Genomic DNA, 57,671 nt, shown 5'->3' with positions numbered 1-57,671 from the left:
GCTTGTCCGGGCCGCGTCCGGGCACGCAGAGCAAGCCCGAAGGTTTGTTGAGCACCAGCAGGTGCTCGTCTTCATAGACACAGTTCAACTCACTCATCAAGGTCATCAAAAAACTCAAGGGTTCAGCAGCTCATGCACCGTCACGCAAAAATCTTGCACATCATTGGGTTTGTGGATCAGAGCTTTGGCGCCAGCCGCAATCGCAGCTTGCTCAATTTCTGCCGTGACATAGCCCGATGCCAGTGCAATCGGCAGGTTCGGGTTGATTTGCAATGCTTGCTTAAGTAAGTCCACCCCGCTGAAGCCGGGCATGTTGTAGTCGGTGACGATCAAATCGTACTCATAAGGCGCGGCCTGCAAGGCTTGTATGGCCTCGTGCGGATCGATAAAGCCCGAGACTTGGTAGCCCCGGCGACGCAGCAGGCGTTTAAAGAGAAAGACCAGCGCCTGATCGTCATCCACATACATCACATGGCGCGAGGTATGTGGCTCGGGGGAGTCGACTTGTAGTGTCACGGCTTTTGAAGCGCTGGACGCAAGGGGCTCGACATAGTCAGCAGGCGTATCGCTCAAAGGGAAATACAGCGTAAAGCAGCTGCCTTTGCCCAGTTCACTTTGCACATCAACAGCGCCGCCATGCGTGCGCATCACGCCGTGTACCACGGCCAAACCCAGGCCTGTACCTTGGCCCACGGGCTTGGTGGTGAAAAACGGCTCGAAGATGCGCCGCTGGGTCACAGCATCCATGCCGGGGCCAGAGTCTTGCACGATGAAGGCTAGGTATTGGGCCACTGGCAGGCCCAAGCGCTCACATTGGTAGCTGTCTGGAGTAATGCGCATGGCCTGCATCTGGATGAGACCGCGTTGGCTACCAATAGCCTGCATGGCGTTGTTGCAGAGATTGAACAAGGCCTGCTCCACTTGGGTGGGGTCGGCCATCAAAGGGGGCAGATTGTCGACCTCAAGCAGCTGCAATCCGATGAAGGGCGGCAAGCTAACGCGCAGCAGGCGGGCCGTGTCGGACATAATTTCTTGCACCTGCACGGGACGGCGTTCGGGCAGGTCGTTTCGGCTAAAGGTCAGAATCTGGCGCACCAGATCACGGGCGCGGCGCCCGGCTTTTTCAATCTCGCGCAGGCTTTCCATGGCTGCGGGGTTGCCCGCGTTATCAGCCTTAGCTAGCTCTACATTGCCCAAAATGGCGCCCACGATGTTATTGAAGTCGTGGGCAATGCCGCCAGCCATAGTACCTACGGCCTGCATCTTGTGCGATTCGCGCAATTGCGTCTCTAGTGCGCTGCGCTGGGCTTCAGAGCGTTTGCGGCTTGTCAGGTCGCGGGCGAAAATGGTGGTGGTGGTGTCGCCGCTGCTGTGGTGCTCAAAGGAGACGCTGATCTCAACTGGAATCTCTCGCCCGCTCATGGTCATGCCTGTCATTTCGCCCAGCACGGCCTGCGTAGTCAGCGAGGCAAAGGCGAGGGCGCGAGAGGAGTCAGGAAGAAATCGCTCTAGCGGGCTGCCCAGCGCATCTTGCGGAGAGCACAAGAAAAGGGCGGCCGCCGTGGGATTGAAAACGGTGATGCGCTGGCGCTGATCGACACAGATGATCGCGTCCAGCGAGGAGTTGATGACTGACTCCAGCCGCCGCTCGCTAGTGTGTAGTTGCTGGTTGCGCTCTTGCAGGGTTTTGCGTTCGGCCAGCAGTGGGCCTTGGTTCACTACAGCGCACAGATACTGCCAAGTGGGCGGGCCGCTTTGCTGGGGCACGACAACGCCAGCCACATGCAAGTCACCGCAGAGGGCATAGCTTTCGGTGATCTGGAAAACAACTTCATGCACATCCGCGCGACCTGCGGTTTTCGCCTGCGCGAAGGCCTGCTGCACGCGTTGAGCATCTTTGGCGTGCACAAAAGGCTTGAAATTCACCAGCAGCCGGTCTTTTTCTGTGGGCTGAAACGCCCGGTGTGCCATTGCATTGGCTTGGACGACCAAGTCGTATTCATCCACCACCAAGAGAGGCAGGGGAATGCTGGCAAACAGCGTTTCAAAGCGTTCCGAGGCACTTTCCGCAACCGCCTGGCTGTAGTTGAGCACCTCGTTTTGCAACTCCAACTCGTGTTGGTAGTTGCGCAGTTCTGCCACCAGTGCATGCAAAGGATCATCGTCATCGGGGACGATGGGTCGTATCTCGGTGACCATGACGGGTGCAGCTGCTGTAGGTGCCAGCAAGGCGTGCAGGGGCAGATCGCTTGATGCGTCGGTGGAGTTTGGGGGCGCTTGACTGGGGCTGCTCATAGGACTCAATGGGGCTGCAGACCCGCAGGGGTCATAAAACACCGGCAGTGTAAGCGCTTGATGCAATCTGCAACATACCTAGAGGCCGGATTGCGCATGTCCTGTATGAAGTGGCAGTCAGTTGCCGCAGGCTTCATCCTTGACTTGTTGAAGCGTGGCTCGCTGACCAGATATGAGGAAAAGCTGCCTTTATCCCTTGGGTATGCAATGGGTGGCAGGTCGTCCAGCGCCAGCATCTCCAGGCGGAAACTGTCCACGTCTGCCTCGGCCCAGCGCTTTTCCAGACGAAAGATGGATCGCTCATCGCGCGAGAAGCCGTTGTCCAGATCTATAAACCGCCAACTTTTGGGATCTGCACCTTTGATTGTTTTTTGCAAATGGAAAACATGGCTTCCGCCCACGGTCCAAACAGATTGTTTGTCTTTGGCGTAGCAGTCGTTGAGCGCGGTAAATGTTGCTACGTCGGTTTTTTGGAGTTTGCGGTGATGCAAGAAGCAATGCCGGCTGTCTTTGGCAAAAATCTTGCTCAGGCACACAAAACTGGCCAGATCTGCGGCAACCTCATTGGCGCGCCAATAGACTTTGTTTGCGTCCGTCCAATACGTCAGCAAGGTCTGGCTGGCGGGCTCAAAAAAAGCAGACTCCTTGTCAAATTGACCGATGGATTGAAAGTCGATGGAGATCAAGGGTGGCTTATTCATGTGTTTCCTGGGGGGCGGGACTCAACAATGCGGCATATTTTTCTTCAAGCCGTCCTTGTGTCAGTGCCTGTATCCACTGGGGAAAACTGTTCGCAATGCACACAGTTTCTTCATATTCCGGCTCTTCCCCATAGAAAACTTGCCCTCAGTTGTGATCTGCTACGCCAATCGCAAAGTAGGCATAGCTATGCCTGACGGACAGAACGATGGGGAGGTGTGCATTCCAGAAGTCTCGAATCATTGACTGGCTTGGTGTATCACCGGCTAGGGCCTCCAGTGACAGAAGCTCAAATTCATTCCACGCAAATTCGGATGTGAGAGTGTCTCCATTGAAGTCCTGCGTGCTGTTGAACCATGTGGTTTCGTCGGGTGTCTTTAGCTTCACAAAGCGCTGCAGAAAGTCCAGATATTCAGGCGGAATTTGGGGGTAACGCAACTCAAGGCCGGGTTCAACGTCTGCATATGCGCTGCAGGTTCCAGCTTCAGATACTTTGCGAGAGCTAGTAGGTCAGTCATATCCATGATGTTTGAATGAAAAATGGCCCATCAGCCGTATCGCGATGGGCTGAGGGCCATTCATGGCAGCGACCAATTCAACGCACCTGCGTCATCAGTTCTCGAATTCGCCCATCGGCACGCAGCTGCAGAACAGGTTGCGGTCGCCGTAGACGTTGTCCACGCGGCCCACGGGGCTCCAGTACTTGGCGCGGCGCAGGGCGGGCATGGGATAGGCGGCAGTCTCGCGGCTGTAGCTATGGTTCCACTCGGTGGTCAGCAGCACTTCGGCGGTGTGCGGTGCGTTTTTGAGCGGGTTGTCGTCCTGCGGCAGCTTGCCTGCTTCGATCTCGGAAATTTCGGCGCGGATGGCGATCATGGCGTCGATAAAGCGGTCCAGCTCGTACAGGTTTTCGCTCTCAGTCGGTTCCACCATCAGCGTGTTGGGCACGGGGAAGGACAGCGTTGGCGCGTGAAAGCCATAGTCAATCAAACGCTTGGCGACGTCCTCGGCCATCACGCCGCAGCTCTCCTTGAAGTGACGAAGATCCAGAATGCACTCGTGGGCCACATGGCCGTGTTCGCCTGCATACAGCGTGGGGAAGTGCGCTTGCAGGCGCGCGCTGATGTAGTTGGCGTTCAAGATGGCGGTTTCGGTCGCGAGTTTGAGGCCCGGCTCGCCCATCATGCGGATATACATCCAGCTGATGGGTAGAACGGCTGCATTGCCCAAGGGGGCTGCGCTGACTGCTCCTACTTTGCGAGTATCTCCACCCGTGGCATGGCCGGGCAGGAAGGGAGCTAGGTCTTGCACCACGCAAACAGGGCCCACGCCGGGGCCGCCACCGCCGTGGGGAATGCAGAAGGTTTTGTGCAGGTTCAGGTGGCTCACGTCGCCGCCAAACTCGCCGGGCGCGGCAAGGCCGACCAGTGCATTCATATTGGCGCCGTCCACATACACGCGGCCGCCATGGCTGTGTACCAGCTGGCACAGCTCTTTTACCTGAGTTTCGAACACGCCATGCGTGCTGGGGTAGGTGATCATGATGCAGGCCAAATTGGCGCTGTGCTGTTCGCACTTGGCCTTCAGGTCGTCCATGTCCACGTTGCCGTTGTCGTCACACTTGGTGACCACGACTTGCAGGCCCACCATTTGCGCGCTGGCAGGGTTGGTCCCGTGGGCGCTGCTGGGGATCAGGCAGATATTGCGATGCGCTTCACCTTTGGATTCGTGGAAGGCCTTGATGGCCAAAAGCCCTGCGTATTCACCTTGCGAGCCTGCATTGGGCTGCAGGCTGATGCCGGCGTAGCCGGTGGCCTGGCATAGCCAGCCGCGCAGCAGCTCATCCAGTTCAGCATAGCCTTGCAACTGGCTGGCCGGGGCGAACGGGTGGATGTTGGCAAACTCTGGCCAGGTGATGGGGATCATCTCGCTGGTGGCGTTCAGCTTCATGGTGCAGCTGCCCAGCGGGATCATGCTGCGGTCCAGTGCCAAATCTTTATCGCTCAGGCTGCGGATGTAGCGCAGCATGGCAGTTTCGGAATGGTGAGTGTTAAAGACCGGGTGGGTCAGATAGGCAGACTGGCGTTGCAGTGCCTCGGGAATCAGCGAAGGCGCGCCTTCGTCCATCGCTTCAATAGTCGGCAGGGCTTGTCCGTCTTTGGCGAAGATGCTCCAGATCAGCTCCACATCGGCGCGGGTCGTGGTTTCGTCCAGACTGATGCACAGATATTCATCAAAGGCTTTTCGCAGGTTAACGCCCTTGGATACAGCGTGAGCAGCTATGGAATTCGTAGCGCCCTTGGTGTGCAGGCTCAGCATATCGAATGCCGTGTCATGGTGGTGAGCGCTGAATCCCAGTTGCGCCAGACCACGGCTCAGAATGGCGGTGAAACGTGCCACGCGCTGGGCGATGCGCTTGAGGCCTTGAGGGCCGTGGTAGACGGCGTACATGCTGGCAATCACTGCGGGCAGCACCTGCGCCGTACAGATATTCGATGTGGCCTTTTCGCGGCGAATATGCTGCTCGCGGGTTTGCAGCGCCAGGCGGTAGGCAGGCTTGCCATGCACATCGACGCTGACTCCCACCAGACGCCCGGGCAGTGAGCGCTTGTACTCGTCACGGCAGGCCATGAAGGCGGCGTGCGGGCCACCTGCGCCCATGGGCATGCCAAAGCGCTGGCTGTTGCCCACCACAATGTCGGCACCCCATTCGCCGGGCGGCGTCAGCAGGGTTAGGGCCAGCAGATCGGTGGCCACAATCGCAGCGGCTTGCTTGGCGTGGATGGCATCCACATCGGCCTTCCAGTCCACAATCCAGCCACTGGATGCGGGGTACTGGATGACTGCTGCGAACAGGTCGCCCGCCAGCGCGGCTTCCCACTCTTCTTTGCTATTAGCCACGACCACTTCAATGCCAATGGGCGTTGCGCGGGTCTGGATGACTTCAATGGTTTGCGGGTGCAGATCGCCCGCCAGCACGATGCGGTTGCTTTTGGACTTGACCGAGCGTTTGGCCAGTGTCATGGCCTCGGCAGCGGCCGTTGCTTCGTCCAGCATCGAGGCATTGGCAATCGGCATGCCGGTGAGGTCGGTCACCATGGTCTGGAAGTTGACCAGTGCCTCCATACGGCCTTGCGAGATTTCGGCCTGATACGGCGTGTAGGCCGTGTACCAGGCGGGATTTTCCAAGATGTTGCGCAGGATGACTCCCGGCGTATGCGTGCCGTAGTAGCCCTGACCAATAAAGCTTTTGAGTACTTGGTTCTTGCTAGCAATGGCTTTTAGCTCAGCCAGCGCAGCCGCTTCTGTCACTGGCGCGGGCAAGTCCATCGGCTTGGGCCGGGCGATGGAGGCGGGCACCACGTCGCGAATCAGAGCGTCTAGCGTGGGCTTGCCGATGACGGCCAGCATTTTTTGCTGCTCGTCTGTATCAGGGCCGATATGGCGGGGGATGAACTCGCTGGCATTTTCCAGAGATTCGAGCGAAGCGACGGGGGGCGACATCAGCATGGGAGGGACCTATTCTCTAAAGCTGTGACTGGCAGGCGCCGGCTTGCACGGGTAAGAGGCTGCGGGCGTTTGCCATAAAAAAACGGCCTTCGCTGATGCAAAGGCCGTGTGCCAATTAATTGTCTTTGGCGAAGTCGTTGTAAGCGGTCTCTTCCATCAGACCATCTAACTCGCTCACGTTGCTGAGCTTGACCTTGAAGAACCAGCCAGTGTTCAGCGGGTCGCTGTTAGCCAGCGATGGGTCGTTGCGCAGTTCTTCGTTGACTTCAACGATTTCGCCGGTCACGGGCATGTAGACGTCAGCGGCGGCCTTGACGGACTCGACCACGCCAGCAACATCGCCTGCGTTGAAGGTTGCGCCAACTTCGGGCAGGTCCACAAACACCACATCGCCCAGCGCGTCTTGTGCGTGGACGGTGATGCCGACGATGGCGGCATTGGTGTCAGCGATGTTGATCCATTCGTGTTCTTTGGAAAATTTGATGCTCATGGAAGGGCTCCAGATGGTGGATTCAGTTGAATCGAATTTTTTGAGAAAGGTCCAGCGCGCACTTTAGCGGCGTTTGGTGGCGCTCTGAGCCTTAGCGGGTTGTTCTGCGTAGATTGCTTAGCCGCGGTAGTAATTCGTTGGCACAAAGGGGGTGGCCGCGACCTTCATAGGAACTTGCTTGCCGCGCACGATGGCGAAAACTTCGGTGTCTACCGCTGCATAGTCGGGCTGCACATAGGCCAGCGCTACAGGCTGATTTAAGGTGGGGCTAAGCAGGCCGCTGGTGATGTGGCCAATTTTTTGGCCGGTCGCGTTTTGCAATTCGGCTGGCTCACGCACGGGGATGCGCTCTAAGGCCACCAGTCCCACACGCTTGCGGTTGAGCTGCTGCGGATTTTGTAGCTGCGCAAGCACCGTGCTTGAACCGATGAAGCCGCCTTCGCGCTCGCCACCGGGGCGGCGCACCTTTTGCATGGCCCAGTTCAAAGTGGCTTCTACCGGCGTAGTGGTGGTGTCGATATCGTTGCCATACAAGCACAGGCCTGCTTCAAGGCGCAGCGAGTTACGTGCGCCTAGCCCGATAGCGGCGACTTCGGGCTGGGCCAGCAGAGCTTGGGCCAGCGCTTCGGCGGCTTTGCCGGGCACGGAAATTTCAAAACCGTCTTCACCCGTATAGCCACTGCGCGTGATGTAGAGCACGTGGCCTTGCCAGTCGAAGTGGTTGCCAGTCATAAAGACTAGCGACGTCACACTGGGAATCAGACGCGCCAAAGCGGTGACGGCTTGCGGGCCTTGCAGTGCCAGCAAGCCGTGCTCGGGCAGGGGCACGACTTCACAGCGGCTGCCAATATGCTTTTGAATATGCGCAATGTCTTCGGCCTTGCAGGCGCCGTTGACGATGAGGAACAAGTCATCGCCACGGTTGACGAACATCAGATCGTCCAGAATGCCGCCTTGCTCGTTGAGCAGCAGGCCGTAGCGCTGCTTGTGCAGACCAAGGCCCATGACGTCAACAGGCATTAGCGATTCAAGCGCTGCCGCACCATCGGGACCGCGCAGCAGCAACTGGCCCATGTGCGAGACATCGAACAGGCCTGCGGCCTTGCGGGTGTGAAGATGCTCGGCCATCAAGCCCTGTGGGTACTGCACGGGCATGAAGTAGCCGGCAAAGGGCACCATGCGGGCGCCCAGTTTCTGGTGCAGGGCGAACAGTGACGTGGTGCGCAGGCCCGAAGAAATATCGGAAGCGGTATCGGAAGCGGTGTTCGAAGTAGTAGCGGCAATAGTCACAGGCAAGCGCTCCGGTCATAAAACCAAAATGAGTGGCCATGCATGGCGATGCCATGCCTAGCGAGCTTGCCCTGCTGTCCGCTTTACCTGAGAGATTCACCGCCGCAGTGAAGTTGGGCGGTTTGCTCCTTCGGTGGATGCCATCGCCTAGCGTAATGACGTAGTGCGGCATCTCTCTCCAGCAAGGAACGCTGCCGGCATTGAGCGCAGCAGCGGTCGTCAGTCCTTTTGCCTGAGCGTTTGGGCACCGGGTGGGGTGCCTGCGCCTTCGGCGGTGCGTTGCAGCGTGAAGCTGTAGGCACTCTCTCCTGACGGTGGCGATTCTAGTGGAAGTCCCTGTATCGCCTTGAAGAATTTTTCGGGGTCTAGGGTTTACGTTAGCTCGGGGTGTGGTGCGCCAATCGCGGCAATGCTCATGCCTTGAGGCAAGCTTGCAAGCAGCTAAGGCATCACTGCCTGCGGCGTATTGATGGGCGGAAAGATCAACTCATAAGGCTGCTCGAAGCAGGAGGTGACGGGCTGACCATCGCGCATACCGGGCTTGAACTTCCAGCGCGCCAGCGATTTCTGGATGGCGTTCACGATTCGCGGGTCGGTATCGGCTGGTTGCCAGGTAACGCGGCCCAGCTTGCCCTCATGGGTGACTTCAAGCAAGAAGGTAACCTTGGTTGTGAGCCCATCAGGGAACCATTTGGATTGGATGGCCGGTCTTGTGTGGCGGCGCAGCTGGGGCTGTTGATCCAGTTGGCTCAGAGGAGCGCATTCTGTGCCTGTCCATTGCGGCCATGAGGGCTGGCTCACAGTGGTCTCCACGCTCTGCGTATGGCTGGGCTTGCCTGGTGCTGTAGTGGTGCAGGCACCCAGCATCAAGGCTGCGAGAGCGCTGGTGATGGTGAGGGCGCGCAGGGCCGCAGGGCGGGAGAACGTTGCAATAGTCATGAGCGTATTTTTGCCCAAGTTCCAAAAAGAACTTGTTTACTCTCAAAAAAAGAGCTGCCAGTGCTTATCAATAAAGCACTGGCAGCTCTTTTTGCTTGAAGTTCTGACTGCGTTGATTAGGGTCTGTTGAGAATTGATCGAAGATCGCGTTGCGGTGGCAAGGGGTTGGATGCAAGGCGCACGCCTGCAGCAAGGCTCATGCCTTGCAAAGGTGGGCAACGCCGCAGGCAGCCCCTTACCGCGGCAACCCGAAGGGAAGGAGGCAGGCCGGCCGCCACTCGTCGTTGCGCGCCTTGTGCGGGATAGCACCCGCACTGCGTCGCACGCCTAGATTGGCAACCGGCCTGCATCCTTCGCGACTCCGAGCAAATCTCAACAGACCCTAGTGCGCGCCAGCGGCGGCATCTGCTGCGCCGCCGGCCTGTGCAGCAGGGCGCTTGGTGAACCAGATCAGGGCGATCAAGCTCAGGAACAAAAAGGACGATGCCAGAAAGATATCGTCCGCCGCGCGGGTGAAGGCTTGCTGGTCAATCAGCCGGTTGATCTGCGCATAAGCTTGCTCGGTGCTCATGCCCGCTGCCTGCAGATTTTTGACGGTGACGGCAAACGTGCCCTGACCTTGAACCAATAGCTCAGTCAGGTGAGCGTGGTGCATGGCGGCCCGGTTTTCCCAAAGCGTGGTGGCAATGGAGGTGCCCATAGCACCCGCCGTAATGCGCACAAAGTTGGATAGGCCAGCAGCTGCCGGAATGCGGTCCGGCGTCAGCCCGCTGAGGGTGATGGTGGTTAGCGGAATAAAGAAGAAGGCCATGGCCCCGCCCTGAATCAGCGTGGGAATGAGGATGTGGGCAAAGTCCGTCTCAACGGTGAATTGCGAGCGCATCCACAGCACCAGCGCAAAAACCATAAAGGCAATGGTGGCCATCTTGCGCGGGTCCCAGACGGAGACTTTTCGGCCCACGATGGGCGTCAACAAAATCGCCAGTATCCCCACGGGAGCCAGTGCCAGGCCGGCTGCGGTGGAGGTGTAACCCATCCATTGCTGTAGCCACAGCGGCAGCAGCACCACGTTGCCAAAGAACAGGCCATAGGCAATCGACAGCGAAATCGACCCCGCCGCAAAGTTACGCAGCTTGAACAGGCGCAGGTCCACCACCGGGTGGGCGTCGGTCAGCTCCCAAACCACAAACACGGCAAAGGCGACGACGGCAATGACGGCAAAGACAATGATTTCTGTGGAGGCAAACCAGTCCAGCTCCTTGCCCTTGTCCAGCATCATCTGCAGCGCCGCGACCCAGAGCACCAGCAGGCTCAGGCCTACGGTGTCGATGGGAAGCTTGCGTGTAGGCGTCTCGCGGCTGCGGTACAAGCTCCAAGTCATGACGGCTGAGAGCAGGCCCACGGGCACGTTGATGTAGAAGATCCACGGCCAAGAGATATTGTCCGTAATCCAGCCGCCCAAAAGTGGGCCCACCACAGGGGCCACCAGCGTGGTGACCCCCCAAAGTGATAGCGCCACCCCCGCCATGGCCGGTGGGTAGCTGGCTAAAAGCAGGGTTTGCGAAAGAGGAATCATCGGCCCCGCTACCAAGCCTTGCAGCACGCGAAAGAACACCAGCATCTCTAGCGAGTGTGCAAAGCCACACAGCCAAGAGGTGAGCACGAACAGCAGCACGCTCATGGTGAACAGGCGCACGGCGCCAAAGCGCTGGGTGAGCCAGCCCGTTAGCGGCACGGAGATGGCGTTGGCCACGCCAAAGCTGGTGATGACCCAAGTGCCTTGGCTGGGACTCACGCCCACATCGCCTGCAATGGCCGGAATGGCCACGTTGGCGATGGAGGAGTCCAGCACATTCATAAAGGTAGCCAACGACAGGGCCAGCGTACCCAAAACCAGCGGAGCGCCTTTGAGTGGCGGAATGGCGGGCATGGCCATGGGAGGCAGCGGCGGCGCTTTGCTGCTGCCTTCGGCTGAAGCGGAAGAGGCTGTAGATGGGGAAGACGGGGAAGTCATGGCTGATTTCCGCGTCTTATTGGGCTGCTGGCTGCTTTGTTTGTGCGACGGCCGCGCTGCTGAGCGATGTCAGCGCTGGCAGCTTGTCGCCCGCAATAATGTGCTGAATGCGGTCTTCGGCCTGCGCCAGCGTGCCGTCATACACAGTGGTCTGTGCCACAGGCGTTGTGCGGGGAGCATTGGCCAAAGTGAGACCGTCTTTGTTGCTGATGTGGACCTTGGCCTCCATAGACAAACCTACGCGCAGCGGGTGTTGTTGAAGGGCTGCGGGCTCTAAGCTGATGCGCACAGGCACGCGCTGAACCACCTTGATCCAGTTGCCGGTAGCGTTTTGTGCGGGCAGTAAAGAAAAAGCGGCGCCAGTGCCAGCGCCCAAGCCTACGACAGAGCCTTCATAGGTGGTTTTGTCGCCATAGACGTCGGCGGTTAACTCCACCTTTTGGCCTATGCGCAGGTCGGCCAACTGGCTTTCCTTGAAATTGGCGTCTACCCAGAGCTTGTGTAAATCAACCACCGTCATCATGGGCGAGCCCGCAGCCACGCGCTGGCCCAGTTGTACGCCGCGTTTGGCAACATAGCCATCTACCGGGGAGATCAGGCGTGTGCGCTGCAGCGACAAATAAGCCTCGCGTACCTTGGCGGCTGCGGCCATCACGGCGGGGGAATCTTCGGCTGTCGTGCCCTTGGTTTGGGCTTCTGCGGCGGTTAGCTGGGCCTTGGCGGCGCGCACGGCTGCATCGGCAGCGGCTACGGCGTTGCTGGCGCCTGTGGCGATAGCTTTGGCGTGATCAAACTCTTCCTTGCCGACAGCGCCTGTGGCGGTTAGGGGGCGGCGGCGCTCTACATCGTCGCTGGCCTTGGCTGCATCGGTTTTTAGGCGCAGCAAGTCAGCTTCGCGCTGGGCGACTTGTGCGGCCAGCGGGGCGTTGTTGGCGTAGAGGGTGCGGGTTTGGCGCGCAGTCTGGGCCAGTTGAGATTCAGCCTGCGCCAGCTGCACCAAATAGTCGGCAGGATCGAGCTGTACCAGTAGCTGACCGGCTTTGACATAGTCGGTATCGTCGGCATCAATGCTGATGACAGTGCCGCCCACTTGGGGCGTGATTTGCACCACATTGCCCGCGACATAGGCGTTGTCTGTGGTTTGGTAGTTGCGGGCCACCATCCAGTGCCAGCCGCCCCAGGCGATGGCACCGACGGCCACGGCGGCGGCGACGATGGTCAGGCCTTTGCGGCGAGCAGTGGGGTTGGCGGTAGGTGATGCGGAGGCGGGAGTGGAAGCCGGAGTGGGAGCTAGTGCAGCCTTGGGTGCTTGGTTGTCAGTCATGATGATGGGCGCTTTGTTATCTGTATGAGTGGTTTTGCGGCCAGGGCGCAGTTTTTTGCTGCTGTGCCCAGAAATGAAGAGGGTGCTTAGTGGTTCTGAATAGCTAGGTTTGAGGTCTCGTCGATCCAGCCGCCGCCCAGTGCTGCGGCTAGCGCCACGCGGGTGTCTAGCTCGCGGGCGCGCAGGTCCACGGTGAGGCGGCGCTGGGTGATAAGTTGGGTTTCGGTGTTCAGCACCGTGATTTGGTTGCCCAGACCTGCGCGGTAACGCTGCACGGCAAAGTCATAGGCGCGTTCGGCTTTAGAAAGCGATTCGGTTTGCAGCGATTGCTGGCGCTGCAGTGACTGCACAGAGGCAATCGAGTCCCCGGCCTGCTTGACCGCATCCAGCACCGCACCGTTGTACTGAGCAATGGCGGTGTCCAAATCAGCTTGCTTGCCGCGCAACTGCGCGCGCAGGCGTTTGCCATCAAAAATGGGCAGGCGCAGCGCCGGTGTGATGCCCATCTGGCGTGAGCTAGCTTGAAACAGGCGATCAAACCCCAGCGCGTTCAGGCCCACAAAAGCGCTCAAATTCACATCGGGGTAGAAGTCGGCCTTGGCTGCATTAATGCCTTGTGTGGCAGCCTCCACACGCCAGCGCGCGGCCACCACATCGGGGCGGCGGCCCAGCAGGTCAGCGCCCAGCACTTGGGGCACGGCTTGAAGGCGCAGGCCAGCCAGTTGGGGCGAGAGCGCATTTTGCGCATCAGGGGCTTGCGCGCACAGCACGGCAAGGGTGCGGCGCGTTAGCGTGATTTGCTCGTTGAGCATTTCAATTTGTGTGCTGGCATCGGGCATGCCAGCTTGGGCCTGTGTCAGCTCAACTTGGCTGTCTAACCCCGCTTGGGTGCGCTGCACGCTCAAATTTAAAAGTGACTGGCGCTGGCCCAGCGTGCGCTCAGCCACTTCTTTTTGGGCAATGAGTCGTGCCAGTGCGATGTAACTGCGCGCCACTTGCGCAGCCAGTTGGTTGGCGGCAGCGGCGGAGTCTGCTTTGGCCGCGCGGGCCTGCCCCAGTGCCAATTGCAGCTCAGCGGAGTGCTTGCCAAAAAAATCAGGTGTCCAGGACAGGCCAGCCTGCACGTTGCCGCTGTTGTAGATATTGCCAGCAATGGGCGCGGGGATCATTCCGTTGGCGGTGTAGCGCTGGCGGGTGGCGTCTACACCCAAGGTGCCGCGAATGTCACTGACGGTGCTGCTAGCGGTGGCCAGCGCTGCAGCCTTGTCAAAGCGGGCGTTGCTGGCGGCAAGGCTGGGGCTGCCGGTGAGCGCTTGGTCGATGAGTTGGTTTAACTGCGCGTCGCCCAGCCCAGACCACCATTGGACGGAGCTGAGCGCACTAGCGTCTGCTGCAGTAACTGGGTTGTTGTCCGCAAGGCCAATATCTGCCGCAGCCAACTTGGCGAGCGGTGTGTGGGCCGGGCCTTGAGAGGCGCAGCCTGCCAAAGCCATTGCGGTGACCAATACAGCGAGGGCATAGGTCTTGCGTTGAGTAAGTAAGGTCATGGGAAAGTGCCAGTGGTTTTTATTGAAATAGGGCGGGGAGGGGGAATCATCGAATCAGGCTGCCCTGATTTTCGAGCTGGGTGTGGGCTTTATTCGTGAATGTTTATTGGGGCTTGGGTCATGGCCTCGCGCAATGCATCGCCATTGCTCAGCATGCGCTGGAGCATGGACAGCATCAGCGTGCATTCGCTGTGGCTAAAACCGCTCAGATGCCCGTTGAGCACCTGAGTGAGTACTTTGGGTACGTGCGTGGCGACGCGTTTGCCTTCTTGAGTCAACGCCAGGTGCACGACACGCCGGTCGCTGCTGGAGCGTTCGCGGCGCAGCAGGCCTTTGGCTTCAATGCGGTCAAGTGCGCGGGTGACCGATGCGGGGTCCATACCTAGCGCCTTGGCTAAGTCGCTGCTGTTGGTATTCGCGTCCATTAGCAGCTTGTACAGGGGCAGCCATTGCACATAGGTCAGGCCATGCTCGGCCAGCTGTGCATCGGCTTGCTGCAGGATGGATCCGAGTACCCGACGCATTAAAAAACCAATGCTTTGGTCAGGTGTGTAAGCCCCTGATTGGTAGAAGGCACTTGACTCGTCTAGTGGGTCGATGATGCGTTCGGGTGTGTTTGGCAGTTGGGGCACTATTAATTGTCTAATCAATGATTGATTTGGCAATTATTGATCAAACATTTAAAAATGTCAGCAATGCTTTAACTTGCGATGTTGTCCTTGCTACTCAAATAAGAGCGGTATGTGCTTGATGCATATACGGTGGTACGGAAAAACTGCTTGAAATGCGCTGCACAGGCAAAAAAAAGCCCAGCCATACAGGGCTGGGCGCTAGAGTGCGTTGAGGGTTACAGCGGCACGCGCAGCACCACCACAATCACGAGGCCAATAGCGAGGTTCAGGGACACCCACTTGCGAATGCTGTCGAGTGCCTTGCCGCCTGCGGGCCAGTCTTTGGCTTGAACGGCAGCATCAAGGCGCTTGAACAGGGCAAAGCGGATATGGCCAAACACGGCCATCATCACCACGCCCAAGATGCTCATCACGACCCAAGAGGCCGGCATATTGAACTGCGCACCGGCCTTGGCGGCCATGGCGTGAACGCTGCCAATCATGCCTATGCCCGATGCGAGTACGACCACGATGAGTGCCAGTACCCAAGTGAAAAAACGCTGGAGTACGCCATGCATTAGCACTACGCGCTCAGGTGGCTGCAGAGTTTGAAGTGAGGGGCGTAAAAAGAAATGCGCAAAAAACATACCGCCCACCCAGATGATGACGGCCAAAAGGTGAACAAGTTTGAGCAGAATAAAAAGCATGGGGTGTTGGTTTGGGTGTGAGTGCGTTTTTGAAGGTGAGTACGGTGGCGCCAGAAGCGGTAAACCTAGTGAAGGCTCATTGAACTCAATGACGAGTGAAATGAGCCTTCATGACAGAGCAAGCCACGGTTGTCGCTCTTTCAATAGTGGCTTGTCATGACGAAGTAAACACGCCTTAGGCGACGAAGACCTTGGCTTCTCCAGCCTCCATGCGGCCGATCACTGCCGCATCGGCAAAGCCGCCGTCGGCAAAAACTTTCAATACTTGTTCAACGGATTCAGGTGAGCATGAAACCAGCAGGCCACCCGACGTTTGAGGGTCGGTCAGCAGAGCTTGCTGGGCACTATTGACGGCTGATGACAGATGAATATGTTCACCATACGAGGCCCAGTTGCGGCCCGATGCGCCGGTGATCACGCCTTGCTCAGCTAAAGCCTGAACGCCGGGCAAGACAGGCAGCTTGCTGCTGTCAATGTGCGCGCTGAGCTGGGCGCCGCGCGCAAGCTCCAGGCCATGACCGAGCAGACCAAAACCGGTCACATCGGTGAGCGCGTGCACGCCGTCCAGCTTGGAGAGTTCAGCGCCGGGGCGGTTGAGCTGTGTGGTCGCGCCCACCATAGCGCGGTAGCCATCTTCGCCCAGTAGATTCTTTTTGAGCGCGGCAGACAGAATGCCAACACCCAAGGGCTTGCCCAAAATCAGTACATCGCCGGCTTTGGCATCGGCGTTGCGCTTCATTTGCTTGGGGTTGACGATGCCGATACCTACCAAGCCGTAGATAGGCTCGACCGAGTCGATCGAGTGACCGCCGGCCAAAGGAATGCCTGCATCGCGACACACCGATTCGCCGCCTTCCAAAATCTTGGCAATCACATCGTGGGGCAGCACATTAATTGGCATGCCCACAATCGCCAGCGCCATCAACGGCGTGCCGCCCATGGCATAAATGTCCGACAGCGCATTTGTCGCAGCAATGCGGCCAAAGTCATAGGGGTCATCAACGATGGGCATGAAAAAATCCGTCGTTGCCACAATGGCTTGCTCGTCATTGATCTTGTAGACGGCAGCGTCATCAGCGGTTTCTGTGCCGACCAATAGATCCGGGAAGAACTGCTTGGGCACATTGCTTTTGGCCAGCAACTCTGCCAGAACACCGGGCGCAATCTTGCAGCCACAGCCACCGCCGTGGGAGAGCGAAGTCAGGCGCGGAGATGCGGGTGGGGTAGTGTTTTGAGAGGTGGTGGCGTTCATGGTAGTAAAAATTCGACTTGCAGCAGCAATAGTGCTGGGTTGGATGGAGGTGGCAGCGCGATGGGGTGGCGCTAGGGTCGCGCTAGTGCTAGTGCAGGCCCTGACACGACTTTGATAATCGCACGGCAGAGCTCTATTATCGGCCGCGAAAAAACGAGTGGGGTGAGAGGTTTTTTTTGATCGCGAGATGGATGCACTCTCATTGCAAATTCATTGCCAATGCGATTTGCTTTGCGCCAAAAATGGCCCATTGACTGACTGATTACGTCAAAGGGTCGTGATCGGTCAGCCAAACCAAGGTCTCGTGCGTTGATGTTAGAAGCGTTTTTGAATCTAGGCGCGATTTTGCTTGCCCACGGCAATTTGTATTTATTGGGGAGACATATGTTTAAGCGCCTTTCTTTGACTCGCGGCGTGGCGGCCTTTTTGCTGGTTTGCGCAGCCGGTGCTGCTCAGGCTCAGGCCTATATCAGCAGCACCATCTCTGGGCAGTTGGCTCCGGGCGTGTATGGCCAAATCAATATTGGCAATGCCGCGCCGCCGCCGCTGGTGTATGCCCAGCCGATGTGGGGTGCTCAAGGCTCAAGAGGGCCGCAGGTAGAGCCTATGTATATGTGGGTGCCGCCGGGCCACGCGCGTGACTGGCGTCGGCATTGCAGCCGGTATCAGGCCTGCGGTCGCCCTGTGTATTTCTTGCGAGACGCTCCATCGCGCTGGCGTGACAAGGGGCCTAAGCATCATCACGGGCGAGACTGGAAGCATGAGCGCCGCGATGATCGCCATTGGCAGCGTGAGGAGCGTCGCCATGATCGCCACGAGCGTCGTGATTGGGACCGCCGCGATGATGATGATCGAGGACGCGGTCATGGTCGAGGCCACGGACGCCATGATGACTAAGACGCTTGCACAGGCTTACGGCTGAGTTAGGGGTTAACCACTAATTTTTCTGTTGCTTATGCGCATCTGAAAAGGCTTATTGCTATTTAATTAATAGCAATAAGCCTTTTGCCTTTAATGGTTTTTCGCGTTTTTTATAGTTATCTATTCATGGAATAAGCAAGCACTTTGCTATATGAAAATAGCATAGCTGCTAGCGGGGTGTCACTCTGGTGGGTGTAGGCAAGCGTGCCGACAATAGACAGATTGATTTTGATGGCATGTTGGCTGCCTTGGCTTGACTGATAGGCAGGGCATGCACGACCCCTTAGGAGACATCAGCATGAGCGCACCTCTCAACGGCATTTCGTCCATGGCCACACGCCAAGTGCTGGCAGATCTGTGTGCCGCTTGGGCAGCGCAAGGCGGCGAGCAGGTAGAGATCGAATCTGTGGGCGGTGTGGATGCGGCACAGCGCGTGCAAAGCGGCGATGAAGCTTTTGACGTGGTGTTTCTGGCATCAGGTGCCATCGATAAGTTGCAGGCCGCTGGCCGAGTGATTTCAGGCAGCAAGGTGGATCTGGTTCTTTCAAGCACCGCCGTGGCAGTACACGCTGGCGCGCAACTGCCCGATATCAGCACAGAAGAGGGCGTGCGCGCCGCTGTGCTGACAGCCCCCACCATTGGTTATTCAACCGGCCCTAGCGGCGTTGCGCTGCAAAAGCTGTTTGAGCGCTGGGGCATTGCCGATGAAATCAAGCCGCGCATTGTTCAGGCTCGCCCAGGCGTGCCGGTGGGCTCGCTGGTTGCCTCCGGTGAGGTGGCGCTGGGCTTTCAGCAGCTTAGCGAGTTGATTCATGTGGCGGGCATTCAGATCGTGGGCTCACTGCCAGAGGCGATTGCGATTGATACCGTTTTTTCTGCAGCAGTGGTGACTGGCTCTGCCAACGCCGATGCTGTGCAGCGACTGCTGGCCTTTATGGCTTCGCCTGAAGCGGCCGAGGCCAAGCGCCGCCAAGGCATGGACCCTGTGAACTAAAGAATTGAAGAAATTGATGAGGGCAGCAGCCTGGCTTAGACCTTGGCGCTGCCTGATCTAGCAAAAGGGCAGTCAAAGCCCTTCGTGACGACGTACAGGAGCCTTTAAGGCTTTGGCGCCAGCCGCGGACAGGAGATAGAGGCGACAAAGAGAGGCAACTGAGATAACTGATATGACTTCGCAATCAACTACACAGAATACTGACCAGAGCACTGAATCTGGTGTCGTGAACGTACAAACCGTGCTCAACGAGAGCCCTTTTTCGGGCTTTCAATGGGTGATTTTCGCCCTGTGCTTTTTGATCGTTTTACTCGATGGCTTTGATACCGCAGCCATCGGCTTTATTGCGCCATCGCTGTTAAGCGAATGGGGTATTGATAAATCCCACCTCGGGCCTGTGCTCAGCGCGGCCTTGTTTGGCTTAGCGTTTGGTGCCTTGTCCGCCGGCCCACTGGCTGATCGGATTGGCCGCAAAACCGTGCTCATCATTGCTGCCGTGGTGATGGGCGGTGCGTCCATTGTTTCCGGTCTGGTGCATAGTCTTGAGGGCTTGACCATCTGGCGCTTTATCACCGGTTTGGGTTTGGGCGCTGCAATGCCCAACGCCATCACGCTGATGAACGAGTACTGCCCAGACAAAAAGCGCTCTTTCATCACCAACTGCATGTTCTGCGGCTTTCCCATTGGCTCGGCCATGGGCGGCTTTATTGCTGCGTGGATGATTCCGCATTTCGGCTGGCGCAGCCTGCTGATTGTGGGCGGCGTGATTCCCTTGATCTTGGCCGTCATCATGATCGTGATGCTGCCCGAATCGGTGCGCTTCATGGTGCTCAAAGGCTACTCGGCAGACCGCGTGCGCAAGGTGATGGCCCGTATTTCTGCCAGCACCCGCAACGCCACGCGTTTTGTGCTGGACGATAACGCCCAGCGCGCGGCTGAAGCAAAGCAAGGCCCTCAGGGTCTGCGCCTAGTGTTCTCGCAAAAGTATCTGGTGGGCACGCTGTCGCTGTGGGTGACGTACTTCATGGGCTTGGTCATTGTGTATGGCCTCGTCAACTGGATGCCTGTGCTGTTCAAAGAAGCGGGCGTGCCTGCGGGCCAAGCGGCGGTGATTGCAGCGCTGTTCCAGCTCGGTGGTGTGGGCGCGATTTTTGTGGGACTGCTGATGGATCGCTGGAATGCCAATCTGATCATTGCGGTAGGCTACTTTTTGACCAGCTTGGGCGTGGCCTTTATCGGTCAGGTGCTGGGCGGCAGCGTGGGTTCGCTGGTGGCGGCAGTGTTCGTGGCTGGTTTGCTGATGAATGCCGCGCAGTCGTCCATGCAAGCCTTGGCGGCTGAGTACTACCCCACAGAATGCCGCGCCAGCGGTGTGTCTTGGATGCTGGGCATTGGCCGCTTTGGCGGTATCGCAGGTTCTTTCTTGGTGGCAGAGCTGGCACGTCGCCATGTAGAGCTGCCTATGGTTTTCATCGTGGTCGCTATCCCCGGCGTGATTGCTGCTTTGGCTTTGCTGGTGAAGAACCGCTATGCCGGTGGCGCACCAAAGTCGCTCGCCGGCTTGGGTGGCGGGCACTAAATTTTGATCAACAAATATTACTTTTGACGGAGCTTCAAGATGATTATTGACGTACACGGTCACTACACCACAGCCCCCGCCGCGTTAGGCGCTTGGCGTGATCTGCAGATTGCGGGCCTCAAGGACCCGAGCCAGGCTCCGTCGGCTTCTTCGCTGAAGATCAGCGATGACGAAATTCGCGAAACGATTGAGACCAATCAGCTCAAGCTGATGAAAGAACGCGGCTCGGACCTGACTATCTTCAGCCCCCGCGCTTCGTTCATGGCTCACCACATTGGTGACTTTCAGACGTCCAGCACTTGGGCCGCTATCTGCAACGAGCTGTGCTTTCGCGTCAGCGAGCTGTTCCCCGACTACTTCATTCCTGCAGCCATGCTGCCTCAGTCGCCCGGCGTAGACCCAGCGACTTGCATCCCCGAGCTGGTCAAGTGCGTTGAGCAGTACGGCAACGTTGGTATCAACCTCAACCCCGATCCATCGGGCGGCCACTGGACTTCGCCTCCGCTGTCCGACAAGAGCTGGTACCCCATCTACGAAAAGATGGTGGAGTACGACATCCCCGCGATGATTCACGTGTCCACCAGCTGCAACAGCTGCTTTCACACCACCGGCTCGCACTACCTGAATGCGGACACCACCGCCTTCATGCAATGCCTGACGAGCGATATCTTCAAGGACTTCCCCACACTGAAGTTCCTGATCCCCCATGGCGGCGGTGCAGTGCCTTACCACTGGGGCCGTTTCCGTGGTCTGGCGCAAGAGATGAAAAAGCCGCTGCTTGAAGAGCATCTGCTCAACAACATCTTCTTTGACACCTGCGTCTATCACCAGCCCGGCATCAACTTGCTGACCGAAGTGATTCCGACCAAGAACATTCTGTTCGCCAGCGAAATGATTGGCGCCGTGCGTGGTATCGACCCGCAAACCGGCTTCTACTACGACGACACCAAGCGTTACATCGAAGCGACGCAGAACCTCACGGCTGAAGAAAAGCACGCCGTGTACGAAGGCAATGCCCGCCGCGTGTTCTCGCGTCTGGATTCGGCACTCAAGGCCAAGGGCCTGTAATTTATAAAAAGAGGAGCAGCTAGTCTTAGTAGTTCATTGCTTTAAGCCTTCAATCATTTCGAAATTGATGCAAAGCAAGGACTAGTAGCTCTCTTTTTTGATTCAATCACGTCTAAGCAAAGAGGTATCTCATGTACGAACTCGGCGTCGTTTACCGCAATATCCAGCGCGCAGATCGCGCTGCTGCCGATGGCCTGGCCGCTCTGGGCTCCGCCACCGTGCACGAAGCCATGGGCCGCGTCGGCTTGCTCAAGCCCTATATGCGCCCCATCTTCGCGGGCAAGCAAGTCTCTGGCACGGCCATCACCGTGCTGCTGCAGCCCGGCGACAACTGGATGATGCACGTGGCGGCTGAGCAAATTCAGCCCGGCGACATCGTCGTCGCTGCAGTGACTGCTGAATGCACCGATGGTTATTTTGGTGACCTGCTGGCCACCAGCTTCCAAGCCCGCGGTGCGCGCGCTTTGATCATTGATGCCGGTGTGCGTGATGTGAAGACCCTGCAAGAGATGGACTTCCCCGTGTGGAGCAAAGCCATCTCTTCCAAGGGCACCATCAAGGCGACGCTGGGCTCGGTCAACATTCCTATCGTCTGCGCCGGCATGCTCGTCACCCCCGGTGATGTGATCGTGGCTGACGACGACGGCGTGGTCTGCGTGCCTGCCGCTCGCGCTGCCGAGGTGCTGGTCGCGGCTCAAAAGCGTGAAAGCTTTGAAGGCGAGAAGCGTGACAAACTGGCCTCGGGCATTTTGGGTCTGGATATGTACAAGATGCGCGAGCCCTTGGCGGCCGCTGGATTGCGCTACATCGATTAAATCAACGCTTCGTTTATTGAACGCTTCATTCATTCAACGGTTTTTTTGGCAGGAGGAGACAACTATGAAATTTACAATGCGTCGTGCCGTTTTGACCTTGGCTTATGCAGCTGCGGCTGGCAGTTTTTCTGCGCAGGCGCAGGCACAAAGCTTTCCCACCAAGCCGGTGCGCATCATTACCCCCTTCCCGGTCGGTGGTGGCCCTGACGGTGTGGCCCGCGTAACGGCTGAAAAGCTGTCGCGCCTGTGGGGGCAGCCTGTGACGGTGGAAAACCGCCCCGGTGGTAATGGCTTCATCGCCATTGAAGCTTGGAAGCGCGGCGCCAAAGACGGCACGGACTTGCTGGTGCTCGATAACGTCCACTTGGCCGCTTACCCGACCTTGTTCAAGAAGCTGCCTTACGACGCGCAAAAGGATTTCAAGATCGCTTTGCCGCTGTTTAAAACGCACTTCTTCTTCACGGTTGCCACCAACAGCAAGTACAAAACCGTGGGCCAAATCATTGCAGATGCCAAGGCCAGCCCCGGTAAGCTGAACTACGGCTCTTGGTCCGTGGGCAACCCTGTGCATTTGGGCTCTGAGCTGCTCGAAGGCGTGACCGGCACGCAGATGGAGCATGTGATTTTCAAGGAAACCACGCAGCTCTACACCTCGGTGTCTACCGGTGATATTGACTTTGCCTTGGGCAGCGCTGGTACAGCGGGTCCGTTGTACCGCGCGGGTAAGCTGCGCTTGCTGGCGTTTACCGCTCCCAAGCGCTCGGCTGATTTTCCGGACATTCCCACGGTTGCTGAATCCGGTGGCCCTAGCGACTTTGAAGTCACAGGCTGGAATGTGATCGCTGTCCCGCCTAACCTGTCGGATGCCACCACGGACAAAATCCGTAAAGACTTGGCAGAAGTGCTCAAGGACAAGGACTTTGCTGAAAAGTTCAAGACCTTTGGCTATGAGCCTTTCCCCACTACGCCTGAACAATTCAAGGCGACCGTAAAGGCTGAAACCCAGCGCTTTGCCGAAGTCATTCGCAAGGCCAATATCTCACTGGATTAAGCCGTTTTGACGTATTGCGGTGCCTTGTGCACCGCTGCACTTTCGCAATCGCATTCCGCACTTTGCATTTCGCATTCGCTATGAGCACTTTCACAAAGACCCCCGGCTGGATGGACTGGTACGCCAACCCCACCAAGCCCCAATTCAAGCTGCCTGCAGGTGCTGTTGATGCGCACTGCCACGTGTTCGGCCCCGGTGAAGAATTTCCCTTCGCTCCCGAGCGCAAGTACACCCCTTGCGACGCCAGCAAGGCGCAGCTGTTTGCATTGCGTGACCATCTGGGTTTTGCCCGCAACGTGGTGGTGCAAGCCACATGCCACGGTGCAGACAACCGAGCCATGGTCGATGCCTGCAAGGCCTCGGGCGGCATGGCCCGTGGTGTGGCCACGGTCAAGCGCTCGATTAGCGATGCGGAACTGCAAGAGCTGCACGACGCCGGCGTGCGCGGCGTGCGTTTTAACTTCGTCAAGCGTCTGGTGGACTTCACGCCCAAGGACGAGCTGATGGAAATCGCCGCCCGCATCAACAAGCTGGGCTGGCATGTGGTGATTTACTTTGAAGCGGTGGACTTGCCTGAGCTGTGGGACTTCTTCACTGCACTGCCCACCACCGTGGTGGTGGACCATATGGGTCGCCCCAACGTGGAAAAGGGTGTGGATAGCGAAGAGTTCGCTCTATTCCTGAAATTCATGCGCGAGCACCAAAATGTGTGGAGCAAGGTGTCTTGCCCTGAGCGCTTGTCAGTGACCGGCCCCAAGGCGCTGGATGGCGAGCAAAACGCCTATCAAGACGTTGTGCCATTTGCGCGCCGCGTGGTGGAAGAATTCCCTGACCGTGTGCTGTGGGGAACCGATTGGCCGCATCCGAATCTCAAGGATCACATGCCTGACGACGGCCTGCTGGTGGACTTTATCCCCCACATTGCGCCTACGGCTGAGCTGCAGCAAAAGCTGCTGGTGGACAACCCTATGCGCCTGTACTGGCCAGAAGAAGTCTGAAGCACCTCCTGAGGCGTTTTGCGCCTTCCCCCTCTCTCGATGCGTTGCATCGGGATGGGGACGACACCCTCGGTGCGCGGCGGCGCTTCCTCGGTGTCTTTGGTTTGGATTGCGCCAGTTTTAAGGGCAGGGCGACCTGCTTGTGACAAGGTTTGAGAGGAAAGTTTTATGGCATTAGAAAAACCTTATCTTGATGTGCCCGGCACCATCATTTTTGATGCCGAGCAATCGCGCCGTGGTTACTGGCTCAACCAGTTTTGCATGTCGCTGATGAAGGCCGACAACCGTGACCGTTTTCGCGCCAATGAGCGCGCCTACTTGGATGAGTGGGCGATGACGGAAGAGCAAAAGCAAGCCGTGCTGGCGCGCGATCTGAACTGGTGCATGCGCACGGGCGGCAATATTTATTTTCTGGCCAAGATCGGCTCGACCGACGGCAAGAGCTTCCAGCAAATGGCGGGCTCTATGACCGGCATGACCGAAGACGAGTACCGCGCCATGATGGTCGGTGGTGGTCGTTCGGCTGAAGGCAATCGGTATGTGGGCGAAGACGGCGATGCACAAGCGCATCGTCAGCCGCAAGGTGCAGCGGGCGCTGCTGGCAACACGAATAAGGAAGGTAACTAAGTCATGGCCCGTATTACCGCATCGGTCTTTACCTCGCACGTTCCCGCCATTGGCGCGGCGATGGACATGGGTAAGACCCAAGAAGCCTACTGGCAGCCCCTGTTCAAGGGTTATGACTTCTCCCGTCAGTGGATGAAGGACAACAAGCCCGACGTGATTTTCTTGGTCTACAACGACCACGCTACGGCGTTCAGCTTGGACATGATTCCCACCTTCGCGATTGGCACGGCCGCTGAATACGAGCCCGCTGATGAAGGCTGGGGCCCACGCCCTGTGCCCAAGGTGCAAGGTCACCCTGATCTGGCTTCGCACATTGCGCAGTCTGTTATTCAGCAAGACTTTGACCTGACCATCGTCAACAAGATGGACGTGGATCACGGCCTGACGGTGCCTTTGTCGCTGATGTGCGGCGAGCAAGACCCCAAGACCGGTTCATGGCCTTGCCCGGTGATCCCGTTTGCGGTGAACGTGGTGCAGTACCCCGTGCCGTCGGGTCAGCGCTGCTTTAACATCGGCCGCGCCATTCGCAAAGCCATTGAGAGCTACGACGAGGACATCAACGTCCATATCTGGGGCACAGGCGGCATGAGCCACCAGTTGCAAGGCGCGCGCGCCGGTCTGATCAACAAGGAATGGGACAACAAGTTTCTGGACCTGCTGATCGAGAACCCGCACGGCTTGGCCAAAATGCCTCATATCGACTACGTGCGTGAAGCCGGCTCTGAAGGCATTGAGCTGGTGATGTGGCTGATCGCACGCGGCGCAATGTCTGATATTGATGGCCCAGCACCTGTGCCTAAGGTGGCGCATCGCTTCTACCATGTGCCCGCATCGAATACGGCCGTTGGCCACGTAATCTTGGAGAACCAATAATGAGCAAGACCATTAAAGTCGCCTTGGCTGGCGCTGGCGCCTTTGGCATCAAGCACCTGGATGGCATCAAGAATATCGACGGCGTTGAAGTCGTCTCCCTGATCGGTCGCCGCCTGGAGCAAACCCAGGAAGTGGCTGATAAGTACGGCATCAAGCATGTCTGCACCGATTTGGCTGATGCGCTGGCGCTGCCTGAAGTCGATGCCGTCATTTTGTGCACCCCCACGCAAATGCACGCAGCCCAAAGCATTCAGTGCTTAAAGGCCGGCAAGCATGTGCAAGTTGAAATCCCTCTGGCCGATGCCTTAAAGGATGCGCAGGAAGTGGCCGAGCTGCAAAAGCAAACCGGTCTGGTTGCTATGGTGGGCCACACCCGCCGCTTCAACCCCAGCCACCAGTACGTGCACCAAAAGATTGAAGCGGGCGAGTTCAACATTCAGCAAATGGATGTGCAAACCTACTTCTTCCGCCGCACCAACATGAATGCGCTGGGCCAGGCCCGTAGCTGGACCGATCACCTGCTGTGGCACCACGCTGCCCACACCGTGGATCTGTTCGCCTATCAAGCTGGCAGCCCCATCGTCAAGGCCAACGCCGTGCAAGGCCCGATCCACAAGGATCTGGGTATTGCCATGGACATGAGCATTCAGCTCAAGGCCGCCAACGGTGCTATCTGTACTTTGAGCCTGTCGTTCAACAACGATGGCCCTCTGGGTACTTTCTTCCGCTACATCGGCGATACCGGCACTTATCTGGCCCGTTACGACGATCTTTACACCGGCAAGGAAGAACAAATTGACGTGTCCAAGGTGGATGTGTCCATGAACGGCATTGAGCTGCAAGACCGCGAATTCTTCGCCGCCATCCGCGAAGGCCGCGAGCCTAACTCCAGCGTTCAGCAAGTCTATAACTGCTACAAGGTTCTGCATGATCTGGAGCAGCAACTGAACGCAGAATAAGTTCTGGTGATTGATGCAGACAAAGGCCGGCGCTTGCTCCGGCCTTTGTTGTTTTTATTTTGAAATTGATAGCTGCTAGTCCATGATTTGTATGGACTACCGGCTATAAATGCTTAGATTTTTTGATTTTGAGGAGCCCTCGTGCAAAACCGTCCTTTAGGCCCTTTTAGCGTCGCCAACGTTGCGCTGGGCTGCATGAACTTCTGCCACGCCTACGGAAGCCCCGTGTCCACCGAACAATCTCACGCGGTGCTGCACGCTGCGATTGATGCGGGCGTGACGATGTTCGACACCGCAGCACTGTATGGCTTTGGCGCTAGCGAATCACTGGTCGGCCCCGTGCTCAAGCCCCACCGCAACCACATCACCTTGGCCAGCAAAGGCGGCATGGCCGGTGTGCGTGGTGAAGATGGTGTGGTGCGCCGCGTGATCGACGGTCGCCCCAAAACCCTGCGCCAAAATTGTGAAGACAGCTTGCAGCGTTTGGGCACGGACGTGATGGACCTGTACTACTTGCACCGCTGGGACAAAAACGTACCCATCGAAGAGTCAGTCGGCGAGATGGCACGGCTAAAAGAAGAAGGCAAGATTCGCGAGTTGTGCCTGTCGGAAGTGGGCGTTGATGCCCTGCGCCGCGCGCACAAAGAGCACCCCATTGCCGCCCTGCAAAGCGAATATTCACTGTGGTCGCGCAATGCCGAGCTGGGCACGCTGGCCGCTTGTAAGGAACTGGGTATTGCCTACGTGGCCTTCAGCCCCATGGGCCGCGCATTTTTGAGCGGCAAGCTCCAGCAGGTGGATAACTTGGTGAAGGGCGACATCCGCGCCACCATGCCGCGCTTTGCGGGCGAAGCCTATGCGCAAAACCTGCGCTTGCTCAGTCCCATGCAGGCCGTGGCTGAAAAAGCGGGTTGCACCTTGGCTGAGCTGGCCATTGCTTGGGTGCTGGCGCAAGGCGATCACATCATTGCGCTGCCCGGCACTACCAGCGTGGACCACCTACGTGAAGACGTGCGCGGCGGCAGCGTCAAGCTCAGCGCTGAAATCTTGGCCGAGCTCAGCGACATCTTCAAACCTGAAGCTGTGGTGGGTGACCGTTATGCGGTGCAAGGCCAGGGTGAGGTGGATACTGAAAAATACGCGTTTGAAAAGCGCCCGAACTAATCAATTTAGTATGCTTTTTATCACTGCGAACACTTAGCTCACTGAGTGATTTGCAGCAGCCGCCTTTGCCACGGTTGGGCCAGTAGGTCAAAAAGTGGCGACGGCTCACGCTGCAACTGTGCGGTGGTGCTGCCCGTTGTAATTACGGGTGTCGTCTGGCTCAGGTCGGCTCTGGCAAGTTGCTGCATCCAGGCGGGGTCAAGACCGCCGCCCAGCCCGGCGCCTTGCAAGGGCCTTGAAAAAATCAGCTCAATCATTTTGTGCGCCTCCTTGCTGCCGCGTTGCTCGGCCAAGCGGTAAAAGCGCAGCGCTTCGGCGTAATTGGCTGGCACGCCTTGCCCTAGGTGGTACATGCGGGCCATGTTGAGCGCAGCTTGGGCTGAACCTTCTGGGGCCGCAGAGGAGGGGGCAGCAAAGGAGTTGGCCGCATTTAGGCCATTTTTTTCGAGCCGACGAACCGCGGTCAGGTTGTTTGCAGCGACTACGGAGCGCGAGGCGGCGCGGCGCAAGTAATTTTCAGCCAGCGGCATTTGCCTGCTGGCAAAGGCCTGAATGCCTAGCTCGATATTGGCTTGCGTGTCGCCAGCGGCCGCGGCACGTTCCAGCAATTGCCGCTCAGACCCCGTCAGTCTGTGAACCGATATGGGGTTTGCGGTGTTGGCCGGTGTGCTGACTTGAATGGGCTTGAGGCGACTGGCCTGCAGCCATGCCAGAAAATCGGCGCGAGCGGGGTATGTGGCGCGCAGCCGAGAAATCGCTTTGGCTGCCTCGCCTGGGTTGGCTGGCGCGCCGCAACCATCAATGGCGCACCAAGCCAGACCGGCATAGGCCCAAGGCTCGCGCCCTTGCTTGGCAGCGCGCTCAAACCACAGTTGAGCCTGAGGCAGATCGATGCGCACACCCGCGCCATGCAAATAAATCAGCCCCAGTTGCCATGCGGCCTGCGCCGCTGCTGTGGTGCTGCCATAGCCGCTGCGGGGGCTAGCGGCTTTTTGTAGTTGCTCCAACTCACGCTGCAATGCCTTGCTGCCACTGTCACGCACGATGAGTGGCGTTGAAGATGCCACGGGTGCAGCAGTGATGTCAGGGGCTGCAGAGGGTGGGGGCGGCTCCTCAATGCGTTGCGTATCCGGCGCAAGAGGTGTGATGGCGGGCGTGTTTAATGGCCTACTCTCAAGAGGTGCTGGCTGGGGGGTGGAGATGCCCCACTGGGCTGCTTGCGCAGACCGAGTGCGGGCATGGGGAACCCCGCCTGCAAATGCGCAACAAAGCAGTAGAAAGCCTAGGCTCTGGACAAGGGCGAGTCGCCTTATGTGCAGAACTTTGCGATGCGGTGCGCTTTGCTGCTGCGTTGGGCGGGCCATCTTATTTGCCACCTTGCTCGGTGGCCGGAGTGGCTGCTGCTGATGCGGCGGGTGCATTGCGTGCCGTCACGCTCCATTGGATGGTCTGCGTGGTGAGTCTGCCAGCGTCCAGCACCTGGCGGAATTGATCCAGCACGCCTTGTGTACCGCGCACATCTTTCATCACCGTCAGCGCAGGCCCTTGCATCTGGGTTGGCAGGCTCGGCATGACATCGGTATCTGTGGCGATGCAGATCACCCCTTCGTTACCGGGCTTGCCAGCGTCCAGAATAAAGCCGGGGTTGGCACTCATCCAGTCTGGAATGCGCACGGCTTGCTCAGCGGACACCAAGGTGCTCGATTGCAGCGCATTGGGCAGCAGTCTCGTCACAGCGCCTGCGGTATCGACGTAGTAGCAATAAAGGTGCGACGCTTTGGTGACGGTTGCCGACAGGAAGATTTGCTCGCCCTCGCTAAACGCGGGGCGTAAACCTGCGGGCTGTGGGTTTTCAACTTGCAAATTGATAGCCCAGCTTGGGGTCTGCGCGACAGTGGCAGGCCCCACTGCATCATTACTCCAGCCAATACGGGTGAGTGAGCCATCCGGATTGAGACCGACAAAGTTACGCAGTGCCGCCTCATAGGTCGGGAAGTTGATAACGCCACTGACGGTGACTCCGCGATCGGCTTGGAAGCGGGCAAGGGCTTCACGTAGCACTGGGGCGTTGGCGCTAAGACTGGCTTGGTCTGCGCCCAGATAGCCTCGGCTGATAAGCGATGAACGCACCAGCTTTAACTGCCCGTCTGATCCACTGGCGTCAAACCAATCACGCATTTGGCGCTGAAAGTGTGGGTTGGTTTGATCCAGCATCAGGCATTGCCAGTAGGGCACGCGGGCCCATTTGCCGACCAATTCGATCATGGCCAAATCTACCAAAGTGCGTAAAGCGCCGCCCGTGCCCATGGCATAGTCGCGGCCCACGTTAAAACGTACGCCATAGGTGCCAATACGCCCCGCGAGATCGACACCATCACCGGCACCACCGATGACGACTTCATTGGCCGAATCAAGCCCTGGAATGATGGTGCGGGTGCGAAAGTCGCCCAAGTGCGCCTCGAGTGCAACCACCGTGGCTGTATTGCTTTTGCTGTAGCCCAAATCAACGCGCTCGCCAGATATGCCTGCTGTATTGCGCAAGCTAGCCACGTTTTGGTCCACAAACGCAATGGCTCCAGATACATAAAGCGCGGGGCGCTGCAGCTGCATCTGGTTGTTGTTGAGCAAAATGGTGGTGAGGTTTTGCACCGTGTCTTGGCGCGCAATATCCACCTCGTAGTCCACGTATCGAAAGGCATTGCTGAGGTGGGACATCTGAGAGAGCGATGTCACCACCATGTCTTTGACGGCCACGGGTACCTTGCCCGAGAAGTCGGGGAACTGCTTGCTGCTGATCAGTGTGGTGGGTAGCTCAGCCGCACGCAGCATGTGATCCATGCAGCTAAGAGACTCAGAAAAGCTTGAAATAGAGCGCACGGGCCGCGCCACGGGCCGGTTCATGATGGTGGCCATTTCATGGGCATCGGTATGGCGGCGTGCATCTAACTGGCCGCAGCCAGTGCTCAGTAGCACAGCGCTCAGGCAGAGCCAATGCCCGGCCTTTGCCAAACCGCCCATGTGTCTGGACGCTGCCTTTTTTGACGCCACCGTTTCCACTATCGTGAGTTTCATGATGACCCCTTGAATGATTGATGCATGGCATGGCGCAACTTCAGGCTGCATCAATCGGTGCAGTGGCTGGCGCCTTTTTTGATCCGTTATTTCAATTGCAGATGTTGATCACGTCCCCGCGCAAAACAACGACCTGTTCGTTGTTCCCGACACCGCGGGGCGCTGAGACACTACCTATCGATTGATAGCAGTTAGTTCGAGTGCCATTGGTCTGCACAGACTGAACAACATCTTTTTCTGTTTTGATATTGCCCAAGTTGCTGCTGTAAGCCTTGGCGGTATATCGACTGACTTTTGCGGCTGCATCGTCTGGCATGATTTGCATGTATTGCACGCTGGTTGAGCGTGAGGCCGGCGCTGTGGGTAGCTGGAGATAAGTCACGCGCCCGGTAATCGCGACAGGGTCTTCACCAGGAGCTGCCCATACGCTATGGCTGACGACGAACAAGGCCAGCATGGTGCAAGTGCTGCAAATGAAATAAGTCATGACAAGCCTCCAGTCTCTAGCGGGTGGGCTCGCGGTACGTCTGAAAGCGCATCAATAGGCTTTAGATGCGTTTCAGGCGTCCGGATGCATCTCAGCCAACCCCTTGCGGGTTGAACCTCAAGGGCTGGCTGAGTAGTGGGCTCAGCGAGAAGCGTGTGAAGAGTATGGGCCGCAAGCTGGACCTACGCAGGCCACGGGTGGTGGCTCGCAGGAGTCGTTGGACGCAATGTTCTGAATTGCATGTGCCAGCGTACCGTTGGCCAAATTCGCTACATATGCACCATTGGCGATATAGGTGTTCTGTGTCGAATTGCCGGTGATGTCGACCTTGCCGTAGTTGGAGGACATGTTTTGAATAGCAACCGTATTCGCACCCTTGGCAAGGTTGGATACCGTGGTGTTTGCACCGGTAATGCCAACATACTGGCTACTAGTGCCACTGATGCTGATGTCACCCATATTGCTGGCCGCATTCTGGTAGGCCAATGCAGCATCCTTGCAATCTGGGCCTGAGCAGCCCGCGCCCGTGCTATTTGCCTCGTTTTTGAGGGTGGAACCTACAACGTTAGCTGTTTGTGTGGAGTTGCCCTTGACATGAAAGCTCCGATCAATGCTCACGTCGCCAACGTTGGAGGCCAAGTTTTGCACGGCGACATCACCAGCAGACTTTGCATCATTGAAAACTTTGGCGTTTTCGAGGTTTGAGGTTTGTGTCGACGTGCCTGAGATATCAATATTGCCTTTATTGGAGGCAATGTTCTGATTGGCATAGGCCTTAGACTGCGCGGCGTTGTTGACCATGCCGCCGTTGATGCTGGCGGTTTGGCTCGAGGTGCCGCTGATGGTGATTGACGAAACATTCGAAGAATGACCGCCCGCCATTGCGGCTGTAGCTACAAGACTCAGAGCAAAGATTGCAATCGATTTCATGATGAAGCTCCCCAGGAAGTTAGAAATCACCTTTGGCCCCCATGGCCAGAGACAAAGCGGGACACCTGTCGCAAGTGCTGTTGATGCAGCTTGTGGGTGATCGCTCAATTCCAGTTTCCGGCTGAAGTTCCATCTTCGATATCACTTGCAAGCACTACCCTTTCGGCAGCAATCGAGAACCCTTGAAATGCGCTAGCAATGCCTTTGATGGGGCGTTAAAAAATGCAACATTGCAATCTTTTTCCGGAGGTAGTTGCTAGTTGTAAATTCTGCAAGAGTTGTAATTTGTTATTTATTTTCCCTATCCATCTAATAATGTTCATTAGCACGTGACTATTGTTTGCAGTTGTTCTCCCTTGTGTTGAGGAGTAGTGGCTTATGAACTTATTAAAATCAGGAGCAAGCTTTGTTGCAGATGCAAGTAATCGTGATACTTCTGCTGTAACAAAAGATGCGGTATTTGATGTCTTCCAGAATCCTCCGACGATCTGGCCAGCATTTTTGGTGGGGCAACGTACCAGCCCTGTTCGTGTGGCGATCATTGATGCCGACATGCATTTTTTGAATGTGCTTCAACACGAGTTGTCGCAAGATGAGCGCATTCAAATCGTCGGCAAAGCGCAGGGCGTCAAAGACGGCAAGCGCTTGTGTCGCTGCCTTGATTTTGATGTGCTGCTGCTGGACATTCATCTGGCCGATGGTTCTGGAATTCAACTGCTGAGCTACCTTCAACAGCACAGACCAATGAGCCAAAGCATTGTGATTACCTCTATGGATGAGGATGAAAATGTCATTAAAGCGCTGGAGTTTGGTGCCTCAGGCTACTTGGTAAAGCATTCATGGTTCGGCAACTCCGCGCAGGCGGTCTTGCAAGTTGCCAATGGGGGGGCGGCTATTGCACCCCATGTCACCAAACGACTGATCAAAAGCTTTGACAATAAAATTTCTGAATTGCGCGGCCACTTGGGTGAGAAACCCAAAATTGCCGAGCGATTGTCGGATCGTGAAAAAGATGTTTTACGTATGGTCGCCTCTGGCTTCACCAGCGCCCAAATTGGCAAAAGGTTAGACATCAGCGCCTTGACCGTGAATACGCATGTGAAAAACATTTACCGAAAACTTCAGGTGAGATCGCGAGCGCAGGCGGTCAATCACGCTTCGATGTTTGGGATGCTTTGACCGCTGGCATTGAACGGCGCTTCATGCAGGCTGCTTGGAAGTTATGGCCGCAATCTTGGCTGCACCTATTGCCTTTTCAAATAGCTCCTGCCGTTGGCGTCTTCGAGCAACGCTAGTACGAGGCGCAGCGACAAAAGGCCATTTGATGTAGGAGCGAAGCACTACAAAACAGGGTCAGTTTCAGTGCGGGCCTCGTGCCATTTTTTAGAAACGCAGACCTGCAGGGTTGTTTTGTGTGGGCGCTCCAGGAGCAGGGGTGATAGGTTCACGCTGGGCCTGAGCTTCTGCGGCTTTTTGCGCAGGTGAAGCAGTGGGCGCAGGAGCCGTCAACGGCTTGGCCGCTGCCGCTTTATAGGTCTTAGGCAGTAGGGACTGCGTGGGGTAGCCTGCGGCATTCAAGTACTGGCTCCAGTTCTCCGGGCCAAAGCCTTTGAGATGCTGGTTGCCAATGGTGGCAAAAGGCAGGTTTTCTTGAGCGCTGAGCTTTTTGAGCGCGGCCACATCGCTGCTGCTTTCAATCGTGCGTTCGCTGTAAGGAATGCCGCGGTTTTGCAAAAAGCTGCGTGCTTCGTCGCAAGGCATACAGTCCTTGCCGGTGTAGATCGTGACAGGGTAGCGGTTGGCAGTCTGGCGCAGCTCAAAGGGCAGTTGTGCGTTAGCCGCGGAACTGCTTTCTGCATTGCCTGCTGTTTCTGCACTGGCCTTGGCGTTAGTGCTTGGGTTTGCATTTGCGCTGGTGTTCACCCGGTCGGAGTAGGTGACGCGGCCATCAGGGCCTACGGAGCGATACAAGTTTTGAGCATGGCTGGCGCCACTGACCATGGCAGCGCAGGACGCAAGAAAGAGGGCGGGCAGCAGGGCTGTGTTTTTAATAAAGGGACGCGTCATCTAAGTCCTGAAAAATGACTAAAAAATGATTGTCTTAAACCGATTGTCGTCAAAAGGTGTAAGCGCAGTTAACAGAGCATAGCCTGCACAGGCGCTAAACGCATTGCAAGAGCGCACGGTCTGAAGGACAGACGTGAGGTTTAAGTCAGCTTATGTCAGCGTCGAGCGTAAAAAAGCGTCTCAATGAGACGCTTTTTTGTAGGTGCCAATAATTAAGCGGCTTGGCTCATGCCTTGATGACGCAGTAGCGCATCAATTTGAGGCTCGCGGCCGCGGAAGGCTTTGAACGACTCCATAGCGGGGCGGCTGCCACCGGCTTCCAGAATCGACTCGCGGTATTTGCGGCCGGTTTCTGGGTTGGGCGAGCCATCGGCCAGTGCAGTTTCTTCAAATGCGGCGTAAGCATCAGCGCTAAGCACTTCAGCCCACTTGTAGCTGTAATAGCCTGCCGCATAGCCACCAGCAAAGATATGGCTGAAGGTGTGAGGCGTGCGGCTGTAGGTGGGTGATGGCAGCACGGCCACCTCTGCTCGGACTTTAGCCAGTAGCGGCATAAGGTCGTCTGCAGGGTTGTGATCCGTGTGCAGCAGCATGTCGAACAGCGAGAACTCGATCTGACGCAGGGTTTGCATGCCGGACTGGAAGTTCTTGGCCGCAATCATCTTGTCGTACAGCGCGCGGGGCAGGGCCTCGCCAGTATCTACGTGGGCCGTCATGTGCTTGAGCACATCCCATTCCCAGCAGAAGTTTTCCATGAACTGGCTGGGTAACTCCACCGCATCCCACTCCACACCGCTGATGCCGGAGACATCGCGCTCGTTCACTTGCGTGAGCATGTGATGCAGGCCGTGGCCTGTTTCGTGGAACAGGGTAATGACGTCGTCATGCGTGAGAAGGGCCGGTTTGCCGTCGACACCGCTGGCAAAGTTGCACACCAGATGGGCGACCGGGGTTTGCAGCTGGTGGGTGTCGGGGCGCAACCAGCGGGTGCGCACATCGTCCATCCACGCCCCGCCGCGCTTGCCTTTGCGCGCTTGTGGGTCTAGGTAGAACTGGCCCACCAGCTCTGGGCCTTGGGGCGTGCTGCGCTCGATGCGGTAGAACTCTACCGAGGGGTTCCACACAGCGGCTTCATCGCGGCGAATCGAGACTTCAAACAGTGTCTCGACAATCTTGAACAGACCCGCCAGCACTTTGGGCGCCGGGAAGTATTGCTTGAGCTCTTGCTCGCTAAACGAGTAGCGCGCTTCTTTGAGCTTTTCGCCGATAAAGGCCCAGTCCCAAGGCTGGGGCTGGTCAAGGTTCAACTCTGCTTTGGCAAAAGCGCGCAGGTCGGCCACGTCTTTTTCGGCGTAGGGGCGGGCGCGTTGGCCTAGGTCACGCAGAAAATCGATTACTTGCTTGGGGGAGTCAGCCATTTTGGTGACGACGGAAACTTCACCGAAGTTTTGGTAGCCCAGCAGCTGAGATTCTTCCAGGCGCAGGGCCAGAATCTCTTGCATGACAGCGGTATTGTCAAAGCGTTTGCCATCGCCTTCGGCTTGATCGGAAGCGCGGGTCACATAGGCACGGTAAAGCTTCTCGCGCAGGGCGCTGCTCTTGGCAAACTGCATCACGGGCAGGTAGCTGGGCATCTTCAGCGTGAGCTTGTAGCCTTCTTTGCCATCGGCCTCAGCCGCTGCTTTAGCGGCTGAGATGACGTCTGCAGGCACGCCATCGAGCTCATCGGCCGTGGCGTAATAGGAAAAAGCGTCAGTGGCATCCAGCGCGTTTTCGCTGAATTTTTGCGTCAGTTCGGCAGAGCGGGCTTGAATGGCGGCAAAGCGCTCTTTAGCTGCGCCTTGCAGCTCAGCCCCCGACAGCACAAAGCCGCGAATGGAATGATCCCAAGCCGCGCGCTGCTCTTTGTTCAAGCTTGCAGGGTCAATGGCTTTGTACTTGGCGTACAGGCGTTCATCGGCACCCAGATCAGTCCAGAACTCGGTGACCTTGGGCAGGGCTTCGTTATAGGCGGCGCGCAACTCAGGGGTGTCGGCCACGCTGTTGAGGTGGTTGACGGCTGACCATGCCGTGCCAAACTTTTCGCTAGCCACATCCAGCACGGCAGAGATAGCTTCCCACTTAGCAGGAAAGTCTGGCGCAACAACAGTCTCCAGTGCCTCGCTGGCGCGAGCTAGCAAGATGTCGATGGCGGGTGCCACATCCGCAGGTTGAATGCGGTCAAACAGGGGCAGGGAGGAGGATTCGAGGAGTGGATTGCTCATGCTGTATTAGGTGCCGGCAAGGTCGTGAAAATCAAGTGCTGCAACGGCAATATTTGCTATGGCAGTCATAGCGTCAGGCTGTGGTCAGTAGCGCGCTAACGGCATTTAGGCCAGAGACAACGAGGAAGGGCCGCCCCGCACCGAGTTGTCGTCCCCCTCCCGCGAAGCGAGAGAGGGGGAAGCGGCAAAGCCGCTCAGGGGGAGTCAGAGCGCCACGCGCTCAGCCGATTCCATAGTGTTGACCAGCAGCATAGTAATCGTCATGGGGCCCACACCACCGGGCACAGGCGTAATGAAACCAGCAACTTCCTTGACGCCGTTGAAATCCACGTCGCCGCACAGCTTGCCTTCGGCATTGCGGTTCATGCCCACGTCAATCACCACAGCGCCGGGCTTGACCATATCGGCAGTCAATACGTCCACCTTGCCCACGGCGGCGACGATCACATCGGCTTGGCGGGTCATGGCGGCCAGATCGGCGGTGCCGCTGTGCGTGACAGTGACGGTGGCGTTGGCGGCCAGCAGCATCATGGCCATAGGTTTGCCCACGATGTTGGAGCGGCCGATGACCACGGCGTGCTTACCACGCAGGTCCTTCATGCCAATCGATTCCAGCATCTTCATGCAGCCGTAGGGTGTGCAGGCCTTGAAGCCGACTTCGCCCACCATCAGCGCGCCGGCACTGGCAACGTGAAAGCCGTCCACATCCTTGGCAGGCGAGATGGTTTCAATGACCTTGTGGTCGTCAATGTGCTTGGGCAGGGGCAACTGGACCAGAATGCCGTGAATGCTGGGGTCGTTGTTGAGCGCTTCCACGCGGGCCAACAACTCGGCTTCGGTCATGGATGCGTCGTACTTTTCCAGCACCGAGTGAAAGCCCACGTCTTCGCAGGCCTTGACCTTGTTGCGCACATAGACCTGAGAGGCTTGGTTATCTCCCACCAAAACGACTGCCAGACCGGGCGTCACACCCTTGGTTTTGAGCGCGGCGGCGCGGGTGGCGACTTCCTTGCGCAGTTGTTCGGAGAGAAGCTTGCCGTCGATGATTTGGGCTGTCATTGCTGGATTACCAATAAAAAATGCTGCTAGCCCTTGATTTACAAGCACTAGCAGCTATCAGAATAGGAGTTGGCTAAAGCGGAGGTGCCCGGCCAGTGCTCCTAGGATTATCTCGCGATTGAAGTAGCCTGCAGTTTCGCAGGCGGCACTTGGCGCACTTAATTGATGGCAGCCGCTGCTGCAGCAGCTGCAGCCTTAGCCGCCGCGCTGGTTTGGCCTTGGCCCAGAGCGATTTTGAGCAGATCGGCCACGGTGTTGGCGTTGAGCTTTTCCATGATGTTGGCGCGGTGCGCTTCCACAGTCTTGATGGAAATGCCCAAGTCGTCCGCAATTTGCTTGTTCAAGCGGCCGGCGACGATACGCTCCAGCACCTGTGCTTCACGGCCAGTCAGCTTGGCCAGCAGCGCATCGCGGCTAGCGGCTTGCTGGTGGCCGGTAAAGGCTTCGCGAGCGCGATCGAGCATGCGTTCGACCAAGCCAAGCAGCTCGGGCTCATTGAACGGCTTTTGGATAAAGTCCAGTGCGCCCTTTTTCATGGTGTCCACTGCCATAGGAACATCGCCGTGGCCGGTGATGAAGACGATGGGCAGGGGAGACTTGCGCTCGATCAGTCGGTCTTGCAGCTCCAGGCCGCTCATGCCGCCCATGCGAATGTCTACGATTAAACAGGCCACTTCGCGCGGGTCATAGCGCGACAAAAAGGTCTCGGCGGAGTCAAAGCAGCGCACTCGGTAATCCTTGCCTTCCAGCAGCCACTGCAGGGAATCACGGACCGCTTCGTCGTCATCAACTACGTAAACAGTGCCTTTTTTGGGTATCAAACTCATGCAATCGTCCTCTTTATGGGTTCGCTTGTCGTGGTGAGTGTTGTCGTCTCCACCCCCGGTGCCAATGGTAGCCAGAATGTGAATCGGCAGCCAATGACCTCAGAACCATTGTAGAGGTTCTCAGCGTGCATGCGCCCATGGTGCGATTCGACAATCGAGCGGCATAAATTCAGGCCAATGCCCATGCCTTCGCTCTTGGTGGAGAAGAAGGCTTCGAACAAGCGTTCAAGCACTTCGGGCGGCAGGCCCTTGCCAGTGTCTTCGACGATGAATTCGATGCCTTGCTGGGTCTCAAACAACTGAGGGCGAACACGTAGCTCCACATTGCGCTGGCCCAGTGGGCGGCCGGACATATCAATCGACTCCGCACTGTTTTTCATCAAATTGATGAGCACTTGCTCGATCAAAATCGCATCGACCAGCAGCGGCGGCATGCGCTCTGCGATATGCGAGGTGAGCTGCACATTGCGCCGGCGCAGCTCAATACCCACCAATTCCAGCGCTTCGCTGACCATTTCGGAGACCTGAGCCAGCATACGGTTGGGCTCGCTTTTTTTCACAAAAGAGCGAATACGCTGAATGATTTGCCCTGCGCGCTGGGCCTGATGGGCGGTTTTTTCCAGCGCAAACTTCATCTGCTCAGGCGTGAGCGTGCCGCTTTCAAGGCGCGTCAGCATGCCTGAGCTGTAGTTGCTAATGGCAGTGAGCGGCTGGTTCAACTCGTGGGCTACGCTCGAAGCCATCTCGCCCATGGTGATGAGGCGGCTGGCGCTCTGGGCTTTTTCGGCTTGCTGGGCCGCTTGGTCTTCAGCATTACGCCGCTGGGTGATGTCTGTGGCAATGACCATCTGGGCCAAGCGGCCGTCTACCCAACTCAGGTAGCGCGAGCGCACTTCCAGCCATTTGCCAAGGCTGGGCACAAAAATCTCCGCATTCTCACTGCGGGCGCTGGTGATGGTGCCGGTGGGCAGTCCCATCAGGCCATCTTCGCCCTCGGCGGGCTGGTTGCGTACGGGCAGCTTGCCCGCTTGAGCAACCAGTTGCAGGTGGCCTTCTGTGTGCGAGCCAAACCACTGGCGGTAAAGCTTGTTGGCAAACAGTAGCTCGGCACTGCCCAAGGGTGCTACAGAAACAGAAGCATCAAGTGCTTCCAGCACAATGGTAAAGCGCTCATACGATGCAGATAGCTGCTCGCGGATGCGATTGGGCTCGGTAATGTCTGTCATCGAAGACATCCAGCCCTTGTGCTGGCCATGCGCATCAATCAGTGGAGAGACATACAGGCGGGCATCAAACAAACTGCCGCTCTTGCGCTTAACCCTGACTTGAAAGCCTCCGACGATGGTTTTTCCCGACAGCTCTTCGCGCAACTTCGAGTGAAGGTTGTCGTAATCGTTGTCTGGCCAGTAAGGGTAGGGGGGCAGTTGGCCGACCAGCTCTTGCTCGCTCCAGCCTGTCATTTGGCAAAAAGCGGCGTTCACGTAGGTGATGCGGCCTTGCAAATCCAGCGCGCGCATACCGGTGAGCACTGAATTCTCCATCGCGCGGCGGAAGTTGGTCTCTGCCACCAGAGCTTCCTGCGCACGCTGGCGGCGGCGCGTGTGGCGCCATGTGGCCAGCAGCAACCAAGACGTCATGGCGCTTAAGGTGCCCACCAGCCAGAACAAGCCATTGCCCACCATGCCTGAAGAGGTGTGATAGGCCTGCGCGCGCAGCATCAAGCTGGGGCCCACAGGTGCGACAGGAACCGCATATTCATTGGCAAGCGCACGCCAGTGCAGCAGCTCTGTGGGTGTTTTACGTGGCGATAGCGGCGTGCCCGCCAGTACATGCTTTCGCTCGTCCAGCATGGTGATGGCGTAGCGCGCCAAGACTTCTGTGGGCGTGCCGTAGCGCAGCAAGCTGTCTAGCGAAAATTCGGCCAGCAGCTCACCTTGATAACGGCTGTTATGGCTGATAGGGACATGCAGTTGCAGCAAGGGCGGAAGCTCCCCTTGCGCGGCGCTTTCCTGCATATAAATGGGCTGCAAAATTTCACGGGCATGGCCGTAGGCCTGCAGTGTTTCACGCTGGTGCAGCGTCTCACCCACGACGCGTAACTGGTCCGTGCTCACCGTGGGCGCAGATTCGCTGTGCAAAATCTGGCGCTTATCGTTGACCCAGGTGATGGATTGCAACTCCGGGAATTGGTTGATCAGCGCTTCGCTGCGGGCATCAAAGTCGGCCTTGCGCATATCGCGAGCGCCAATGTCCCGGGCCATGCGCATGAGTTGTTCTTGGCGCTCTAAAAGGCGCAGGCGCACGCGCTGCTGGGCATATTCCACGTCGCGGCGCAGCACTTCATGCTCGCGGTCTACTTCTTCCGTGCGCAAATACCAGAATGAGGCAATGATGGCTGCCATGAACATCAGCACCGATGCCAAAGGCGCTAAAGCCGCATAACGGTCTTGCCGGGTAGGCGACAGGCTGCGCCACCAACTGCGCCACCAACGCACAGGGGCTGCAATGACAATGGATGGGACGCTGTCCTCTTCTTTTTTTTCTAGCTCTTGATTGCTTGTTTGCATGTGATGAGTGTAGGGGAGAGACCCAGCGAAACTTGCGAGTATTTTTGTCGCGTAAAAAACAGGTTCTAGAGACGTCGATCTGTGTGCATACGCAGCATTTTTTCATATTATGAAATCAAAAAGCATAATTTGAAATTCAAAAAAAATGTGCGAAACTCTGCGTCGATCGACACAGTGAATCGGTTTAATTCGTGGTGCGCCCAATGGTGCAGTGCTCTTAAGTCAGCGAGCGAGGTTTGACCCTTGCAGGCTTGATAGAAGACTCACTGATTGGGCGTAAAGCTACCCCTTGTCCAAGGAGACACTCACAATGACAGCTCAGACTGATCCCAAAGGCGCTGGCTTGCCCGCTGGCCTGGACCAACAAGAATCCCGCGAGTGGATGGATGCCCTCTCGGCCGTGATCGACCGTGAAGGCGCAGACTACGCCCACAAGCTGATTGAAGACTTGCTCGAGCACGCTCGTCAAAGCAGCGTGGACATGCCTTTTTCGGCAACCACGGGCTACGTCAACACCATTGAATCCAGCCAAGAAGAGAAGTGCCCCGGCAACCTCGAAATTGAAGGCCGCCTACGTGCCTACATGCGCTGGAACGCCATGGCCATGGTCGTTAAGGCCAACCGTATTCACCCGCCTGAAGGCGGTGACTTGGGTGGCCACATTGGCTCCTTCGCCTCGCTGGCCAATATGTTTGCTGCCGGCTTCAACCATTTCTGGCACGCAGAAAACGAAAACCACGGTGGTGACTGCCTGTACATCCAAGGTCACGTCTCGCCCGGCATCTATGCCCGCGCATACCTTGAAGGCCGTATTACTGAAGACCAACTGCTGAACTTCCGTCAAGAAGTGGACGGCAAGGGTCTGTCCAGCTATCCGCATCCCAAGCTGATGCCCGATTTTTGGCAGTTCCCAACCGTGTCCATGGGCCTTGGCCCATTGATGGCCATCTACCAGGCACGTTTCCTGAAGTACCTGCACGCCCGTGGCATTGCCAACACTGAAAACCGCAAGGTCTGGGTGTTTTGCGGTGACGGTGAAATGGACGAAGTGGAATCGCTGGGCGCGATCGGTCTGGCCGCACGCGAAAACCTCGATAACCTAGTCTTCGTCATCAACTGCAACTTGCAGCGTCTGGATGGCCCGGTGCGTGGCAACGGCAAGATCATTCAAGAGCTGGAAGGTGAATTCCGCGGCTCCGGCTGGAACGTCATCAAGCTGATCTGGGGCAAGGGCTGGGACGAGCTGCTGTCCAAGGACAAGGACGGCGTTCTCAAGAAAATCATGATGGAGTGCAACGACGGTGACTATCAGGCCATGAAGGCCAACGATGGTGCCTTTGTGCGCAAGAACTTCTTCGGCCGCGATCCTCGCGCGTTGAAGATGGTCGAGCACATGTCCGACGACGAAATCTGGAACCTGCGCCGCGGCGGCCATGACTCGCAAAAGGTCTACGCTGCGTTTGCCGCAGCTAACAGCACCAAGGGTCAGCCTACCGTGCTGCTGGTCAAGACCGTCAAGGGCTTTGGCATGGGCAAGATCGGTGAAGGCAAGAACAACGTTCACCAGACCAAGAAGCTGAGCGACGAGGACATCAAGGCCTTCCGCGACCGTTTCAACATCCCAATTCCAGACAGCCAGATCGCGGACATCCCCTTCTACAAGCCGGCCGACGACACGCCGGAGATGAAGTACCTGCACGAGCGCCGCAAGGCTCTGGGTGGCTACCTGCCGCACCGTCGCCAGCAAGCTGACGAGCAGTTCACTGCGCCTGCGCTGGACACGTTCAAGGCGATTTTGGAGCCCACCCCTGAAGGCCGTGAAATCTCCACGACTCAGGCCTATGTGCGTTTCTTGACGCAGCTGCTGCGTGACAAGAACATCGGCCCCCGCGTCGTGCCTATTTTGGTGGACGAAGCCCGTACCTTTGGTATGGAAGGCCTGTTCCGCCAAGTCGGTATCTACAACCCCCACGGTCAGCAGTACACCCCGGTCGACAAGGACCAGGTCATGTACTACCGCGAAGACAAGGCCGGCCAGATTCTGCAAGAAGGCATTAACGAAGCCGGCGGCATGTCCAGCTGGATCGCTGCGGCCACCAGCTACAGCCATAGCAACCGGGTCATGATCCCGTTCTATGTGTATTACTCAATGTTCGGCTTCCAGCGCATTGGCGACTTGGCTTGGGCAGCGGGCGACCTGCAAGCGCGCGGCTTCCTGCTGGGCGGCACATCGGGCCGTACTACGCTCAACGGCGAAGGCCTGCAGCACGAAGATGGTCACAGCCACATTCTGGCCAACACCATTCCTAACTGCGTGACATACGACCCCACCTTCGCTCACGAAGTGGCCGTGATCATGCAAGACGGTCTGCGCCGCATGGTGCAGAACCAGGAAAACATCTTCTACTACATCACCCTGCTGAATGAAAACTACCCCATGCCCGGTCTGACCGAAGGCACGGAGGAGCAAATTCTCAAGGGCATGTACATGGTCAAGCCCGGCCAAAAGGTGCCAGCGAGCGGTCTGCGCGTTCAACTGCTGGGCTCGGGCACCATCCTGCGCGAATCGTTCTTCGCACAAGAGCTGCTGGAAAAAGACTGGGGCATTGCTGCCGACGTCTGGAGCTGCCCATCGTTTAACGAACTGACCCGCGAAGGTCAGGAAGTTGATCGCTTCAACATGCTGCACCCGCTGGAAGCGGCCAAGACGCCTTTCGTGGCGCAGCAACTGGCGGCTCACCCCGGCCCAGTCGTGGCTTCGACCGACTACATGAAGGCTTACGCCGAGCAGATTCGTCCTTACATGCCCAAGGGCCGCACTTACAAGGTGCTGGGCACCGACGGTTTTGGTCGCTCCGACTTCCGCGCCAAGCTGCGCGAGCACTTCGAAATCAACCGTCACTACATCGTCTTGGCTGCACTGCGCGGCTTGGCTGATGAAGGCAAGATCAAGGCGACAACGGTGGCCGAAGCGATCCATAAGTACGGTATCAACACCGACAAGATCAACCCGCTGCACGCGTAAGAACGGGAGACACTGAACATGGCATCAATAGACATCAAAGTCCCCGACATCGGCGACTTCTCAGAAGTTGGCGTGATCGAAGTGCTGGTCAAGGTGGGTGACACCATCAAGGTCGAGCAGTCCCTGTTGACCGTGGAGTCCGACAAGGCCTCCATGGAGATCCCTTCCAGCCACGCTGGCGTGATCAAAGAGATCAAGGTCGCTTTGGGCGACAAGGTCAAAGAAGGCTCCGTGATCGTGGTGCTGGAAACCGCTGACGCGGCTCCTGCCCCAGCAGCGGCTGCTGAGGCGCCTGTGGCTGCTGCCGCGCCGGCACCCGTTGCCGCCGCTCCTGTGGCACAAGCACCGGTTGAGGCACCGGTCGCTGCTGCACCTGCTGCATCCACCACCGTGGACCTGAAGATTCCCGATATCGGTGACTTCAAGGACGTGGCTGTGATTGAAATGCTGATCAAGGTGGGCGACACCGTGACAGTTGAGCAATCGCTGTTCACCGTGGAGTCCGACAAGGCTTCGATGGAGATTCCATCGCCATCGGCCGGCACCATCACGGCGCTGACTATCAAGGTTGGCGACACCGTCAACATCGGTGATGTGGTTGGTCAAATCACTGTGCAAGGCGCTGCAGCTACTGCACCGGCATCAGCACAGGCTGAGGCCACCGCTCCAGTCGCTCAAGCTGCTGCTCCTGTAGCAGCGCCAGTGCAAGCCGCCGCTCCCGTTGCTGCCCCCGCACCATCGGCTGCTCCAGCGCACAACCCCACGGTTGCGCCTTCGGGTCAGCTGCCTCACGCATCGCCTTCCGTGCGTAAGTTCGCTCGTGAGTTGGGCGTGCCTTTGGCTGAAGTCAAGGGCTCGGGCAACAAGGGCCGTATCACGGCTGATGACATTCAAGCCTTCACCAAGTCGGTGATGGCCGGTGCGGTGCAAACGTTGGCGCAGCAAGCCGCAGCGCCTGCCAAGTCGTCTGGCGGCAACGTCGGCGGTCTGGAGGTGCTGGCATGGCCCAAGGTTGATTTCGCCAAGTTCGGTGAGGTCGAGCGCAAAGAGCTGTCCCGCATCAAAAAGATCTCGGGCGCCAACCTGCACCGCAACTGGGTGGTGATCCCCCATGTCACCAACAACGACTTGGCCGACATCACTGAGCTGGAAGCCTTCCGCGTCAGCACCAATGCTGAAAGCGCCAAGGCCAAGAGCGATGTGAAGGTCACCATGCTGGCCTTCGTCATCAAGGCCGTGGTCTCGGCTTTGAAGAAGTTCCCAGAGTTCAATGCATCGCTCGACGGCGACACATTGGTCTACAAGAAGTACTTCAACATCGGTTTTGCCGCTGACACTCCGAACGGCCTGGTCGTTCCGGTGCTCAAGGATGCCGACAAGAAGGGCATCATGCAGATCAGCCAGGAAATGGGCGAGCTGGCCAAGAAGGCCCGCGACGGCAAACTGGGTGCGGCCGACATGCAAGGCGGCTGCTTCTCCATCTCGTCGCTGGGCGGCATTGGTGGCACGGACTTCACGCCTATCGTGAATGCACCTGAAGTAGCAATTCTGGGTCTGTCCAAGGGCAGCATTCAGCCCGTGTGGGACGGCAAGGCCTTCCAGCCGCGCCTGATGCTGCCGCTGAGCCTGAGCTACGACCACCGCGTGATCGATGGCGCTGCTGCTGCCCGCTTCAACGCCTACCTGGGCGCTGTGCTGGCCGACTACCGTCGCATTCTGCTGTAAGGCGAGATTCACGCTGAATACAGGCCGGTTTTGAATGAAATCGGCTTGTAGCCTAGAGAGTATCTGGGCTAGTAGCTATGGTTTTTGAGTAGCAGTCCTTCCTTCAACCCACTTTTGCCCTTGAGATGAAGAACCTGAGACAGCATCCCATCGAGCATGTACGCGGTGTCATACCCGGTCTTACGCCTTTCCCGGCGGTGGCCGATGTGTTTGCCGAACCGGTCGAGAAGTACGCGCGGCATTTTCTGCCGCTGGTGACGATCGACCTTGCCATGCTTGACGATGCCTGGAGCGGGCCGATACACCTTGTAGCCCCCTGTGAACCTGCAGAGGGTGTGGTGGGCGAGTGGAGCGCAGGGGCGTTTGACACCACTTTGCTCAAACCCAACTGGCTGGCTTTTCAGCTGAACGCCGAAGGCAAGTACGAGCTGCTGGGCGACTGGCGCTACTTCATGCTGGAGCAACCCGAGCGTGCCGACTGGACGGAAAAGTCGCTGGACTGGCGCGAGGTGCGCACTGAGCACCGCGAGCTGGTCAAGCTGGGCGCAGAGCCGCCGTTTGCGCTGCATCACGAGGCTAAATACTCGTGGCGCGACGTGATGGAGCTGCATTACGCCACCCAGCACGCCATCTACAACCAAGCCAAGCAAGACTTTCAAGCCAACGGCTGGAACCCTGCCAAACCTTGGGATGATGCGGCTGAAGTGGCCAAGCTGCCTTTGTATGAACCGGGCACGGACTGCTATGACTCGACCAGTGGGCGTTATCTGCTGGGTGTGCTGGGCGGCCCCTCCTGGGGCGGCAACTGGAGCAATGTGACCGATGCGCTGCTCAGCGACATCGGCACAGGCGATGGCATTCACCCCATCCACCCGGAAACCGGTGCACCTTTTGTATTCATTGCCAGCACCTACGCCAACGAGTTCACCGCCCACGACTGCGAAATATTGCTGTTCTATGAGCCGCAAAGCCGCACCGTTGTGCAGACCTTTGACTGGAGCTGAAGTCCTGTTTTAGACACCAGCTTCACCGACCAGATAAACCGTTTTCAGCGGCCCGAGCGACAAGACCTCAGGCCGTACCGAGACAAAAACCAAGATAGGAGCGCATATGAGCCTCATCGATATCAAGGTACCTAACATTGGCGACTTCGCCGAAGTTGGCGTGATCGAACTGCTGGTTCAGCCCGGTGACACCGTGGCCGTGGACCAATCGCTGTTGACCGTGGAGTCTGACAAAGCCTCCATGGAGATCCCTTCCAGCCACGCTGGCGTGGTCAAGGCCATTCTGGTCAAGGTCGGTGACAAGGTTGCCGAAGGCTCCGTCATCATCTCGCTGGAAGCCACTGCCGGTGCAGCCGCTCCTGCCGCAGCGCCCGCCGCAGCCGCTCTCGCACCTGTGGCAGCTCCAGTGGCTGCTGCTCCTGCCCCCGTGGCCAGCAACTTTGCCGGCACCGTGGACATGGACTGCGACGTCGTCGTCATCGGCGGTGGCCCCGGCGGCTACTCCGCAGCCTTCCGCGCTGCCGATCTGGGCCTGAAAGTCATTCTGGTTGAGCGTTACAAGACGCTGGGCGGCGTGTGCCTGAACGTGGGTTGCATCCCCTCCAAGGCGCTGCTGCACGTGGCTGCCGTGATGGACGAAGTCAAACACCTGGAAGTGGCTGGCATCAAGTTTGCTGCTCCTGAGGTCAACATCGACCAACTGCGCGGCCACAAAGAAAAAGTCATCAGCAAGCTGACCGGCGGTCTGGGCCAGATGGCCAAGATGCGCAAGGTCACCATCGTGCGTGGCTACGGCAATTTTGTCTCTGCCAACCACCTTGAAGTGGAAGAAACCACGGGTGAAGGCCAAGACAAGACCGGCAGCAAAAAGGTCGTTCAGTTCAAGAACGCCATCATTGCTGCGGGCTCGCAAGCCGTGCATCTGCCCTTCATGCCCAAGGACCCCCGCGTGGTGGATTCAACCGGCGCGCTGGACCTCAAAAATGTGCCCAAGCGCATGCTGATTCTGGGCGGCGGCATCATTGGTCTGGAAATGGGTACCGTTTACAGCACGCTGGGCGCACGCCTTGACGTGGTGGAAATGATGGACGGCCTGATGCAAGGCGCTGACCGCGACTTGGTCAAGGTCTGGCAAAAGATGAACGCGCCGCGCTTTGACAACATCATGGTCAACACCAAGACCGTGGGTGCTGAAGCAACGCCCGAAGGCATCAAGGTCTCGTTCGCGCCCGCCAAAGATGGCGTCACCGTGCCTGAGCCGCAAACCTACGATCTGGTCTTGCAAGCCGTGGGCCGCACGCCCAATGGCAAGAAGATCAGCGCCGAAAAAGCCGGCGTGGCTGTGACTGACCGCGGCTTTATCGACGTGGACATTCAGATGCGCACCAACGTGCCCAACATCTTCGCCATTGGCGATGTGGTGGGTCAGCCCATGCTGGCGCACAAGGCCGTGCACGAAGCGCATGTGGCCGCTGAAGTCATCGCCGGTGAATTGCAAGGCAATAAGGAGCTGGCAGCTGCCGCCTTCAACGCCCGCGTAATTCCAAGCGTGGCCTACACCGACCCTGAAGTCGCTTGGGTCGGCCTGACCGAAGACCAAGCCAAGGCGCAAGGCATCAAGGTCAAGAAGGGCCTGTTCCCTTGGGCCGCATCTGGCCGCGCCATTGCCAACGGCCGCGACGAAGGCTTTACCAAGCTGCTATTTGATGACAGACCCGAGGCCCACGGCCACGGCCGTATCTTGGGCGGCGGCATGGTCGGCACGCACGCTGGGGACATGATTGGCGAGATTGCTCTGGCCATTGAAATGGGCGCGGACACTGTCGATATCGGCAAGACCATCCACCCCCACCCGACCCTTGGCGAGTCCATCGGCATGGCGGCAGAAGTGGCGCACGGCTCTTGCACGGACGTGCCACCCGTACGCAAGTAAGTTTTCTACGCTTGCTAACAGCATAGGCAGCCTCCGGGCTGCCTTTTTGTTGTCTGATGGAACGGCTAAATGGCGCAATTATTTTGCAATATGGCGCATTTATTTTAATTGCGCCATGACTGCTGCATAATTGCGCCATCATGTCCATAGAAATCACGCCATATACCGCAAACCTGAGTGCTGATGAGGCGTCTCTGCTTCAAAAAATAGGAGATGCAGGCGCATTGGGGGTATCTGTGGCGCAATTATTGGCGCAATTGCCACAGCTATCGCGTCGCACCATGCAGCGTTGGTTGGCGCAATGGGTGACGGATGGGTACATCGTGTCCTTGGGGGAAGGGCGAGGGCGCCGTTATCGCGTCAAGCCGCCGGTGCAGTCCGTGGCGGTGCCCGCTATGGCGGCAGAAACCTTGCATAGTGCCAAGGGCGTAGCGCATTTGAAGCTTGCCCCTGATGCCCAAGAGGTGCGCGACTACATCCAGCAGCCGCTGACGCTGCGCAAACCCGTGGGCTATCAGCGCGACTTGCTGGAGGGCTACCAGCCCAACCACCGCTTTTACCTGCCAGAGACCGTGCGCCGCCAGCTCCACGCCATGGGGCGCACCCCCGATGCAGCCGCGCCTGCGGGCACTTACAGCCGAGCTGTGCTCAACCGGCTGCTGATAGACCTGTCTTGGGCCTCCAGCCAAATGGAGGGCAATACCTACTCGCGCCTTGATACCCGCCATCTGATTGAAGAGGGCACGGCCGCGCAGGGGAAGGCCCGTATCGAGACGCAGATGATCTTGAACCATAAAGCCGCCATTGAGTTGCTGGTGGACAGTGCCAGCACCTTGCAGCCCGGCGAGCCGCTGTGGAGCCGCTACCTGCTCATGAACCTGCACGCCGCGCTGGCCGAAAACTTGCTGCCCAACCCTGCCGACGAAGGCCGGGTGCGCCAGCACGCCGTAGACATTACAGGCAGCGTGTACCGCCCCATTAGTACGCCTCAAGTGCTCGATGAGTTGCTCAACGTGATTTTGGGCAAGGTCAACCAGATACAAGACCCGTTCGAGCAGGCGTTTTTCATGATGGTGCATATGCCGTACCTGCAGCCGTTTGCGGATATCAACAAACGCGTCTCACGCTTGGCGGCCAATGCGCCGCTGTTTCGCGCCAACCTGTGCCCGTTGACCTTTGTGGATGTGCCTGCCGACACCTATGCCCAAGCCATGCTCGGTATCTATGAAATGGGCCGGGTGGAGATGCTGCGCGACCTGTTTATCTGGGCCTATGAGCGCAGCACGCAGGAATACACAGCCATTCGCCAAACCTTGGCCGAACCTGATCCATTGCGGCTGACGTACCGCACCCTCATCAAAGACACCGTAAAAGCCGTAGTCAAACAGCCCCAAGCTGATGGGGTTGCGCTAGTTGAGCAAGCGATACAAGCCATTGTTCCACCCGAACAGCGCGCAGAAGTCAAAGCGCTGATCTTGGATGAGCTGCGCCGCTTGCACGAAGGCGTGCTGGCCCGCTATGGCTTGCGGCCTAGCGAGTTGAAGGCTTGGCAGCAGTAGCGAATTTCATTTTTAATAGCTGCTTGCCTATGAGTTACCTCCGCTACAGGCTGTTTTGACTAATATTTCATCCTGTTTGAAGACTTGGCAATAGTTTCCAGCGTGCTGATCTGGACGGGCGCGGCAACTTAAGCGAGCAGGCGCTCATCGCTTGGGCCGACTATGTACGCTGGATATCTGCCTCGATCAGGTGCAGTTCATGGCCCGCATGCTGGGTATGGGCGACCGCATGGCCACTGATGCGCTGCGGTTTTTGTTTCCGGAGGCTGAGGCGGATTCGGCGGAGTGAGTGGGGGCGGTTGGTGTGCTGATGAATTGGCAAGATCATTCATCCCCAGCTAACGCTTAGGGAATCCATTGGCATGGCGGTGGAAGTGGTGCATGACTCTTGCACGGGATTATCGCCAGTGTTAAGCAATCAAGTATCTGAACTCATTCAAAAAAGGCAGTCTTTTGAATGCCTTTTTCATGCAAATAATTTTATATCGAGTGTTAAGTATAGATATTGTAAATGAGAAATTGATAATTGATTATGTTCTGATTGGACTTCCTGCACAAAGCCAACTGATAATCGTGTTTGTTAATTTTTCGTAAGATTTCATAATGCTTTTATTTTTTTCTGAATTTAAATAATATTCCCAATCAGAACCGGGGACTGAAATTGACTTAATTAATGTCTTATCACTGACGCTCGGCAGAATTACATTCTGACATTCTTCGTCTAAGCAGCAATTTAAATTAACTCCTGTTCGAGATAAATTACGTTTCCAAAAAGTACTTGTTGCTTTTGACTCGCGAATTTCTTGACAATTAAAGCCTTTTTTCATTGGCAAATACCGCCATTCATTAATAGACCTTATTTTTTTATATTCATCAAGTAAATCTAATTGCTGTTGACTTTTTCCTTCAGTATTGATTTTTAAAGTTATTTCAATTGGTATAAGATTTTCTGCACTGTAGAAATCAATTATATGAAAATCACATAATTGGTTTTCATATAATTTATCTTGTGCAAGAATGAGGTTCGCTGTATTGCCAAGATTTGCTGAAGGGTAGCTTCTGTCTGAATCGGCTATGCAAAGACAAAGATCAATCTTATTGCTCTTATATCTTCCATATGGAACATGAGTGCAACTACCTCCACCTCCTTCGAATCTTCGCGAATTTATAGATAAGTTATGTAATTCAGGAGAGATGGTCTTTTTGTAGTTTTTTGCTATTTTTAAAGCATAGAAATTACAGTCATTAATGTTTTCTCCAAGAAATAAAGTGGGGTAGGTTATTTGAGAATTATTAGCTATAGAAGCTGGAATTATAAGTATCCTACTTAATGATTTGATTATATTATTTGAATTGTCAGTTAGATAAATAAATTTTTCGAGCTTTCTTATGAGTGATTTTTTTTCTATGAATAATTTACTAATATTATTAAATAGCTCGTAATGTCTTTTATTATTTGCACTCAGGAAATTTAATATTAAATTACTGGATTTTTTGTTTGCATAAATCAAATGAGTTCCAGATTTTCTTGAGTCAATCAGTTGGGATAGAACATCTTGGCAGTCTGAACAAGTTGAAAGTGCATTGGCAAATTTATAGGAAATATAAAATAGCATTTAAGATCCATTAAAAAAACCATAAGGCCAATTAACTAGATATCCATCACTATCAAATTTCGACTTAATTACATTTGGATTTTGCTTTTTATCAACTATATAAATCCCAACTTCATTGTGATCGATAGTCTCATCTTCGATTGATTTTCCGATAGAGTCTACAATTTCTTTGCTGTGAGTTTCTAGTATGAGTTTTAAATCAATATCATTTAATTTCGCTAAGCGAATTGCTTTGCAAAATAATACTCCAACTTTGTATTGCATTCTTGGGTGAAGATGAAGCTCGGGCTGTTCAATAACAACGATGGTACTTTTGGAGAATATAGATGGGCGTCTAATTTTATTATGAGTTAATTGCCATATTTCAATAAGGATTGGTAATATTTGAGATATTCCAAAGCCAGTGTCTGCAATATTAATTTTTTCTTGATAAGTTTCATCATGTATATGAATTGATACATGTCCTTGGTATGGAGATATAGCAATTTTAAAACCGACAGATTCTTCTAGCCAATTATTTATTGATTCTATCTCAGCTGGTTTTTTTGAGTATAGAAACATCGCTAGATTGCTACCATTTGGGTCCAATTCATCAATTGAAATATTTTTTATTCGATAATAGCGATCGGCAGCTGCTCTAAGTGGTGTTATGTATTTCGAGTAGACGAAATAAGAGGTTAAGTTCTCAGATATTGTTTCGGTAATTTTTCTTAAATTAAGAAAAATAATTTCATTTTTAATAATTTGAAAATCTTTGTCGGTTGATTTTAAATTTTTGAGTCTAGGTGCAGCGTATTCTCCAACTAAATTTTTGTTCGTTAAATATCTTTTGATATTTTCATCGCTTGAAAATGGGATGTCATTAATAATTCTTCTTATAGTATTGTTTGATGTCCTGTGGTGGACATATTTTTCAAGCGTGTTGAAGTAAGCGCTATTGCTATTATTTAATGGCTTGTCGCTATATTTAAATAAAAATGGGAGTATCGTGTACGCTTTGAATGTTTTATAATTGTCTAAAGTTATTTTAGTATAGTCTTGATTGTTAATTATTAACTCTTTAATATTTGATGCTGAATCAAATTTAAATTTAATTATGTTGTTATATATTTCATAAATAACTGTGGTATAGCTTTCTTCTTCATACTCATTACCATGAAGATTTATTTTAATGGTTATTAATCCTTTGGCATCTTGGTTTGATCTTAGTAGGCCGCTTGGAGTTTCAATTTCAAACGTGAATCGTATCTCGTTGTCATTTTCATTTCGAGCATCTTTATTTAAAGATTCGATAAAACTTCCATAGTCAACATATTTGCCAGACCATAAAACTGTTCCCATTATTTTTGAATCAGAACTTTGTTTGAATAGGGGGAAGCTTCTCAGTAAGCTGCTTTTTCCATAACTATTTTGTCCTATTAATAAAGTGATTGGATTAATTATTATTGATCCAGTGTCCTTTAAGCCTTTTAGATTTTCTATTCTTAGAGATTTCATATTTTAAATATTCAGTAATTAAAATCGATCGGCCACAAAAAATAAGGTCCAAACCTCGACTTAGCCACAAACTCAATCCCCGCTTGCTTGGCCGCAGGTGTGAGGTAATGTCGATCACCTTCTGCCGTCAGCAATTTGGCTTCTACAGCCTTGGCCAGCCACTCCGCAGTTTTCATGCCGTGTTTTGCTGCGATCTTGGACGTGGAGAGTTTTTGCGTGCCGTTGCTGCTCGCTTCTGCATCGTCGCTTTCTGCGCTATCACTGGCGGGGGCAGATTCAGCCTCTGAGGTGCTGACCCGTTCCATGCTGATGCGCACTTCATCGCTGATGCGAATGATGCGTTGGGCTTCTTCGTAAGTGTCTTTGTAGAGTTCAGCATCGTCATCGCGGCGGATGAGAATGCCCATTTCGTTGTTATTGATCTGGCTGAACTCGTACAGGTTCAAGCTGGTGACGATGGCGTTTTCTTCATTCAGGTAGCACTTGGCATGCAGGTTTTTGCAAAAGCTGGTGCGGATATAGCTTTGCGCCTTGAGCCATTCAATCTCCTGCGGTTGCAGCTCGCTTTTACCGTAGACGATGCGCACATCAATCTTCAGGCGGTTTTTGTCTTCCAGCAGTTCCCTGATGCGGTCATTGAGCTTGAGAAAGGGGCTGATGAGCACCAGCCTGTCTTTGGCGGTTTTGATCAGTTCTTCAAGGAAGTAATTGGTCGCTGACGTATTTAAAAATTTGGCCATATTGTTTCAAGCGCTTTGCAAGATATCTCCTACTTTGAGTCTAAAAGCAACGTGCCTTTTTCTGAAACAATTTGTTTAAAAATCAAGTCGGATAAATATTTTGTTGTTTTCATAAGAATGAAATAATTATCAAATTTGATAGCTTCTAGTCCTTTCAACATAAAGGCTAAAGTCGAATTTTTTATATTTTTCAGTGATATATCGTCGCCAGCGACAGAGGCCGGGTCTCGCCCCGGCAGGCGACCTTCTTTTAGCGAAACCTGCTTTGCAGGTTTTCTTGCTCGTGCAAGCAAAGAAGGCAAAAGAACACGCCCCTACTGTCTGCGTCCCTACGCTACGTTTCACTTCGCTTCGGGCAAACCTGCGTCACGCAATTCAGACTGCGATGCCGCCCAACTCACTGCGCGGCTTTGCCGCTTCGCTCAGACAAACGGCGGCAAGTCAGAGCACGAAGCAACGCTGTCCTGCGGCAGCGTTGCCTGCAGTACGGCCTAGCCAGCTCAAAACGTGGCAGTTTGCGCAAGGATTGGTTTAGAAATGTGAGCAGGCTGTTCCAGCTGAACATGCACTGCAGTCCATTTGGATGCTGAAAGCTGCACATTCATGGTTCGCATGGAGCTTGGCAATGTTTGCGGAAAAAATCCATTTTTCTTAAATGAATCAATGCATTGCATCGATGCGAAGTTGGCAATTTGCTTCGCAAAAACGCAGCGTGGGTTTGCCATCCGTGCGGCGGTGGAGTTGATCGTGCAATTGATAGCGCTGCACGCAGCATGCTGGCGGCATGCCTTGGAGGGCGGCGAAATCAAGGTAGGCTTGCGGGCGATGACAAAACCTTTCGCTACCCCCTCTCGCAGCCATGCCCGGTGGCTGGGTTTTGCCTATGCGCTGTCTGCTTTAGCGATGGCGCTCTGCAGCAGTCTGCCACTGGCATGGGTGTTGAGTTGGGAGGCTGACGGGCAATCTTCAGGGATCGAGGGCTTTGCCGTCATTTTGTTTTATGCGCCCAGCATCGCTTTTGCGGCCTTGGCGCTGTGTGCGTGGCTGTACGTCAAGAAACTGCGTGCTCAGCCGAGGTCGATCAAAGTGGCATTGGGTGCGATGTGGCTGGTGACGGCCGCAGGCGCAGTGTGGTGGCTGCTGCCAGGCTAAGGGGTATCAGTTTTGATAGCTGCTTGTGCTTGTAGTGCAAGCATCAGAGTCATATTTTCATATAAAAAGCAGTAGGAACGCTGCTTTGTAAGGCATGGCTGTGCCCGCATATGCCCGCATGTGCCGGAGAAATGCCGAAGCGTTACGCGTTTCTATCAAAACGCCGATTGCAATATGACGGGGCCTTGGTTGGTCTTGTAGTCCGCGCCCAGCGTCTGTAGTGCAATGCTGAGGCCGCCGGAGGATGAACCGGTGATACCTGCCAGCATGTTTACCGCCACCGCTTCGAGTAGGCAGTCCATTTCGCCGCAACTCAATTGCTTTTCCAATTGAATTCCACCTGCGACTAAGCCAGCAGCGCCAGCGTGATGAGCTGCGCATTTACACCGCGCAGGCTGCCAAAGGCTTACATGCGGCAATTGCCGCCCAGCAGAGAGCCTTCTTTGGGGAGGGTGGTGAGCTTTTGGTCTAGCCTGCTGCAGGCGCAGACACACGGGGGTGGAAGCCAGGAGCGGACGGCATGCCTGATTTGTGACGAAATAAGCCTCTAGTCAAGGCCCTGAAATGGGTGGCTGCTATCAATTTGATAAAGAAGCTATCTCGCATTCGGTATCTTGGCCCCTTGTGCCCACGCCTGTGACGGCAAGTTCTTGGGGCTGGCAGTTGCACCGCAGAGTGCAACTGCATCGTCATCTGACTTGCGGCCGTTTGTTTGAACGGAGTGCGCCAGCACGCAGTGAGTTGGGCCGCACAGCCCCAAGAGCTTGACGGCGCAGGTTGCCCGCAGGCGTAGCCGGAGGGTCGTGGGTAGTAGGGGTGCAGCTCTTTGCCTACTTTCTGGCAGCAGAAAGTAGGTTGCCTGCCGGGGCGAAACCCGGCTTCTGTCCGTTAATCAAGCATGGGGAAAAAACAAGCTAAATCAGCCTCTAGTGCTTATGCATCCTTCACTAATAGCTATCTTTTTTGCCCTACGATACAGCCAAGCAGCCACAAAAATTAGGCGCGGGACAAATTTTTAAGCCGCAGCTGCGTCAAGTCCCGGTGCGCGATACACCAGCACTTTCAGGCTGCATTCCTCATTCACATCGGCAAATACGGGCGGGTTGGCCAGACGTTCCACAAACTTCAGCTCAGCCGCAATCTCGCTCATCTGCTCGCGCAGAAAGTCTGTGCCTAGCTCGGGGGCATTCAGGCACAGCAGCACTTGGCCTTCTGGCACCAGCAGGTCGGGCAGGCGGCGCATCAGGCGAGCGTAGTCTTTGGTGGCGATAAAGCTGCCTTTTTGGTAGCTGGGCGGGTCCGCGATGATGAGGTCGTAAGGGCCGCTGCGATTGATCTTGCCCCAGCTGCTGAAGATGTCGTGGGCGGCAAAGCTGGCCCCGGCCTTGACGCCGTTGATTTGGTGGTTGTGCTGGCCTGTGGCCAGTGCGCTTTTGCTCATGTCCATGTTGAGCACTTGCCCGGCGCCAGCGAGTTTGGCGACGACGGAGAAGGCGCAGGTATAGGCAAAGAGGTTGAGCACCTTCATGCGCTCGGGCCGGGCGTGGGCCAGAACTTGCTGACGCACCCAGTCGCGGCCGGCGGCCATGTCTAGGAACAGGCCGTGGTTTTGCCCGCGTGCGATATGGATGAGGTATTTGGCAGCGCTCTCGGTCACCACATGGGGCTCGGGCAGCTCGCCGGCCATGATGCGTGTTTCAACCCGGCCACCGCTTTCGCGGGTTTGAAAGGCCCAGACCAAGGGCTGCTCGGCTGGGGCAATTTGTTGCCAGCGTTGCTCCAGTGCCAGCCCAATGACGCTTAGCTGCGCTTCATCCATTGGCGCAAAGCTGGTCAGCAAGATGACGGGCGGAAAGGCATCCAGAGAGATTTGTTCGCAGCCCGGATAAAGCCCGCCTCGACCGTGAAAGACGCGCTGGGCATCGGTGCAGAAAGGCATTTGGGCAATGGCATCTAACAGGGCTTGCATGGGGGAAATCAGGTCCGCGATAAAACAAGCCGCAAGTGTAGGTGCGTCAGTAGGGCTGCGTGAGCGGCTTTGAAGATGCCCCTGACGAATGGCTCAGGCGCGATGCTGGGCGATCTGCCAAATGGGTCAGCGCGTCAAAGATGCACAGGCGCAGATCGATGGCAGATCAGTAGTTCATTAGTGATAAACCCGCCGCACATCAAAAAAGCAGGTCTCTGTGCCGCCAATGCCTTGCAGGCCCGCTTCTGCGGCGGCGCGTGCGGCCTTCATCCAGCGGCTGAAGGTGAGCTTGGCTTCTTCGGTGATTTCTTCGGGCGGCATGTCTTCCAGCCCTTGCACCAGAGAAAGTGCCTCACTGACTTGATCTTCCCCACCGAGCTGGCGTGCCAGCACGCGGGCATAGCGCGCTTCGGCTTGTTGGCGCTTGTCTTCTGGCAGCTCTGGGTAGTCG

49 protein-coding genes and 2 riboswitches (2 of these 51 only partly in view) are annotated in these 57,671 nt (G+C 56.2%); of the genes, 19 read left to right on the top strand and 30 right to left on the bottom strand.

The window, feature by feature from the left end; genetic code table 11:
• The 14 genes from KUF54_RS07775 to selD form a co-directional block, all read right to left on the bottom strand.
• Positions 1-97 carry the 5' end (the start) of an RluA family pseudouridine synthase gene (locus tag KUF54_RS07775; RefSeq protein ID WP_219346056.1) on the bottom strand. It extends 566 nt beyond the left edge of the window, so 97 of the gene's 663 nt are visible here — the first part of the coding sequence; the start codon lies at positions 95-97; its stop codon lies off the left edge, out of view.
• 17 nt (positions 98-114) lie between these two features.
• Complete coding sequence (locus tag KUF54_RS07770; protein ID WP_219346055.1) at positions 115-2,295, bottom strand: ATP-binding protein; 2,181 nt, start codon at positions 2,293-2,295, stop codon at positions 115-117.
• A 5-nt stretch (positions 2,296-2,300) separates the two neighbouring features.
• Entirely contained in the window at positions 2,301-2,981 is a 681-nt protein-coding gene (locus tag KUF54_RS07765; protein ID WP_219346054.1) for a DKNYY domain-containing protein, read from the bottom strand.
• A gap of 160 nt (positions 2,982-3,141) precedes the next feature.
• Positions 3,142-3,432 carry a hypothetical protein gene (locus KUF54_RS07760; RefSeq protein WP_219346053.1) on the bottom strand — a complete coding sequence of 97 codons (291 nt, stop codon included), beginning with the start codon at positions 3,430-3,432 and terminating at the stop codon, positions 3,142-3,144.
• Between the two features lie 174 nt (positions 3,433-3,606).
• Positions 3,607-6,504, bottom strand: coding sequence for an aminomethyl-transferring glycine dehydrogenase (gene gcvP / locus KUF54_RS07755; RefSeq protein ID WP_219346052.1), 2,898 nt, complete (start codon positions 6,502-6,504; stop codon positions 3,607-3,609).
• A gap of 115 nt (positions 6,505-6,619) precedes the next feature.
• Positions 6,620-6,994, bottom strand: a complete 375-nt coding sequence (gcvH, locus tag KUF54_RS07750; protein WP_219346051.1) for a glycine cleavage system protein GcvH — start codon at positions 6,992-6,994, stop codon at positions 6,620-6,622.
• A 117-nt stretch (positions 6,995-7,111) separates the two neighbouring features.
• Positions 7,112-8,290: a glycine cleavage system aminomethyltransferase GcvT gene (gene gcvT / locus KUF54_RS07745; protein WP_370627588.1), complete on the bottom strand. Its 1,179-nt coding sequence runs from the start codon at positions 8,288-8,290 to the stop codon at positions 7,112-7,114.
• Positions 8,291-8,348: 58 nt separating this feature from the next.
• A riboswitch (glycine riboswitch) is annotated at positions 8,349-8,476 on the bottom strand.
• A gap of 18 nt (positions 8,477-8,494) precedes the next feature.
• A riboswitch (glycine riboswitch) is annotated at positions 8,495-8,605 on the bottom strand.
• A 120-nt stretch (positions 8,606-8,725) separates the two neighbouring features.
• Positions 8,726-9,223, bottom strand: coding sequence for an energy transducer TonB (locus tag KUF54_RS07740; protein WP_255576382.1), 498 nt, complete (start codon positions 9,221-9,223; stop codon positions 8,726-8,728).
• Positions 9,224-9,605: 382 nt separating this feature from the next.
• Positions 9,606-11,159: a DHA2 family efflux MFS transporter permease subunit gene (locus KUF54_RS07735; protein WP_219346318.1), complete on the bottom strand. Its 1,554-nt coding sequence runs from the start codon at positions 11,157-11,159 to the stop codon at positions 9,606-9,608.
• Positions 11,160-11,253: 94 nt separating this feature from the next.
• A complete protein-coding gene (locus KUF54_RS07730; RefSeq protein ID WP_219346049.1) occupies positions 11,254-12,561 on the bottom strand; it encodes an efflux RND transporter periplasmic adaptor subunit in 1,308 nt (435 codons plus the stop codon).
• A gap of 86 nt (positions 12,562-12,647) precedes the next feature.
• Positions 12,648-14,108, bottom strand: a complete 1,461-nt coding sequence (locus KUF54_RS07725) for an efflux transporter outer membrane subunit (protein WP_219346048.1) — start codon at positions 14,106-14,108, stop codon at positions 12,648-12,650.
• An 89-nt stretch (positions 14,109-14,197) separates the two neighbouring features.
• Entirely contained in the window at positions 14,198-14,740 is a 543-nt protein-coding gene (locus KUF54_RS07720) for a MarR family winged helix-turn-helix transcriptional regulator (protein ID WP_370627587.1), read from the bottom strand.
• 215 nt (positions 14,741-14,955) lie between these two features.
• Positions 14,956-15,426 (bottom strand): CopD family protein, encoded by a 471-nt coding sequence (locus KUF54_RS07715; RefSeq protein ID WP_219346047.1) that lies wholly within the window; start codon positions 15,424-15,426, stop codon positions 14,956-14,958.
• 175 nt (positions 15,427-15,601) lie between these two features.
• Positions 15,602-16,678 (bottom strand): selenide, water dikinase SelD, encoded by a 1,077-nt coding sequence (gene selD, locus KUF54_RS07710; RefSeq protein ID WP_219346046.1) that lies wholly within the window; start codon positions 16,676-16,678, stop codon positions 15,602-15,604.
• A 384-nt stretch (positions 16,679-17,062) separates the two neighbouring features.
• On the opposite strand from selD, the gene KUF54_RS07705 reads away from it, so the two are divergent.
• From KUF54_RS07705 to KUF54_RS07655, 11 genes are all read left to right on the top strand, one after another.
• Positions 17,063-17,575: a hypothetical protein gene (locus tag KUF54_RS07705; protein ID WP_219346045.1), complete on the top strand. Its 513-nt coding sequence runs from the start codon at positions 17,063-17,065 to the stop codon at positions 17,573-17,575.
• 322 nt (positions 17,576-17,897) lie between these two features.
• A complete protein-coding gene (locus KUF54_RS07700; protein WP_219346044.1) occupies positions 17,898-18,593 on the top strand; it encodes a substrate-binding domain-containing protein in 696 nt (231 codons plus the stop codon).
• A 172-nt stretch (positions 18,594-18,765) separates the two neighbouring features.
• Entirely contained in the window at positions 18,766-20,172 is a 1,407-nt protein-coding gene (locus KUF54_RS07695) for an MFS transporter (RefSeq protein ID WP_219346043.1), read from the top strand.
• A gap of 39 nt (positions 20,173-20,211) precedes the next feature.
• Positions 20,212-21,240, top strand: coding sequence for an amidohydrolase family protein (locus tag KUF54_RS07690; RefSeq protein ID WP_219346042.1), 1,029 nt, complete (start codon positions 20,212-20,214; stop codon positions 21,238-21,240).
• 131 nt (positions 21,241-21,371) lie between these two features.
• Complete coding sequence (gene ligK, locus KUF54_RS07685) at positions 21,372-22,055, top strand: 4-carboxy-4-hydroxy-2-oxoadipate aldolase/oxaloacetate decarboxylase (RefSeq protein WP_219346041.1); 684 nt, start codon at positions 21,372-21,374, stop codon at positions 22,053-22,055.
• A 64-nt stretch (positions 22,056-22,119) separates the two neighbouring features.
• On the top strand, positions 22,120-23,106 hold the full coding sequence (locus KUF54_RS07680; protein ID WP_219346040.1) for a tripartite tricarboxylate transporter substrate binding protein: 987 nt from the start codon (positions 22,120-22,122) through the stop codon (positions 23,104-23,106).
• 80 nt (positions 23,107-23,186) lie between these two features.
• Complete coding sequence (locus tag KUF54_RS07675; RefSeq protein ID WP_219346039.1) at positions 23,187-24,104, top strand: amidohydrolase family protein; 918 nt, start codon at positions 23,187-23,189, stop codon at positions 24,102-24,104.
• 168 nt (positions 24,105-24,272) lie between these two features.
• Positions 24,273-24,731 carry a protocatechuate 4,5-dioxygenase subunit alpha gene (gene ligA, locus KUF54_RS07670; RefSeq protein WP_219346038.1) on the top strand — a complete coding sequence of 153 codons (459 nt, stop codon included), beginning with the start codon at positions 24,273-24,275 and terminating at the stop codon, positions 24,729-24,731.
• A gap of 3 nt (positions 24,732-24,734) precedes the next feature.
• Complete coding sequence (locus KUF54_RS07665; RefSeq protein ID WP_219346037.1) at positions 24,735-25,604, top strand: class III extradiol dioxygenase subunit beta; 870 nt, start codon at positions 24,735-24,737, stop codon at positions 25,602-25,604.
• A complete protein-coding gene (locus tag KUF54_RS07660) occupies positions 25,604-26,563 on the top strand; it encodes a Gfo/Idh/MocA family oxidoreductase (protein WP_219346036.1) in 960 nt (319 codons plus the stop codon). The genes KUF54_RS07665 and KUF54_RS07660 overlap by 1 nt, the downstream gene beginning before the upstream one ends.
• A 141-nt stretch (positions 26,564-26,704) precedes the next feature.
• Entirely contained in the window at positions 26,705-27,727 is a 1,023-nt protein-coding gene (locus KUF54_RS07655; protein ID WP_219346035.1) for an aldo/keto reductase, read from the top strand.
• 38 nt (positions 27,728-27,765) lie between these two features.
• Here KUF54_RS07655 and KUF54_RS07650 read toward each other — a convergent pair whose 3' ends face one another.
• The 4 genes from KUF54_RS07650 to KUF54_RS07635 all read right to left on the bottom strand — a co-directional run bounded on the left by KUF54_RS07650 (position 27,766) and on the right by KUF54_RS07635 (position 32,216).
• Complete coding sequence (locus tag KUF54_RS07650) at positions 27,766-28,794, bottom strand: tetratricopeptide repeat protein (protein ID WP_219346034.1); 1,029 nt, start codon at positions 28,792-28,794, stop codon at positions 27,766-27,768.
• Between the two features lie 298 nt (positions 28,795-29,092).
• Positions 29,093-30,799, bottom strand: a complete 1,707-nt coding sequence (locus tag KUF54_RS07645; protein ID WP_370627586.1) for a DUF4384 domain-containing protein — start codon at positions 30,797-30,799, stop codon at positions 29,093-29,095.
• A 91-nt stretch (positions 30,800-30,890) separates the two neighbouring features.
• Positions 30,891-31,286, bottom strand: a complete 396-nt coding sequence (locus KUF54_RS07640; RefSeq protein ID WP_219346033.1) for a hypothetical protein — start codon at positions 31,284-31,286, stop codon at positions 30,891-30,893.
• Positions 31,287-31,427: 141 nt separating this feature from the next.
• Positions 31,428-32,216 (bottom strand): hypothetical protein, encoded by a 789-nt coding sequence (locus KUF54_RS07635; RefSeq protein ID WP_219346032.1) that lies wholly within the window; start codon positions 32,214-32,216, stop codon positions 31,428-31,430.
• A 378-nt stretch (positions 32,217-32,594) separates the two neighbouring features.
• On the opposite strand from KUF54_RS07635, the gene KUF54_RS07630 reads away from it, so the two are divergent.
• On the top strand, positions 32,595-33,395 hold the full coding sequence (locus tag KUF54_RS07630; RefSeq protein WP_219346031.1) for a response regulator transcription factor: 801 nt from the start codon (positions 32,595-32,597) through the stop codon (positions 33,393-33,395).
• Between the two features lie 204 nt (positions 33,396-33,599).
• Here KUF54_RS07630 and KUF54_RS07625 read toward each other — a convergent pair whose 3' ends face one another.
• The 5 genes from KUF54_RS07625 to KUF54_RS07605 all read right to left on the bottom strand — a co-directional run bounded on the left by KUF54_RS07625 (position 33,600) and on the right by KUF54_RS07605 (position 41,000).
• Entirely contained in the window at positions 33,600-34,283 is a 684-nt protein-coding gene (locus KUF54_RS07625) for a glutaredoxin family protein (RefSeq protein WP_219346030.1), read from the bottom strand.
• A gap of 212 nt (positions 34,284-34,495) precedes the next feature.
• Positions 34,496-36,547, bottom strand: coding sequence for a M3 family metallopeptidase (locus tag KUF54_RS07620; protein ID WP_219346029.1), 2,052 nt, complete (start codon positions 36,545-36,547; stop codon positions 34,496-34,498).
• A gap of 204 nt (positions 36,548-36,751) precedes the next feature.
• Positions 36,752-37,606: a bifunctional methylenetetrahydrofolate dehydrogenase/methenyltetrahydrofolate cyclohydrolase FolD gene (gene folD, locus KUF54_RS07615; protein WP_219346028.1), complete on the bottom strand. Its 855-nt coding sequence runs from the start codon at positions 37,604-37,606 to the stop codon at positions 36,752-36,754.
• Between the two features lie 158 nt (positions 37,607-37,764).
• Positions 37,765-38,433, bottom strand: coding sequence for a response regulator transcription factor (locus KUF54_RS07610; RefSeq protein WP_219346027.1), 669 nt, complete (start codon positions 38,431-38,433; stop codon positions 37,765-37,767).
• Positions 38,430-41,000 carry a PAS domain-containing sensor histidine kinase gene (locus KUF54_RS07605; RefSeq protein WP_219346026.1) on the bottom strand — a complete coding sequence of 857 codons (2,571 nt, stop codon included), beginning with the start codon at positions 40,998-41,000 and terminating at the stop codon, positions 38,430-38,432. Before KUF54_RS07605 ends, KUF54_RS07610 begins: the two co-directional genes overlap by 4 nt.
• A 310-nt stretch (positions 41,001-41,310) precedes the next feature.
• On the opposite strand from KUF54_RS07605, the gene aceE reads away from it, so the two are divergent.
• The 6 genes from aceE to KUF54_RS07575 all read left to right on the top strand — a co-directional run bounded on the left by aceE (position 41,311) and on the right by KUF54_RS07575 (position 50,535).
• Positions 41,311-44,025, top strand: a complete 2,715-nt coding sequence (gene aceE, locus KUF54_RS07600) for a pyruvate dehydrogenase (acetyl-transferring), homodimeric type (RefSeq protein ID WP_219346025.1) — start codon at positions 41,311-41,313, stop codon at positions 44,023-44,025.
• A gap of 18 nt (positions 44,026-44,043) precedes the next feature.
• Entirely contained in the window at positions 44,044-45,750 is a 1,707-nt protein-coding gene (gene aceF, locus KUF54_RS07595; RefSeq protein WP_219346024.1) for a dihydrolipoyllysine-residue acetyltransferase, read from the top strand.
• Between the two features lie 125 nt (positions 45,751-45,875).
• Positions 45,876-46,754 carry a hypothetical protein gene (locus KUF54_RS07590; protein ID WP_219346023.1) on the top strand — a complete coding sequence of 293 codons (879 nt, stop codon included), beginning with the start codon at positions 45,876-45,878 and terminating at the stop codon, positions 46,752-46,754.
• A gap of 106 nt (positions 46,755-46,860) precedes the next feature.
• A complete protein-coding gene (lpdA, locus tag KUF54_RS07585) occupies positions 46,861-48,687 on the top strand; it encodes a dihydrolipoyl dehydrogenase (RefSeq protein ID WP_219346022.1) in 1,827 nt (608 codons plus the stop codon).
• A gap of 140 nt (positions 48,688-48,827) precedes the next feature.
• Positions 48,828-50,246 carry a Fic family protein gene (locus KUF54_RS07580; protein ID WP_219346021.1) on the top strand — a complete coding sequence of 473 codons (1,419 nt, stop codon included), beginning with the start codon at positions 48,828-48,830 and terminating at the stop codon, positions 50,244-50,246.
• A gap of 151 nt (positions 50,247-50,397) precedes the next feature.
• Complete coding sequence (locus tag KUF54_RS07575; RefSeq protein ID WP_255576379.1) at positions 50,398-50,535, top strand: hypothetical protein; 138 nt, start codon at positions 50,398-50,400, stop codon at positions 50,533-50,535.
• 241 nt (positions 50,536-50,776) lie between these two features.
• On the opposite strand, the gene KUF54_RS07570 is transcribed toward KUF54_RS07575, so the two are convergent.
• Genes KUF54_RS07570 through KUF54_RS07555 form a run of 4 tightly spaced genes read right to left on the bottom strand, consistent with a single transcriptional unit; the run spans position 50,777 to position 54,401 of the window.
• Positions 50,777-51,862: a hypothetical protein gene (locus KUF54_RS07570; protein WP_219346020.1), complete on the bottom strand. Its 1,086-nt coding sequence runs from the start codon at positions 51,860-51,862 to the stop codon at positions 50,777-50,779.
• The gene (locus tag KUF54_RS07565) at positions 51,863-53,359 is read right to left on the bottom strand and encodes an AAA family ATPase (RefSeq protein WP_219346019.1); all 1,497 of its coding nucleotides are present in this window, start codon (positions 53,357-53,359) and stop codon (positions 51,863-51,865) included.
• Between the two features lie 11 nt (positions 53,360-53,370).
• A complete protein-coding gene (locus tag KUF54_RS07560; protein WP_219346018.1) occupies positions 53,371-54,099 on the bottom strand; it encodes a phospholipase D family protein in 729 nt (242 codons plus the stop codon).
• A 29-nt stretch (positions 54,100-54,128) separates the two neighbouring features.
• Complete coding sequence (locus KUF54_RS07555) at positions 54,129-54,401, bottom strand: hypothetical protein (protein ID WP_219346017.1); 273 nt, start codon at positions 54,399-54,401, stop codon at positions 54,129-54,131.
• A gap of 523 nt (positions 54,402-54,924) precedes the next feature.
• Here KUF54_RS07555 and KUF54_RS07550 point away from each other — a divergent pair.
• Positions 54,925-55,251, top strand: coding sequence for a hypothetical protein (locus KUF54_RS07550; RefSeq protein ID WP_219346016.1), 327 nt, complete (start codon positions 54,925-54,927; stop codon positions 55,249-55,251).
• A gap of 155 nt (positions 55,252-55,406) precedes the next feature.
• Here KUF54_RS07550 and KUF54_RS07545 read toward each other — a convergent pair whose 3' ends face one another.
• The 3 genes from KUF54_RS07545 to KUF54_RS07535 all read right to left on the bottom strand — a co-directional run.
• Positions 55,407-55,553 carry a hypothetical protein gene (locus KUF54_RS07545; protein WP_219346460.1) on the bottom strand — a complete coding sequence of 49 codons (147 nt, stop codon included), beginning with the start codon at positions 55,551-55,553 and terminating at the stop codon, positions 55,407-55,409.
• A gap of 713 nt (positions 55,554-56,266) precedes the next feature.
• Entirely contained in the window at positions 56,267-57,220 is a 954-nt protein-coding gene (locus tag KUF54_RS07540; protein ID WP_219346015.1) for a class I SAM-dependent methyltransferase, read from the bottom strand.
• Positions 57,221-57,397: 177 nt separating this feature from the next.
• Positions 57,398-57,671: the 3' portion of a hypothetical protein gene (locus tag KUF54_RS07535; protein ID WP_219346315.1), read on the bottom strand. Its footprint extends 32 nt past the window's final position; the window shows 274 of its 306 coding nt (coding positions 33-306); its start codon lies off the right edge, out of view — the gene reads right to left on this strand; it ends in the stop codon at positions 57,398-57,400.

It is taken from the genome of Comamonas sp. Y33R10-2 (genome assembly GCF_019355935.1).
GTDB lineage: Bacteria > Pseudomonadota > Gammaproteobacteria > Burkholderiales > Burkholderiaceae_C > Comamonas.
This window is presented reverse-complemented; position numbering and strand designations above follow the sequence as displayed.

Bases quoted from the DNA above. Each gene is read 5' to 3' on its own strand.
- KUF54_RS07770 (WP_219346055.1), bottom strand. From the start codon at position 2,295: ATGAGCAGCCCCAGTCAAGCGCCCCCAAACTCCACCGACGCATCAAGC.
- gcvP (WP_219346052.1), bottom strand. From the start codon at position 6,504: ATGCTGATGTCGCCCCCCGTCGCTTCGCTCGAATCTCTGGAAAATGCC.
- gcvH (WP_219346051.1), bottom strand. From the start codon at position 6,994: ATGAGCATCAAATTTTCCAAAGAACACGAATGGATCAACATCGCTGAC.
- KUF54_RS07740 (WP_255576382.1), bottom strand. From the start codon at position 9,223: ATGACTATTGCAACGTTCTCCCGCCCTGCGGCCCTGCGCGCCCTCACC.
- KUF54_RS07735 (WP_219346318.1), bottom strand. From the start codon at position 11,159: ATGGCCATGCCCGCCATTCCGCCACTCAAAGGCGCTCCGCTGGTTTTG.
- KUF54_RS07730 (WP_219346049.1), bottom strand. From the start codon at position 12,561: ATGACTGACAACCAAGCACCCAAGGCTGCACTAGCTCCCACTCCGGCT.
- KUF54_RS07725 (WP_219346048.1), bottom strand. From the start codon at position 14,108: ATGACCTTACTTACTCAACGCAAGACCTATGCCCTCGCTGTATTGGTC.
- KUF54_RS07715 (WP_219346047.1), bottom strand. From the start codon at position 15,426: ATGCTTTTTATTCTGCTCAAACTTGTTCACCTTTTGGCCGTCATCATC.
- selD (WP_219346046.1), bottom strand. From the start codon at position 16,678: ATGAACGCCACCACCTCTCAAAACACTACCCCACCCGCATCTCCGCGC.
- KUF54_RS07705 (WP_219346045.1), top strand. From the start codon at position 17,063: ATGTTTAAGCGCCTTTCTTTGACTCGCGGCGTGGCGGCCTTTTTGCTG.
- KUF54_RS07700 (WP_219346044.1), top strand. From the start codon at position 17,898: ATGAGCGCACCTCTCAACGGCATTTCGTCCATGGCCACACGCCAAGTG.
- KUF54_RS07695 (WP_219346043.1), top strand. From the start codon at position 18,766: ATGACTTCGCAATCAACTACACAGAATACTGACCAGAGCACTGAATCT.
- KUF54_RS07690 (WP_219346042.1), top strand. From the start codon at position 20,212: ATGATTATTGACGTACACGGTCACTACACCACAGCCCCCGCCGCGTTA.
- ligK (WP_219346041.1), top strand. From the start codon at position 21,372: ATGTACGAACTCGGCGTCGTTTACCGCAATATCCAGCGCGCAGATCGC.
- KUF54_RS07680 (WP_219346040.1), top strand. From the start codon at position 22,120: ATGAAATTTACAATGCGTCGTGCCGTTTTGACCTTGGCTTATGCAGCT.
- KUF54_RS07675 (WP_219346039.1), top strand. From the start codon at position 23,187: ATGAGCACTTTCACAAAGACCCCCGGCTGGATGGACTGGTACGCCAAC.
- ligA (WP_219346038.1), top strand. From the start codon at position 24,273: ATGGCATTAGAAAAACCTTATCTTGATGTGCCCGGCACCATCATTTTT.
- KUF54_RS07665 (WP_219346037.1), top strand. From the start codon at position 24,735: ATGGCCCGTATTACCGCATCGGTCTTTACCTCGCACGTTCCCGCCATT.
- KUF54_RS07660 (WP_219346036.1), top strand. From the start codon at position 25,604: ATGAGCAAGACCATTAAAGTCGCCTTGGCTGGCGCTGGCGCCTTTGGC.
- KUF54_RS07645 (WP_370627586.1), bottom strand. From the start codon at position 30,799: ATGAAACTCACGATAGTGGAAACGGTGGCGTCAAAAAAGGCAGCGTCC.
- KUF54_RS07640 (WP_219346033.1), bottom strand. From the start codon at position 31,286: ATGACTTATTTCATTTGCAGCACTTGCACCATGCTGGCCTTGTTCGTC.
- KUF54_RS07635 (WP_219346032.1), bottom strand. From the start codon at position 32,216: ATGAAATCGATTGCAATCTTTGCTCTGAGTCTTGTAGCTACAGCCGCA.
- KUF54_RS07630 (WP_219346031.1), top strand. From the start codon at position 32,595: ATGAACTTATTAAAATCAGGAGCAAGCTTTGTTGCAGATGCAAGTAAT.
- KUF54_RS07625 (WP_219346030.1), bottom strand. From the start codon at position 34,283: ATGACGCGTCCCTTTATTAAAAACACAGCCCTGCTGCCCGCCCTCTTT.
- KUF54_RS07620 (WP_219346029.1), bottom strand. From the start codon at position 36,547: ATGAGCAATCCACTCCTCGAATCCTCCTCCCTGCCCCTGTTTGACCGC.
- folD (WP_219346028.1), bottom strand. From the start codon at position 37,606: ATGACAGCCCAAATCATCGACGGCAAGCTTCTCTCCGAACAACTGCGC.
- KUF54_RS07610 (WP_219346027.1), bottom strand. From the start codon at position 38,433: ATGAGTTTGATACCCAAAAAAGGCACTGTTTACGTAGTTGATGACGAC.
- KUF54_RS07605 (WP_219346026.1), bottom strand. From the start codon at position 41,000: ATGCAAACAAGCAATCAAGAGCTAGAAAAAAAAGAAGAGGACAGCGTC.
- aceE (WP_219346025.1), top strand. From the start codon at position 41,311: ATGACAGCTCAGACTGATCCCAAAGGCGCTGGCTTGCCCGCTGGCCTG.
- aceF (WP_219346024.1), top strand. From the start codon at position 44,044: ATGGCATCAATAGACATCAAAGTCCCCGACATCGGCGACTTCTCAGAA.
- KUF54_RS07590 (WP_219346023.1), top strand. From the start codon at position 45,876: ATGAAGAACCTGAGACAGCATCCCATCGAGCATGTACGCGGTGTCATA.
- lpdA (WP_219346022.1), top strand. From the start codon at position 46,861: ATGAGCCTCATCGATATCAAGGTACCTAACATTGGCGACTTCGCCGAA.
- KUF54_RS07580 (WP_219346021.1), top strand. From the start codon at position 48,828: ATGTCCATAGAAATCACGCCATATACCGCAAACCTGAGTGCTGATGAG.
- KUF54_RS07570 (WP_219346020.1), bottom strand. From the start codon at position 51,862: ATGCTATTTTATATTTCCTATAAATTTGCCAATGCACTTTCAACTTGT.
- KUF54_RS07565 (WP_219346019.1), bottom strand. From the start codon at position 53,359: ATGAAATCTCTAAGAATAGAAAATCTAAAAGGCTTAAAGGACACTGGA.
- KUF54_RS07560 (WP_219346018.1), bottom strand. From the start codon at position 54,099: ATGGCCAAATTTTTAAATACGTCAGCGACCAATTACTTCCTTGAAGAA.
- KUF54_RS07550 (WP_219346016.1), top strand. From the start codon at position 54,925: ATGACAAAACCTTTCGCTACCCCCTCTCGCAGCCATGCCCGGTGGCTG.
- KUF54_RS07545 (WP_219346460.1), bottom strand. From the start codon at position 55,553: ATGGACTGCCTACTCGAAGCGGTGGCGGTAAACATGCTGGCAGGTATC.
- KUF54_RS07540 (WP_219346015.1), bottom strand. From the start codon at position 57,220: ATGCAAGCCCTGTTAGATGCCATTGCCCAAATGCCTTTCTGCACCGAT.